Below are 56431 nucleotides of genomic sequence, written 5' to 3' on the forward strand. Positions count from 1 at the left end.
GTCTTCGGTGTTCTGGCGGACGACAGCCACTTCATCTCCGATGCGGCGACTGCGCGGCTGCGCAATGCCTTTGACGGTGTGGCAGGCAAGGCGCAGGCCGTCAGCACGCCGCCCTTGGCCTATGGTCCCGGGAAGGCACAGCAGAGTGAAGTCTTTGCCGCTATCGAGCCGGCCGCTGCAACAACGGCATTTTGGGGTGAGGCCTATGGTTCATGGGCGCATGCGGATGGTGACGGCAATGCTGGCGGCTACAGTCGCAACCTGGGTGGGCTTGTCACCGGTATGGACGGTGTGATTGCCGATAGCTGGCGCTTCGGTCTGCTTGCCGGTTATGGCAACACCTCGATAAGCGGCGGCCGGGGCAAGGCATCGGTCGACAATTACCAGCTCGGAATCTATGGCGGCACAAAGCTGGATGCACTCGGTTTGCGGCTCGGCGTCAATCTCGGTCACCACGAGATCGAAACCAAGCGGTCCGTGCACTTCGGTTCGCTGTCAGGCGAGCATGAGGCTGCGTATGATGCGACCTCCGTGCAGGTCTTTGGCGAACTCGGCTATGAGATCGATACGGCCTATGCCGCACTCGAACCCTTTGCGGCAGCACGACATGTACATGTCAAAACCGGCGGCTTTGACGAAGACGGCGCTGTGAGCAATCTGAACGGCGCAGGCTCCAGCACAGACCTGACCGTGACAACGCTTGGCTTGCGTGCTTCGCATCAGTTCAGCTTGAGCGCGGATATCTCGCTGACGGCGCGCGGCATGCTGGGTTGGAACCACGCTTTCGGCGATGTGACGCCGCAAGTCGGTCTTGCCTTCAGCGGCGGTCAGACTTTCTCGGTCGAGGGCACTCCCGTGGCAGGGGATGCCGCGATCATCGAAGCCGGGTTTGATGCGGGCATCGGCAGGAGAACGACCCTTGGTCTCAGCTATACCGGCCAATATTCCTCCGAGGCCCGCCATAATTCCATCAAGGCCGACCTCAATGTCAGGTTTTGAGGACGGCTCCGAACTTCCCGGCCGCGACATTTTGCATAGCTATTATGCAATTATGCGGGTAGCAAAAAAAATGGGCGATGTTATCTTATCGGTGTTGGGTTCTTTTCCTCCCAGATAATCCCAACGTCGAATGTACTGCACCTCCTCCCGCGGTACATTTACAATCAGGACCGCTGCACCTCCTCCCGCAGCGGTCCTTTTTTGTTTGGTCGCTCGTTGGGGGGATGCTCCCCAAAATCCTTATGTCTATGCAGGCCGGCCTCGACCACTCCCTTTATCGTTCTTTCGATGGAGCGACGCAGCCCCGTGTGCCCTGTAGAATCGACGACGGAACCTGGCGGCGGGTTGCCGCGTTGATGGTTAACAAAATATGGAGGCTGATATGAAGGAACATGGCTGGTCTACTATAATAGGCATCTTGGCAGGCCTATCGATCGGCGCCGGCATCGGCGAAACGGTCATGGGCAATATGACGCTCGGGCTGTTGATCGGCTCGGCGATGGGCGCCTTCATCGGCTCCAATACCCATATTCATCGCAATTACTGACTGTCGTGCGCCTGTCAGCTATGCAGCGCACGCAGCCGCGTCGTGTTCAACAGGCCCTGTTCCTCAAGGACAGGATAGGCCATGGACGCCAGCAGCGAATTGATCTGCTTCAGGTCGCGGATCGTATCCAGATGAATGGAACTGGTTTCCAGGCTCCGGACGGTGCCGCTGCGCAGCCGTGAAAAGTGCCTCTGGCTGCTTTGCTTCTCCAGATCCCTCAGATGATCCTTTTCCAGCACCAGTTGGTGGGCCGTTTCGCGGTCCCTTGAGACGAGAACGTTGAACGCCATGCGGGCATTGACCAGCACCTTGGCGTGGAAATTGCTCAATTCGAGCCAGCCTTCGTCGGTGAATTCCAGCTTCCGGTCCAATTTCTTCTGCACCAGCGCCAACATGTTCCTGACGATGATGTCGCCGACCTGTTCGAGCTTCACGCAGGCGCCGAGCAGTTCCTGGGCGCGCGCGACTTCGAACTCGCTCAGGTCCTTCGTCGTCAACTTGGCAAGATAGAGTTTTATCGCCGCATGCTTGCGATCGACCTTGTCGTCAAGCGCCGAAAGCTCGTCGATGCGGCTCTGTTCGGGCTGCTCGTAGAGCCCGATAATATCGCGCAGCATGATCTCTATCGTTTCGCAGACGCGCACGGTTTCGCGGGTGGCATTGGCAAGCGCCAGGCTCGGCGTGCCGAGGACGCTCTCGTCGAGCGCACTGAGTTCGGCATGGTCGAGCGGCGCGGCTGGCTGCGCCGGCGTGTTGAGTGCGACGACCGCCTTCGTTATCCGCAGCACGAGGCTCGAGAGCGGCACGCCGGCCAGGAGGATGATGATATTGAACAGGATATGCCCGTTGATGATCTGATCGGCCGCGGCGGAGCCCAGGAAGCCGATGGATGGCTGGAACGAGAGGAAGAGGATCAGGATGATGATCGATCCGGCCCCGCGCATGAGGAGGTTGCCCATCGGCACGATGCGGGCCTTCGGTGCGGCGGCGCGGGTCAGCAGCGGCGCGATGAAGGAGGAGCCGAGATTGACGCCGAAGATCATGACGATGCCGAGTTCCGGCGAGATCAGGCCGCGGCTGGCAAAGGTCACCAGCAGCAGCACCGCCGCTATGCTCGAATGGAAAAGCCAGGTCATGATGGCGGCAAGGAGGAAGGCCGTCACGGGATCGGTATCGAGATAGCCGACGATCTGCGGCAGGAGTTCGCTGTTGCGCAACGGTTCCGTCGCCTGGCCGGTCATTTCGAGCGAAAGGATCAGCAATCCGACCCCGACCAGTATCCTGCCGATCTGCCGCCAGTTGCTGCGTTCGGTGGACATGAATATGGCCGTTCCGGCAACGAGGCAGAGCGGCACCAGCAGCGTGAGGTCGAAGCTGAGTATCTTGACGACAAGAGCCGAGCCGACCTCCGCGCCGCGCACGGCCATCAGTCCGGCGACGCCGCTGACGACGCCCGAGCCGACGAAGGAACCGGCGAGCAGGCTGACCGCTGTCGAACTCTGCAATGCGATCGAGAGCATCAGCCCCCACAGCACAGCCAGGACCGGATTATGCAGCACGCCGCGCAGGCTCTGACGCATCCTTTCGCCATAGGCGCGCTCCACGCCGGTCCGCACCATGCGTGTCGCCCAAAGAAGAAGGGCAACCGCACCGGCCAGATGCAACAATACCGCAGAACCGCTCACTTTCGTCCGTTTCAACCTCTCGTGAATATCGCCGCCGTCAAATTGAACACGTGTTCACTTTCACGATAGCATATGCACAGGAAATGCGAGAATAATATGTTCCGGCTAAGAAAAATTCTGTCGTTTTTAATAAACCGTACCTGCAGTTATGCAAGTTGGCGCGCAGCAACTGTCTTTGCCGGCTTTAGCTGCGGACGCGCCGGATCCGTCCCGTTCGGGCCAGCATATGAACAGGGGACGAGTGAATTGACAGGCTTTCCCCCAAACTCCATTTGATGCAATATGTTCCCGGTTGAGCGCAGCCGGCCCCCGCGCTGCGACAACACCAATGAAATCAAGAATGCCAGGCCCATGCGATTTCCACCGTCCTTTCTCGATGAGATCAGGGAGCGCGTACCGATCTCCAGTCTGATCGGCACGCGGGTATCGTTCGATCGCAAGAAGACCAACGCCCAGAAGGGCGATTTCTGGGCCTGTTGCCCGTTTCATGGCGAAAAATCCCCCAGCTTCCACTGCGAGGACAGGAAGGGCCGCTATCACTGCTTCGGCTGCGGCGTGACCGGCGATCATTTCCGCTTCCTGACGGAGCTCGAAGGCCTCAGCTTTCCCGAGGCCGTCCAGCGGGTGGCGGACATGGCGGGGGTTCCGATGCCGGCGCGCGATGCCGAGGCGGAGCTGCGCGAAGCAAAGCGCTCGACGCTTTACGATGTCATGGAAATGGCGGCGAAGTTCTTCCAGGATCAGCTGCAGGCCGCGGGCGGGGCCAAGGCGCGGGCCTATCTGCGCGATCGGGGGTTGAGCGCCTCGACGCAGCAGGCGTTCCGCATCGGCTATGCCCCGGAGAGCCGCAATGCGCTGAAGGAGCATCTGGCGGGCAAGGGCGCGACGAAGGAGCAGATCGAAGCCTGCGGACTGGTGGTTCACGGCGATGACAAACCGGTTTCGTTCGACCGGTTCCGGGATCGGATCATGTTTCCGATCGAAGATCTGCGTGGCCGCATCATAGCCTTTGGCGGACGTGCCCTCGCGCCGAACGCCATCGCCAAATATCTGAATTCCAACGAGACCGAGCTCTTCCACAAGGGCAGGATCCTCTTCAATGCGCTGCGGGCACGAAAAGCCGCACAGCCGCAGGCAGGCCAATCCGCGAAGGCGATCATCGCCGTCGAAGGCTATATGGATGTCATAGCGCTGGCGCAGGCCGGGTTCGCCCAGGCCGTGGCGCCGCTCGGTACCGCGCTGACCGAAGACCAGCTTGATCTCCTATGGCGCATGTCGCCGGAGCCGGTGCTGTGTTTCGACGGCGACAAGGCTGGGATCAAGGCGGCGCATCGGGCGATCGATCTCGCTCTGCCGCTCCTGAAACCAGGGTTTTCCCTGCGCTTTGCGGTCTTGCCGGAGGGGCAGGACCCGGACGATCTGGTGAAGCTGTCCGGCCCACAGGCATTCCAGGCGGTGCTCGATGAATCGCGGCCGCTGGCGGACATGCTCTGGTCGCGAGAGACCGCAAGCGGCGTCTTCGATACGCCGGAGCGCCGCGCGGAGCTGGAATCGAGGCTGAAGCAGATGATCGCCACCATCCGCGACGAGGATGTGCGGCGGCATTATGGGCAGGATGTCCGCGACCGGGTGAACCAGTTCTTCGCGCCGCGCACCCAGGACAGGGGACCGGCAGGGCGCGGCGGCGGCCCGCAGGGATATGGCGCGCGCAACCGCGGCCAGGCGAATGGCGGCCGTCTTGCCGTATCCGACAGCCTGGCGCGTTCCGTGCTGGTACGTGCGAGTTCGACGATGCCGCCGCTGCGCGAAACGGCGATCCTGATGACATTGTTCAATCATCCGCGGTTGATAGAGGATGATTTCGAGACGATCGTCCGGCTTGAATTCACCCATCCCGACCTGAGGCGTTTCCACAATGCGCTGCTCGACGCGATGGCGGAGCATCACGTGGCGACAGGCGCCGAAATGCGGCGGATCATGACCGAGGGCAATCTCGGCGCGCTGATAGAGGCGCTGGAGGCGCTGGTGCGGCGCGCACGGATATGGACGGCCACGGCGCAAGCCGCCGAGGAGGACGCTCTCGAGGCGCTCAGGCAGGCCGTACACTTGCATCAACGCGCCAGCACACTACATAAGGAACTGAAAGTAGCCGAGAGCGCCCTGGCGAATGAAGCTACTGACGAAAACCTCAGCCGTTTGCTCGATATCCAGAATGACATCCGCAACGCCCAGGCGACTGAAGCACTGATCGATGGCTTCGGAATACCTTCGGGACGCTCGGCAAAGGGCTTTTGACCGAATTGATTCGCTTTTTTGACCCGAATCAGTTGAGTCGGGGTTGACGTGGGTGAATAATGACGGAATCAGATTGCGCGGAATTGTAGATATTGCATTGAGGTTCGTGGATTTGGTGAAAAACGGGGCAAATCCACAGAATGCAAGGCATGTGCGCCAGCGCTGTGACAGGGTTAATCCGCGGTTAACAGGATTTCGGCTAGTCGATCAATTACTACCTTGATGATGCAGGGGAACCGGTGCGCTGTCGCACTCGTTGTTTCGATGCATGAACAAAGCGACGATCGCTTGGAGATATAGAATATGGCAACGAAGGCAAAGGAAAATGAAGAAGTAGAAGTCGAGCGCGAAGGTGCGCCGGACGGTCCGCTTCTCGACCTTTCCGATGACGCTGTCAAGAAGATGATCAAGCTCGCGAAGAAGCGCGGCTACGTTACGATGGACGAGCTGAATGCCGTCTTGCCATCCGAAGAGGTCACTTCCGAACAGATCGAAGATACGATGGCGATGCTCAGCGACATGGGCATCAATGTCGTGGAAGATGACGAGCAGGACGCCGACGCGGAGGATACCGATAGCGCCGACGACGAAAACGATGCTCGTGAACTCGCCGACGCCACCGGCACCGCAGTGGCTCCGACGACGACGAAGAAGGAACCGACCGATCGTACGGACGATCCGGTCCGCATGTATCTGCGCGAGATGGGAACTGTCGAGCTCCTGTCGCGCGAGGGCGAAATTGCGATCGCCAAGCGCATAGAGGCAGGACGCGAGACGATGATCTCGGGCCTCTGCGAAAGCCCGCTGACCTTCCAGGCGATCATCATCTGGCGCGAGGATCTGAACGATTCGAAGATTCTCCTGCGCGAAATCATCGATCTCGAAACCACCTATGCCGGTCCCGAGGCCAAGCAGGCGCCCGTCATCGAGCGGGTCGAGGAAGAAAAGCCCGCTGCCAATGACCGGTCGCGGCGGTCGCGCGACGATGACGACATTACCAATGTCGGCGGCGAGACGCCGGTGGAGGAAGAAGACGACGAGGATGATGAGGCCAATCTTTCGCTTGCGGCCATGGAAGCAGAGCTTCGCCCGCAGGTCATGGAGACGCTCGACGTCATCGCCGACACCTACAAGAAGCTGCGCAAACTGCAGGACCAGCAGGTGGAAAACCGCCTCGCTGCTTCCGGTTCTCTGTCGCCAAGCCAGGAGCGCCGCTACAAGGAGCTGAAGGATCAGCTGATCAAGGCGGTCAAGTCGCTTTCGCTCAATCAGAACCGCATCGAGGCTCTGGTCGCGCAGCTCTATGACATCAACAAGCGCCTGGTCCAGAACGAAGGGCGCCTGTTGCGCCTTGCCGAATCCTATGGTGTGCGCCGCGAGGATTTCCTCAAGGAATACCAGGGCAATGAGCTCGACCCGAACTGGCTGAAGGCCGTTTCCAATCTTTCTACCCGAGGCTGGAAAGAGTTCACCAAGAACGAGAAGGAAACGATCAAGGGCCTGCGGACCGAAATCCAGAACATGGCGCAGGAAACCGCCATTTCGATCTCGGAATTCCGTCGCATCGTCAATCAGGTGCAGAAGGGCGAGCGCGAAGCGGCCCTGGCGAAGAAGGAAATGGTGGAGGCCAATCTGCGCCTCGTCATCTCCATCGCCAAGAAATATACCAATCGCGGCCTGCAATTCCTCGATCTGATCCAGGAAGGCAATATCGGCCTGATGAAGGCGGTCGACAAGTTCGAGTATCGCCGTGGCTACAAGTTCTCGACCTATGCGACCTGGTGGATACGCCAGGCCATCACCCGGTCGATTGCCGATCAGGCGCGCACGATCCGTATTCCGGTTCACATGATCGAAACGATCAACAAGATCGTTCGCACGTCGCGCCAGATGCTGCACGAGATCGGCCGCGAGCCGACGCCGGAGGAACTGGCGGAAAAGCTCGCCATGCCGCTCGAAAAGGTGCGCAAGGTGCTCAAGATCGCCAAGGAGCCGATCTCGCTCGAAACGCCGGTGGGCGACGAGGAAGATTCGCATCTCGGCGATTTTATCGAGGACAAGAATGCGCTTCTGCCGATCGATGCGGCGATCCAGGCCAATCTTCGCGATACGACGACCCGCGTCCTTGCCTCGCTGACGCCGCGCGAAGAGCGCGTCCTGCGCATGCGCTTCGGCATCGGCATGAACACCGACCATACGCTGGAAGAAGTCGGGCAGCAGTTCTCGGTCACGCGCGAGCGTATCCGCCAGATCGAAGCCAAGGCCCTGCGCAAGCTCAAGCATCCAAGCCGGTCGCGCAAGCTTCGCTCGTTCCTCGACAGCTAGACCCTGCGATAGCGATCTTCATGAAAAAGGATGGGCAGTGCCCATCCTTTTTTGTCTGGTGCCGTGTCGATGGCGGACATGTATTCTGATGTTCAGAGCGACGGCTCGCTGGTTTTCTTTCCCTTGTCCTTGACCATGAGCTTGTCGATATAGGCGAGGAAGAGGGCGGAGAAGACGAAGGCGAGGTGAATGATGGTGAACCACGTCAACTGGCCCGTATTGTACTGGACGAGGTTCAGGAACACCTGCAGCAGATGGATCGAGGAGATGGCGACGATCGTCGATGCCACCTTGATCTTGAGCGAACCGGCGTCGATCGTGCCGAGCCAATGGACCTGATCCGCCTCGTCGAACTGGCTGACGAAGTTTTCATAGCCCGAGATGATCACCATCACCACAAGGCTGGCGACAAGCGCGGCGTCGATCAGGCTCAGCATCTTGAGGATCGTGTCGGTCTCGTTCATCACCATGATCTTCGTGACGAAATCGACGAGCTTCCCGGCAAAGGAAAAAGCATAGATCGCAAGCGCTATGGCAAGGCCGAGGTAAAACACGACGAGCAGCCAACGCGACGCGAGGATGATGGATTCGATCAGGATTTCAATGCGTTTCATGAATAATGGTCCGCTGGAACTTGGATTTGGGATGTTCCACACACATAACGCGGCTGGGCCGGAACTCAAGCGCGAACCGAAAAAACCCGGGCCGAAGCCCGGGTTTTCATCGCGATAACTCTAATTATTGCTCGCCATCGGCGCTACCAGCGGCGTGATACGGCGGATTGCAACACGCCGGTTCTGCTGTTCGGGCTCCTGAGTGCTGATCTTCAGGTACTGCTCGCCATAGCCCTGCGTCGTCATGTTCTCCGGCGGGATGTCGAAGACATTGGTCAGCGCCTGGGCCACGGCTTCGGCACGCTTGTCCGAAAGCACGAGATTGGCCTGGTCCGATCCCACCGCATCCGTATGACCTTCGATCAGGAAGGTCTCGGCAGGGTTTTTCTCGAGCGTCTGGGCAATTGCCTTGGCGACGCTTTCCAGCCGCCCGATCTGGTCTTCGCTGATTTCGGCGGAGCCGAACTGGAAGGTGATCGTGTCGAGATCGACGCGGCGCACCTTGTCCCTGATCCGCGCCGACCGGCGCACTTCATCGATGGAATAAAGCCGCTCGACCCGCTCCACCGGGGGCTGGGCGAAGAAGTCGTAGACTTCCTCCTCGGGCACGTCCTCGGCATCGAGGATATATTCGCGCACCGGTATGGCCAGGCGCAGCGGCGGCAGGTCGTCACCGGGATCGCGCCAGTCCATTCGCTCGGCACGATCATATTCGGGCGCATAGCTCAGCACGACTTCGCGTCCGTCCGGCATCAGGCGCGAGCGCTGGATGACGTCGCCATAGCGATTGCGGATCGTGATGATCTCGACGCCATTGTCGCGAACGATCGTTTCGCGGGTGCGATCACGCGGCAGGTCCTCGTAATAGACGTCGCGGGCCTTGCGCGTCATCCTCGGCCGGTCGGAGCTCTCGACGAAGACATTATTGTTGACCTCGACGATGGTGCGATTGTCGAACTGCTTGACGACCTGCGCATCGTCCGGGCGCTCCCAGCGGCGGGGCTCCTTGGTGCGCTTGCCCTCCTGGCTGCGGATGGACTCGATCTTGACCGGCGTAAGTTCCTGCTGCACCTCGGCATCGGATTTCGGCGGTGCTGCGGGCGCAGCTGCCGCCGGCTGTTCGGGCTGGGCCTCCTGCTGGGCAGCCGGTGCAGTGGCGGGTGCGCCGGCATCTGGCGTCGCGCCGGCATTGCCGGTCCCGGGCGTTGCGCCTGCATCGGGCCGAGCGGCCTTCTTCTCGCTGTCGAGGACAGGCGCGGCATTCTCGGGAAGCGGCGAGGCCTCCTTGCCCGGCTCTTGTCCCGTTGCACCCGGGGCGGGTTGCGCCGGCTGCGCAGCTTGGTCGGGTTGCGCGGGCTGGGCCGGTTGCGCTTCATTGGTGGGAGCGGCGGGCTGTTCGCCGGTTGGTGCCGGGGCGGTGCCCGTCGCGTCGGCGGGCTTTTCCTGTGCGGCCTTGTCCGCGGCCCGCTTTGCTTGCTCGGCGGCCTTGTCGGCATCCTTCTCGGCTGCCTTCTGGCCTCGATCCGCCTTCTTGCGCGCGTCTTCCTCGGCCGCCTTCTGCTGTTCGGCGGCTTTGTCGGTCTCGGTCTGTGCCTCGCGCTTGGCCTTTTCGGCCTCCTTGGCGGTCTGATCCTTGAGTTCTTCCGTCTGTTTCAGTTCTTCGGCGGCCTTCTGCTTGGCCTCGGCCTCGTTGGCCTTCTGCTGCTCGGCGGCCTTGTCGGCTTCCGCCTGGGCTTCGCGCTTGGCCCTTTCCGCCGCCTTGTTCGTCTCCTGCTGCTTGGCCTGCGCGTCTTCCGCCTCCTGGGCGGCCTTCTGTTTGGCTTCGCGCTCTACGGCCTTTTGCTGTTCCGCCGCTTTCTCCGCGTCTGCCTCGGCGGCGCGCCTGGCCTTCTCGGCCTGGCGATTTCCCTCGGCCTCGGCCTCCTGCGCGGCCTGGTCGGCCTGCTTCCTGGCGCTTTCCTCGGCCTGCCTCTGCTTGTTTTCAGCGGCGGCGGATTCCTCGGCGGCACGCTGCTGCGCTTCCTCGGCGCGCTGCTGCGTCTCGTCGGGCTGGTCTGCCTGCTGCCGCGATTTGCGCTTTCTTTCCTGCCCGCCACCATCCGCTTCAGGCGCTGCCTCCTCCGCGGGAGGCGCTGCCTCCTCCGCCTGAGCCATCAAGACCGGTGCCGGGTCATTGCTGTTCGAAGAAATATATGGGCGGTTCAATGCAGGTTGGTCTGCCATTGCCGTGGGCGACGAAAAGAGGATCGCCGTCGAAGCAAAGAAAAGAGCTGTCCGTTTCATGTCCATCCCTGTCTCGCATTCTCGTAGTGGAATACGTCAAATGTTTTGATCGCAAGCCTGTTCCCAATTTATGGCAACCGATTGGCGATTACTGATCTGCGATGCGCCGTGGAATTGGCGCGGACCGTTGGAAAGGATGGCAAAGGGCGTCTGTACTCATTGTGAAGGCGCCGTTCATCCTGCATTCATGCGGCTGGCCGCTGGACTGGCCCCAGGAGGCCTGGCGGACCGGACGGACTGGACTGGCCGGGCGTCCCGGTGTATTTCAGCGCATGCTGCAAGAACCCTTCTGGAAGAGAAAAACGCTCGACGAGCTGAACCGCTCGGAGTGGGAGAGCCTGTGCGATGGCTGTGGCCGCTGCTGCCTGCACAAGCTTGAAGACGAGGACACGCAGGAAATCTACTTCACCACCGTAGCCTGTACCCTGCTCGACGCCGGCACCTGCCAATGTTCCGATTATCCGGACCGGAAGAAGAAGGTGCCCGACTGCGTGTTTCTGACGCCTGAAATCGTGCGCAGCGTCGATTGGCTGCCGGAAACCTGCGGCTACCGCCTCGTCGACGAGGGAAGGGACCTCTATTGGTGGCACCCTTTGGTCTCGGGGTCTTCCGAGACGGTGCACGAGGCGCAGATCTCCGTGCGCGGCAAGGTGACGGCTCATGATCATGATCTGCATTCCGACGAGGAATATTTCGATCACATGATGCAGGCGCCGGAAGAATGATGCGGCGCTGAGCGGAAAAACGCCCGCGCTGAACGAAAAATGCCCGCGCTGAACAAAAAATGCCCGCGCTGAATGAAAAATGAATGCGCCGTTTGGCAATCGTTCACCGGTGTCATGGAACAAAGAGCGGCATCCGGCCTTCTTCATCACTGCGGTGATGATCTGCCGGCAACGAACAGGAGAACGCTCAATGACTCAGATTTCATTCAAGGCAATGGTGGTAGCAACGGCGATCGGCATGGGTTCGCTCTTGGCAGGCGGCGCTTCCGCAGCGCCTTTGGCCGCCGCGCCGGCAGTCGCCGAAGCGGGACACGCTTCGCAGATTCTCAATGTCGATCATCGTCGTGGCCACTTCCGGCCCGGTTTCGGACGGGCATGCACGGCTTCCCATGCCGCGACCAAGGCCCGACGCATGGGCCTGCGCAACCCTCGCGTGGTCGTGCGCCGCAATGTGATGCGGGTGACGGGCTGGATGCGCGGCCACAGGACCGCGATCGTTTTCGCGCGCTCGCCGGGTTGCCCGGTTATCCGCTAGAACAAAAAAGGGCGCCCCGGGCGCCCTTTTTTCATCTGGCTTGACCTCAGTTCTTCAATTCGAACGTGACGTTGACCGTGACGTTGTAGCTGTTCTCGCCCATCGCGACCGGCACCGAATCCGCCGATGCGCTGAATGCCTTGGCCTGGGCCATCGGCATGGGGCGTGGTTGGAACGATTGCTCGCTGATTTCGGTGACCTTGCCGAGTTCCACGCCGGCGGCTGCCGACAGCGTCTTGGCCTTGGCGATGGCGTTGGCCACGGCCTTCTTGCGCGCCTCTTCCAGAATCGCTTCCGGCTTGTCGTTGGTAAAGGACAGGTTTCCGCCCTGATTGACGCCCAGCGTTACCGACTGGTCCAGTATATTGCCGATCTTGGTCAGGTCGCGCACGCGGACAGTCAGCGAGTTGGAGACCGCATAGCCGACGATCTTCGGCGCCTCGGGCTGCTGGCCCTTGTCCTTGTTTTCCGGATAGACGTAGCGCGGCTCTATGTTGAAGCCGGATGTCTGCAGGTCGCGCTCGGCGATGCCTGCCTTCTTCATCCCGTCCAGAACCTTGCCCATGGCCTCATTATTGGCGGTCAGCGCCTCGCGCGCCGTCGGCTTTTCTTCCATGACGACGAGGGAAACGATCGCGGTGTCAGGCGCCACGGAGGCCTGGCCTTCACCCGTCACGACGATGCGGGGGCGCGGCGTCTCGTCGGCGGAGGCTGCAAGCGGCGCGGCCATGATCGCCGTGGTTGCTACGGCCAGAGTCAATAGTTTCGATGTCATGGATAACTCCCGATGCTGTGGAAATGCTCACCTCGCAGTTCATTATGGGTGGATTAGGGCAGAAAGGTAAAATTTCCATGTCGCCGCGCTGCATCGAATCCCGCCGTTTCGCGTTTCGGTTTCAAGAGCTGCGAAGGAGGCCGACGATGAACCAGAATACGCGGAAGAACAGTCCGGAACGTGTCGAAGTGGCGGATAAACCCTCCAGAACCCCCATCGAAACCCAGGATTGGGACGAGATCGGCGCCGGAGAGGTGCAGACCGAGGAAGTCCAGGCGGACGACGAACTGGCCATTACCGGCGGTCGCCAGGTGCCGTCGGCGGATGCGGACGGCATCTCCGAGGATGACGACGACAATGCCTATCAGGAAAGCGATGCCGCCCTTCCTGACGACGAGGAAGAGGCAGAGATCACGGCCGATCCGGAACGTGAAGGCCACCGCTTCAACGATTAGGCCCTCGCCAATACAGGTTCGGGGCCCCGAGGGTGGGCAAAAGGGCGCGTCTCGGGATGCGCCCTTTGCTTGTATGGCCGGCGCTTTCGCGTTCAAGCTGTGATGATGCACATAGGTGTTGACTAAGATACAAATGTTCAATATTCGATTAGCATCGGAAATGCGGCAATGGACGCATTCGGCATGGGCGGCGGCTCTGTTCTGAACTGCCGCCGCGACGATCGTGCGGCGAGGGAGAGGTGCTGAAATGGCTTCCGCCAGAGGTTCGAATATCAAGCTCAAGGATGATGGCAGCAATCTTCCATTCGCGTTCCGGCACTACAGCCCGGAGCAGTTGAAGGAAGCGCTGCGCAAGATGTATCTCATCAGGCGTTTCGAAGAGGGCGCGGAAGAATCCTACACGCGCGGCCTCATCCACGGGACGATGCACCTGTCGATCGGCCAGGAAGCCAGCGCCGTCGGCATTTCGATGCCGCTCGCCGAGAGCGACATGATCACCTCGACCCATCGCGGCCATGGCCACTGCATTGCCAAGGGCGCGGATGTCTCCCGGATGTTCGCGGAATTTTTCGGCAAGGAGACGGGGTATTGCAAGGGCCGCGGCGGCTCCATGCATATCGCGGATGTCTCCAAGGGCAATCTCGGCGCCAATGGCATCGTCGGCGGCGGCATACCCATCGCCGTCGGCGCGGCGCTTTCGGCCAAGAAGCAGAAGAACGGCAAGGTCGTCATCTCCTATTTCGGCGATGGCGCCAACAATGAGGGCGCTTTCCACGAGGCGCTGAACATGGCTTCGATCTGGAAGCTGCCGGTCGTGTTCGTCTGCGAGAACAATGGCTATGGCATGTCCACCTCGACGGTGCGTTCCACCGCCGTCGCCAATGTCGCCGATCGGGCCAGCGCCTATCACATGCCCGGTGTCGTCGTCGACGGCAACAATCTCTCCGAAGTGGCGGAGGCTTCGCACGAGGCCATAGAGCGGGCGCGCCGGGGCGAGGGCCCGACGCTGATCGAGTGCAAGACCTATCGCCACCGGGGACATTCGAAGAGCGACCGCAACCGCTACCGCACGAAGGAAGAAATCGAGGATTGGGTCAATAATCGCGACCCGATCCAGCTTTTCGAGGCCCAGCTGAAGGAATTCGGCTTTCTCGACGCCGCCGAGGCCGAGAAAATTCGCGATGACGTGGAGGCGGAGATCGCCACGGCCATCGAATTTGCCAAGAACAGCCCATCGCCGGATCTCAACAATCTGACGCGCGACGTCTATACGGATTAGAATTTCATGAACGAGTTGGTCCGCGAGCTTAGCTATTCACAGGCGATCCAGGAAGCCATGGCCATCGCCATGGAGAAGGACGACCGCGTTTTCCTCATGGGTGAGGATATCGGCGTCTATGGCGGCGCCTTTCAGGTCACAGGCGACCTCGTCCATCGATTTGGCGAAGACCGGGTGATGGACACGCCTATCTCGGAACTTGGCGGCGCCGGCGTCGCCGTCGGTGCTGCCCTGACCGGCATGCGGCCGATCTTCGAGTTCCAGTTTTCGGATTTCGCGGCCCTCGCAATGGAACAGATCGTCAACCAGGCTGCCAAGATACGCTACATGCTCGGCGGGGCGGTATCGGTTCCGCTCGTCATGCGCTTTCCAGCCGGTTCCGGCACCGGCGCCGCCGCGCAGCACAGCCAGAGCCTCGAAGCCTGGCTCGGCCATGTGCCGGGGCTGAAGGTCATCCAGCCATCGACGCCCCATGACGCCAAGGGCATGCTGCTGGCCGCGGTCGAGGACCCGGACCCGGTGATGATCTTCGAGCATAAATTGCTCTACAAGATGAAGGGCAATGTGCCGGAAGGCTATTACACGGTGCCGATCGGCAAGGCGGCCGTGGTTCGCGAGGGCAGGGACCTGACGATCGTCGCCTCGGCCATCATGGTGCACAAGGCGCTGGAGGCTGCCGAGCAATTGTCCAGGGAAGGCATCGACGTGGAGGTGGTAGACCTTCGGACCGTGCGGCCGATGGACAAGGAAACCATCATAGCCAGCGTCAAGAAGACGTCGAAGCTGATCTGCGTCTATGAAGGCGTGAAGACGCTTGGCGTCGGCGCCGAGGTCAGCGCCATGATCGCCGAGAGCGAGGCTTTCGATTACCTCGATGCTCCGATCATACGGCTTGGCGGGGCGGAGACGCCCATCCCCTATAATCCGGATCTGGAAAAGGCCACCGTGCCGCAGGTGCCCGGCATCGTGCAGGCCGCGCGCGATCTTGCCAAAGGGGTGCGCTAGGCCATGCCAGTCGAAGTCATCCTGCCCAAGGTCGATATGGATATGGAGAGCGGCCAGATATCGCGCTGGTTCGCCAAGGAGGGCGACAGCATCGCCAAGGGCCAGTTGCTGTTCGAGATCGAGACCGACAAGGCTGCGATGGAAGTGGATGCGCCTTCCTCGGGCATTCTGCGCGGCGTCACCGCGGCCGAGGGCGAAACCGTTCCCGTCGGCCAGGCCGTCGCCTGGATCTATGGCGAGGATGAAGCCTATTCGCCCGCTGAAAATCCTGTGGCTCCGGTGGAGCCGGCTGAAAAGGCGGAACCGGCCGGGACACTGGACATACGGCCAAATCCCGAACCGCAGTCTGCCGCCGACGAGGGCGCAAAATCTGACGAGGACCGCATTCGCGCAACGCCGCTGGCCCGGCGCATCGCCCGTGAAGCGGGTATCGATCTTGCCGGCGTGACGGGCAGCGGCCCGAAGGGGCGCATCCAGAAGAAGGATGTCGAGCAGGGCGCGACCAGGGCACGGCCGGCGCCGATGGTCCAGCGCAAGCCGACAGAGCGGGTCCCGGCGACACTCAATACGGTCTGGCTGCGCGAAGGCAAGGATGCCTCATTGCCGGCGATCGTTCTCGTCCATGGTTTCGGTGCCGATCTGAACAGCTGGCGCCCCATGCTGGCGGGCGGCAATCTCGACAATCCGGTTCTCGGTGTCGATCTGCCGGGCCATGGCGGCTCGCCGCGCACGATACCGGAGGATATCGAAGCCTTCGCCGAGCTGGTCGAAGCGGCGATCGATGCCCACACTCCCGGCCGCATCGTGCTCGCAGGGCACTCTTTCGGCGGCGCCATTGCGGCGCGCGTCGCGGACAGGGGCAATGTCGATGTCGGCGCCCTGGCGCTGATAGCGCCCGCCGGGCTCGGGCCGGAAATCAATGGCGCGTTCCTTTCGGGCTTCGTCCGGGCGCGCTCGGAGGGCAGCCTCGTGCCATGGATGCGGCAGCTCGTCCAGAGCCAGGACCTGTTGAGCAAGCCGTTCATCAACGCCACGCTGGCGCAATCGCGTGACGAGGAACTGCGCGGCGCGCAGCAGGAGATCGTCGACCGCTTTTTCGCCGATGGCACCCAGACCTTCAGCATAAGGGATAGCCTCGCGCGGCTGGCCGTTCCGGCCCGCGTCATTTTCGGGGCCGCGGACCGGGTCATTCCTTCCGTTCACACGGTGGGACTGCCGGGCGAAATCGCCGTGCATCTGTTCGGCGCGACCGGCCACATGCCGCAGATCGAGCAAAGGGAAAAGGTCCTGCGTATCCTCGGCGAACTCAGCCGAGCGATTTGACCGGCTTGGAGGCGAGCATTGCCCTTCGTATCGCGCTCCGGGCAGAGGCGAGGTTGGGCATCATCCAGTTGGGTTCGCTTCCAAGAAACTTGTCGAGGAACGCGATGGCGAAATCCGGCGTCTCGGATGCGTTTTCGCGGTAGGACCACCAGGTGCGCAGATCGTCGGCGCAGCGATCGATCGCCGGGCGCGAACCGAATTCCTGCTCCATGATCGCGGCAATCGCTCCAACGCAGTAATTCGTGTAGAGAAAACCTTCCGGCCAGAAGGCGACGATCTCGGCGGTACCCTTGGCCGGATCCTCCAGCGGCTTGCGCACGACCCGGGCAGGGGCCTCTGCAATGAGTTCCTTCAGGGCCATGCCGGCGGCGAAGATGATGAAATCCTTGCGGTCCAGCGCCGCATAGGGCTTTTCCTGCTCCACCCGCTCGACCCAATTGAGAAAGGCGCGCGTGAGCCGGGTTTCATCGATGGCGAAGTGATAGCCGAAATGCTCCGCGATCAGCACGGCATTCTTGCGAAACGCCATCCTGAACCACCGCAGCTGCCGCAGGCGGTGACGGAGATCCGGCGTGCGGATCAGTTCGTCGCGAAAAAGAAAATCCATACCAACTTGCCTCGCAAACCGCTATTAGTCTTAGCCTTCCGCACATTTTGCGCAAGCCAGTAAGATAGCCCTAAATCATACATATTGACACTGGAGAAAACAAATGTTCTATATTTTTACGTCCGATCCAGCCATAGGTGGCGATCGGGCATGGGAGGCGATCGCATGGTGATGTGGCAGTGGGCATTGCTGGCTCTCGGTGTCTTGTGGGCCTTGCAATCCCTGGGCGTCTGGTACCAGATGCGCCATTACGGCGATGTGATGAAAGGCATCACTTCCAGGTACAAGGATGGCTATGTCGGAGCAGGGAATGTCCGCGGCCGCTTTGGAAAGGGAATGATCGTGCTCATCGTGGCGACGCCGGAGCTTGTCGTGGAACGCTTTCTCGTCATGAGCGGGCGTTCCGTCTTCGCCAAGTTCCAGCGGCGCGAGGAACTGGAGAATATTCCGCTCGATCGTCTTCGGTCCGGCTCGCTGATCGAAAACGATCCGGCGCTGGCCAAGGCAGTGGAAGTGGCGATTGCCCAGATTGACCGGGCGAGGGCGGAGCCGAAGCGGCCCGGGCTTGCAGGCATAAAGACCGTGCAGGCATGAGGACCGGGCAGGCATGAGGACGATGAACGCATAGGCGGCAACCAAGGGGACGGCCGCAAGGAGGAGGGAAAATGTCAATTCTAACGATGCTGGCGCAACATGCCGACGTTGCGTCCCACCATATATCGATCGCGGGGTCGATGGTTTCGGACGCCGCGCTGCATGGCAGGCACGCAATCAGCCAGGCGGGCAACGACCTTGTCGTCCTGGCGCAATCGACCGGAGATATTTCGGTCGAGGAGTTCAAGGAGAGGCTGCAGAACGTCCAGCAGGAGGAGCAGCTGGGCTGGCTTACCAGCATAGGCAAACATTTCATCGGCATCTTCCAGCGGGGCGGCGAGGTCTTTGCCAGTTTCGTCACCGGCATCATCCCGACGCTGGTCGTGCTGATGACCGCATTCTACGCCCTGACGGAGCTCGTCGGCGAGGAGCGCGTGCACGGGATAGCGCGCGGCGCCGGGCGCATCGCACTGACGCGCTATACGGTCCTGCCCCTGCTATCCGTCTTCTTCCTCACCAATCCGATGGCCTATACTTTCGGCTCATTCCTCGAGGAGAAGCACAAGCCTGCATTCTACGACGCGGCGGTATCCTATGTGCATCCGCCGCTCGGCCTGTTTCCGCATATCAATCCGGGCGAGTATTTCGTCTGGGGCGGCGTTCTCGTCGCGCTGCTGGAACTGGAGAAGAAGGGAGCGGTTCCTGCCGGTTATCACATCAATGTCGCCATTTGGTACGCCATCGTGGGGCTCGTCGTCATTCTGCTCAAGGGCATCCTGACCGAACGCATCACCGCGATCATGGCACGCCGTCAGGGCATCGAGCTCTAGACTCCGGGGGGAACCAGAATGGCCAAGACTTACAAGCCGGTAAAAATATCGAAGGGCTCCAACGGCTGGGGCGGTCCGCTGGTCATCCAGCTGACGCCGGAGCGCAACAAGGTCGTGTCCGTGACGGGCGGCGGCATTCATCCGGTCGCTCGCCGCATCGCCGAACTCAGCGGCGGCGAGGCCGTCGATGGCTTCAAGGCGCCGCCGGTCGAAGGCGAAATGGGCGTCGTGGTGGTCGATTGCGGCGGAACGGCCCGTTGCGGCGTCTATCCGCGCAAGCGCATTCCGACCGTCAACCTCACGCCGGTAGGGCAGGCCGGACCGCTGGCGCAGTTCATCACCGAGGACATCTATGTTTCCGGCGTCAAGGAAGCCAATATCCAGCTTGCGGACGGTTCCGAGCCGGCGGCGGCAGCCGGTGCAGCCGCGACGTCCGCGGCGCCGCCGACGCCCGCCGAACTTGCGGCGTCCATGCGCACGTCGGACGCATCGGATTCCGGCGAAGGCGGCATCATCGGCCTGATCAGTTCCATCGGCCGCATCATGGGCCGCGTGGTCGGCATCTTCTTCAATGCCGGGCGCCGCACGATCGATCAGGTTATCCGCAACGTCCTGCCGTTCATGGCATTCGTGACCATGCTCATCGGCTTCATCCTCTATACGGGGATCGGCGATGTGCTGGCACAGCCGATGGGGCCGCTGGCGAACAATATCGTAGGCCTGCTGATCCTGTCGGTCATCTGCGGCCTGCCGTTCCTCTCGCCCATTCTCGGGCCGGGAGCGGTTATCGCGCAGGTTATCGGCGTCGCCATCATAGGCCCGCAAATTGCCAATGGGACGATATCCCCGGCCATGGCCCTGCCGGCGCTGTTTGCCTATAACACGCAGGTAGGCTGCGACTTCGTCCCCGTCGGTCTCGCACTTGGTGAAGCCAAGCCGAAGACCATCGAGATCGGTGTTCCGGCGGTTCTGATCAGTCGCCAGATCATGGGTCCGGTATCCGTGCTGATTGCATGGATCGTCAGCCTGATCGTATTCTAAGTCAAACAGAAAAGAGGTTCGCCAATGTCAGTCCATCTCAAAACACGGATAACCGCCGTTGGGCCTGAAGTGGCGGACCTTGCCGAAGGCGGCGTGGTCATTCTCTTTGCCGATGGCGCGCCGCCGGAACTGGCGGAAGTATCCGTGCTGCACAGCCTGGACGGCGAGCTTTCCAGCGAGACGCCTTCGGTGGGCACCCCGATCCGGATCGGCGATATTTCCGCGCAGATCACCGGAATGGGCGACCATGCCTGGCAGAAGGTCAAGGATATCGGCCATGTGGTGATCACATTCAACGGATCGGCAACGGTTGAACGCCCCGGCGAGATCTGCGCCTCGCAGGTGGCCGCGTCGGAACTCGTAGCCGCCCTCAAAGTCGGAACGATCATCACCATCGGGTGATCGTCGCCGGTTGATACCAGAGAGAGAAACAAATGGAACGCTCGACAATCGTGCGAGTGCATGACGGATTGCATGCACGGCCCGCCACCCGGTTCGTGAACCTGGCCAAGAGCTTCGAGTCGGATATCGAGCTGATAAAAGCGGACAAGACAGTCAACGCCAAGAGTTCGGTGAAACTGATGCTGCTTGGCGTCAAGGAGAATGACGAAATCACCGTTCGCGCCACCGGTGCGGATGCGATCGAGGCAATCGAGGCGCTGATCGGCTATCTGGAGAACCCGAATTCCGGCTTGTCCCCGGATGATGGCGGCGCGCCATCCGACCAGCCGGACGCTGCGCCGGCGCAATCCGGTTCGGCGCCCGCAGCGGCCAGGGCGGCACTGCCGGCAGGCAGCCATCGCGGCGTCGCGGCGAGCGAAGGCGTGGCGATGGGGCCATGTTTCGGCTTCTTCCCGCCGGAGATCGCGCGGGAGAACCGAATTCTGCCCGCAGATGCCATATCCGCGGAGCTTGAGCGCCTGAACCTGGCATTTTCGACGGTACAGGACCGCATGCGGCAAGCGCTTGAAGCCACGGACCTCGCCGAAAGCGATCGCGGCATCGTCGCGGCGCTGAAGGACATCGCCAATGATGACGAACTGACGGCTGCCGCCGCGAAGATCGTGCGCGATGGCGTCGATGCCGTGTCGGCGGTGATCGGCGCGACCAGCACCATCGCCTCCGACTTCGCCAGGCTCGACGATCCCTATCTCAATGCGCGCGCCGATGATGTCCACGCGGTCGGCAGGCAGATCTGCCTGGCGCTGCTCGGCGAGAACGACGTCGACCTCGACGACATTGCCGAAGGCTCCATTCTCGTCGCCGACGATATCGGCGCCTGGGATCTGGCGCGCGCGCCGCTGAAGCGCATTGCCGGCATCGTCTGCGGCCATGGCGGCGCCACCTCCCATGTTGCCATCATCGCCCGCGCCCATGGCATCCCGGCGGTTCTCGGCCTCGGCTCGGTCAAGGATCTCGAACATGCCGGCATGATCGCGCTCGACGGTTCGACGGGCGACGTCATCGCCGATCCGGACACAGGGACAGCGGAAAAGTTTCGGCAGAAGCTTGAAAGCGCGCGGGCGGAGAAGCTTTCGCTCGAGGTCTACAAGGACATCGTTCCCCGGCGCGCCGACGGGAAGATCATCGAGATCGCCGCCAATCTCGGCTCGCTCGAGGAGATCGAGGCGGCGCAGCAGGCCGGCGCGATGGGCGTTGGCCTGTTTCGCACCGAGCTCCTGTTCATGCGCCACATCCACCTGCCGTCCGAAGACCTGCAGGCCGAAACCTATGCGACGCTCGCCAAGGCCTTCGCGCCCTATCCGGTCATCGTGCGCACGCTCGACATCGGCGGCGACAAGCCCATTTCCGGCATCGATTTTCCTGACGAGGAGAACCCGTTCCTCGGCTGGCGCGGCATCCGCATGTGTCTCGATCGCGTCGATATCTTCAAGCCGCAGCTGCGGGCATTGCTGCGCGCCGCCGTCCACGGCAACGTGAAAGTCATGCTGCCTATGGTCGCCGATATCGGCGAGCTCCGCGCAGCGCGGCAGCTCATCGAGGAATGCCGGACGGAGCTTGCGACCGAAGGCGTGGCGCATGGCTCCTTCGATCTCGGCGTGATGATCGAGACGCCCGCTGCCGTCCTCATCGCGCCGATGCTTGCGCGGGAATCCGCCTTCTTCTCCATCGGCACCAATGACCTGACCCAATATGTCATGGCGGCCGACCGGCTCAATCCGACCGTCGCCAAGCTCAATGACGTGACGCATCCGGCGGTGATGGCCGCCATCGAGATGACCGCCAGGGCTGCGGTCGAAGCGGGGATCATGGTGGGCATGTGCGGCGAGGCTGCCGGCCGCCCCGATCTCATCCCGGCCTTCATCGACATGGGGCTGACCGAGCTCTCCATGAGCCCGGCCTCGATCCAGCGGGCGAAGAAATGCGTTTCGGGCCTGCCGGCGATCAGGGCAGATGCGGGATGAGGCTGGCGAAAAGCGTGCCGAGCGCCAGCGCCGGGTCCTTGGCGCGATAGGCCTCCGACAACCGTTCCGGCCGTGCCCGCAAGGCGAGCAGCGCGCTTTCGACCGGCATCTCCACCGCTGACTGTCGCCCGGCGAAAGTCGCGATGCCGACGCCGAGCGCGATCGAAGCATTGCACAAAAGGCGCAGGTCGGCCTGCTGCCTGCCGAGGGCCGTCACGCCGGAATCCTCCTGCAATTGCATCGCCAGATGACCGCAGGCCCTGCCGATGGCCGCAGCGTCGCCGCCGACCGCGCGTTGCGTGAGGGCGGCATGCCTGCGCACCATGTTCGAATGGATGTCGCCGAAATGCTGCTCGTGCACCAGGGCATTCGGAACGCCGAGCGCACGCATCGTGGTCTTCGTCAGGTAATACATGTCGCGCTGGAAGCGTGCCCGTCCGGCAGCGGCGAATGGCGGGAAATAATCCTGGATCGATGCCGGGCTGACCGTGCCCGCATGGGCGGAAGGATCGCGCGAAACGAGCGAAATCGACACGCTTTCGGCGGCCGTAAAGGCCTTGTCCATGATGCGGGCCACGGTTCCGACCACCATTTCCGGCAGTTCGCCCACGGAATTCGCTTCCTCCTTCCGGCTGGCCCTGATGATATGGCGCATGTCGCGCAGGCGGTCCTTCAGCCCGACAACAACATCGCCTGGAATATCGCGTAACATGGGTTTGGCTCCGCGCACGAAAGTGGATAATGGTTTTTATCGCTTTTTCCGCGCTTGCTAAACAATATTCTGCTGGAGTGTACTAATTGACCTGCGCAAAGCGAGTCGTATGATCCGCGCGTGGGAAAAGGGGGGCGATTGACTGATCGACGCAAGCGGCAGAACGGAGCAGCAGCAGGCGCTGGCAAGAAGGCCGCGCTGGATGTGGGCCAGCCAGACACAAAGATCAGCCGGATGCGCATGCGCGCCGCCTGGATGTATTATATCGAGCAGATGACGCAGAACGAGATCGCCGAGGTGCTCGGCGTCGGACGCGTGACCATCGTGCGCATGCTGGCGGAGGCGCGCGCGCGCAACGAGGTCAGGATCAGCATACAGGGCTATCTTTCCGATCTCGTCGCGCTGGAGCGCGAAGTCGAGCAGCAGTTCAATCTCGAGCGCGTCATCATCGCGCCGCTGTCGCAGGCCGACAATGATCCCATTCCGTCGATCAGCGCCGCGACCGGCGAATATCTCTCCGGCATCGTCGGCAATGGCATGCGCGTCGGTGTCGGCTGGGGGCGGACGCTGCTCAGCACGCTCGCCTATATGGAGCCGAAGGCGCTCGACGATTTTACCGTGATCTCGCTTCTCGGCGGCATCAGCCAGCCGCGCAGGTTCAACCCGGCCGAATTCGCGTGGCAGTTCGCCCAGCTTTTCCAGGGCGACGGCTATCTCATACCGGCTCCGGCGATGGTGGACAGCGTCGAGACGCGCACGGCGCTCATCGAGCGCTGCGGCCTCAAGAGCGTGTTCGAGATGGCCGAGGACCTCGACATGGTGCTCCTCAGCGTCGGTGCGATCGAGACGGCGACGAGCACGCCCTACCGCGTCGGCTTCCTCAACGAGGAGCACCAGTCCTCGCTTGCCGAGCGTGGCGCCGTCGGCGATCTCCTGTTCCATTTCTTCGACAGGAACGGCCGGCTGGTCGATCACCCGATCCACGATCTCGTCATGTCGGTGGGCATCGAAACCGTGCAGCGCGTGCCGGTGCGCGTGCTCACTTCCGGCGGCAGGGAGAAGATCAATTCGCTCTATGGCGCGATGAGACTCATCCGGCCGACGGTGTTCATCACCGATGAGGAAAGCGCGCGGCGGCTCATCGCCATGGGGCAGGACGAGGCCGGGCGGATTTAGCCAAAAAACAGTCCTGATCGGCCGCTGGGGGATTGCAATCGCGGCATTTCCCGTTATTGATCCCGGTGCAAAATATGCGAAGCCTGCTTCGCAACAGGTGGGGCCTGTAGCTCAATTGGTTAGAGCCGGCGGCTCATAACCGCTTGGTTGGGGGTTCGAGTCCCTCCGGGCCCACCATACGCAAAACCAAGTAATTGATTAATCAACATTATTTGCGACTATTCCCGCACTGGAATCCAAAGTGCGGGATTGCTCGGTGGCATCGATGACTTTCACCAGACTGTCGGGGAACTCGACAGTTAACCGGCATTGCCTTCGGATGGATCGGTGTCACCATCGCATTCGCGTGTCGTAGCACTCCAGACAGGATTCTCGCCTGCTACATCGAAATGTGTAAGGTCCCTCCACTTGCGGTTGCGTGTATATTGGCAAATATACAACCTTAGCCTGCTCTGGGCTAATGGGGGAATTCACATGCAATTTGCTGGCATTGATGACGGGTGCGAGTCCGGGAAGAAAAACGAGTCCGGGGTAACGAAGCCTAAGCGTAAAAGTGACCCGGTTGAGGATGTCGGCTATTTTCCTGAGCGTGAGGACCAGGAACCAATTCGCGAAGATCTAATTCAGCGGGATCGGCCTGCGAAAGCCGAATAGCCCCCCTAGCAAGAAGCACTAGTGCGAGCGGGACAGCAGGCAGAGGCGTCCTCGCAGAGAAGCATGACCATCGCCACCCGCGAACCATTGGCACGGGCGAGCGCGGCCGCAGGTTGGCCTTCTTCCCGTCCCCGGCGTGATGAACTCTCCGCGGAACAGGATCTATGCGAATAATTCCTGTTGGATTGGCAAGACAGGCAGGCAAGGCAAACATCAATGTTTGTATTGGTCAGTAAGAATCGCGCTGAATTCTTCAGAGCGAAAGATTCTATACGAAGCTGTTGTCTTGCCAATTCTGAACGAGACTTTCCATCCGTGGCTTTCAAAGCCAAATTCTGTGCCACCTGCACTTTTCATTGATGTCTTGTCCATCGCGGTGGCCGTGCCCCCGTCCTGCCACACATGTTAACGCTAATTCGTAATGGTTAAATATTTTGGATTACCTGAGCGGATTCTTGCGCTAGTCTGCCTTGCCAGAGCATCAATAGTGTATCGACTGGCGGGGGCTCGTTGCTTATGCGTAGGATCAGTTGGGTTATACTTGCTGCGGCGAGCATGTTGGTCGCCTGGCAGCTTCCGGCCCATGCCGAGCCTGCGGTTTGCAAGCAGCTGAGGCAACAGCTCTCCGGCAAGGCGGGCGGCTCCGGATCAAGGGAAATACAACAGGCTTCGCGGCAATTGGCGCAACTCCGGGGGCGCTCCAAGGCTCAAGGTTGCAGCGTTCTTTTCCCCAGGGATGCCAGTCAGTGCAGCCGCATCAAGCGCGAGATCGGTGCGCTGTCCGACAGGCTTTCCTTGTTGCGGCGCGGCGAGGGCGCCGGTTCGGCAGGGTCGCGCCGGCAGGTTCTGGCGGCGATGGACGCCAATGGCTGCGGCGGCAGCGCATCCCGCGGCCAGCGGACGGAACGGCAGCAGCGCTCGTTTCTCGACGTGCTGTTCGGGCGCCGCGAAAACCGCGAAGCGACCCCGGTCCGCCAGCCGCCGCGCGCCGCGGTGAACAGCGGGCCAGAGCAGGTGAGCACGACCAACGAAGGCACGGACCCGACCGTGAATGCGCTGGTGAAGAAGGGCTATCGCACGGTTTGCGTGCGCATGTGCGACGGCTATTATTTCCCCATCTCGTTTTCCAGCAAGCCGGGCGAATTCGGCAGGGACCAGAAGGTCTGCAGCGCCATGTGCCCGGGTGCGGAGGCGAGGCTCTACTTCCACACGGTGCCGGATGAAGAGTCGGATGCGATGATCTCGGTCGCCGACAACAAGCCCTATGCGGCGCTGCCCAATGCCTTCAACTATCGCACGGCCGGGGCGACTGCCGTGCCCGGATGCGGCTGCAGGCAGGCCCTGACCTATCGCCGCAGCCCGACGGAGCCGCTGTTGAAAGTCGAGGAAGAGCAGGGCGATGCGGCCGGTGAAGTGCCGGCCGAACCTGTGGCGGAGCTGACGGTGGCGCCGGGCCCGTTGCCGCCGGACGAGCGCGAAGTCCGCATCGTCGGCCCGACCTTCCTGGCTGAAGGCGGATCGATCGACCTTCGAAAACCCACCCCGGATATTGCCGAGCCCGAGAGCCCGCGCGGCATCATCACGCCCGAGAATATCGTCAATGTGATCGTCACGGATATCAGGAGGCGGCTGCAATAGGGTTCAGCCCCTCGGCGCCTTACCCGGCTTCGCCCTCAGTCGCGCGATGCCAGGCAGGGGTCGAGCACCAGATGCGTCTCGTCAAGGATGCGCATGCCGCCGCGGATGAGAATATTGTCGCCGGGCTTCATGCCATTGTCCGAATAGGTGACGCACATGACGCGGATGCCGGGCTCGGAACAGATGGCGAGATACCACAGCGCATCGTCCGTATGCACGAGGGTCAGCGGCCCGGACACCCATAGATCGATGCGCTGCCCCTCCGGCACGTCGAGTCCGGCGACGATCGAACGCAGATCCTCGCATCGCGCCGTCTCGGTGGGCATTTCTTCCGGCCCGGCGATGCCACGGCGATTGGCGATGCCGCGGAGATCGGCCCCCCGCGCCGTCGCCTCGCCGCTGCCGGCGCCGATGAAAACGAGACATGCCAGCAACGCAGCGCCAAGCCGCGGTCTCGCGAGAGTCCCTCGGCGGGTGGGTCGTCCATATCGGCAGTCCGTCATCGATCGCGCTCTTCCAAAGGTGTTCAACTGGCGCCAAGGATGACGAGGTGGACCGGGCATCGCAAACGACGAATTCGAGGGTGAGGCATGAGAAGAATTTGGGCATGGCGACAGGTGGCCCGGAACGTTGCCCGAAACGTGGCCCGGAACGTGGCCAGGAACCTGGTTTGATCCGAAGGTGGCTTGGCACAATGCCATTTTCATCAAAAGGGGTGCAAGCGCCAAGCCAGTTGGGACGACCCCAACGTGATACCAACCGGAATTGCAGTAAAATGTTCCTGCGCGAAGTAAAATACAGGCGTTTATTCCTAGCCGTGCGGCAAGCGGAAGACCAGAACGAAGTGGATATCGCGTGGCGGCCAGTACCGGCGCTACCATGATTATCGTATAAGCGCGAAGGGCTGGGGATGGGCTGGCCATCTATTGCAGCGGGGGGCGCCGATGATTGCCGATTATATCGACGAACTTATCATGTTCGCGGCCGGACTATGGATGACGGCGGTGGGCTTCGGCTATATGAGCCTGCCGGCGGGGCAGGCGCATCTGCTGAAGTTCATGAAGTGGGGCGGCCCGTTGCTGCTGGCGATTGCCATTGTTCTTGCAATCGCGAAATAAACCCGTCGCCGTGTCAGATTTCGCCTGAAACCAGCCGGCGCTGGCGGTCGAGTTCCTCGCTATAGCGCTTCAGCGTGTGGCTTTCGGTCAGGAGGCCGACGACCCGGCGGCTGATCAGGTCGTTGACGACGGCAAGCGCCTCGCTCTCGGACTTGTCGAAGATGCGGGCGGCCTGGCGGGCATTCATCTCCGGCTGCAGGAAATCCGACTTGTATTTCAGCAAGGCGTCGATCGACATGTTCTCGTCGGCGGTCTCGGTCAGGCCCGCATGGGCCTCGGCGACGATCACCATGCCGACATATTTATTGTCCTCGCCGACGATGATGACGCGCTGGGTCGAGCCGAGCGGAAAGTCCTTGCGGAACTGCGCCAGCGAGCTGCCTTCGCTGGCGGTGCGCACATCCGTCCGCATCAGCTTGCCGACGGTGAGGTTGCGGATCCAGCCGACATCATGGGCGCTGCGGATGCTCTCGCCGCGCAGGTGGAAGCGCCAGGTGGCGAAGGAATAGCCGAATGTATTGCGCACCGTGATCGAGGCGGCGATCACTGCCGCAAGGACGAGGACGGTGATCGGAAAATCGCCGGTGATCTCCAGGGCGAGGAAGGTCATCGTCAGCGGGCCGCCGATGACGGAAACCGCCAGCGCGCTCATGCCGACGACGGCATAGGTGACGGGGGTGAGCGTCGCATGGGCGAAAATATAGGGCGCCGAATAGGCGAAGAGCTTTCCGAGCAGCGCGCCCATGAACAGCGAGCCGAAGAAAAGGCCGCCGCGAAAGCCGGAACCGATGGAAATGGCCGATGCCAGCGCCTTCAGGAACAGGATCGCCACGATCGAGACGACAGGCACGGCGCTGTCGAGATTGAGGTGCAGGGCGCCATGCCCGCCCGACATGACCTGCGGAGATATCAGGCCGAGCCCGCCCACCAGGACGCCGCCCAGCATCGGCCGCAGCCAGTGCGGCACGAAGCTGCGCCGGGCCAGGCCTTCGACGAAGGTCACGCATTGCATCAATGCTATGCCGGCGGCGGCGCAGAGCAGGCCGAGCAGCAGCGCCGGCACGTAATCGGCGGGGACGACGCTGCCGAAGCTGCCGACGTCGATCAGGAAACTGTCGCCGGCAAGGGCGCGGGCGACGAGATTGGCGATCAGCGCCGATGCGGTGACGGGCGCAAGGCTGAGGATCGAATAGGTGCCGATGATGAGCTCGAAGGCATAGAATGCGCCGGTGAGCGGGGCGTTGAAGGCGGCGGCGATGCCGCCAGCCGCGCCGCAACCGACCAGAATGCGCATGTCCGAGCGGCGCAGCTGCAATGACAGGCCGATCTTCGAGGCCATGCCCGAGGCAAGCTGGGTATAGCCGGCCTCGAGGCCGACGGAAGCGCCGAAACCGTTGGAAATCAGGTTCTGTCCGGCGACGATGAGGCTGTCGTTCAGCGAAAGCCTGCCGCCATGGAGCGCATTGGCCTCGATCGGGTCGACGATGGGCTTCTTGCGGTACCGCGCCAGGACGAGAAGCAGCAGCCCGAGTATGGCGCCGCCGACGATCGGCGCGACGAACAGTACCGTCCTGTCCACTGACGTACTGGCGGAAAGCCGTTCGCCGGCGTCGAGGCCGAACACATATTGGTGCAGCATCTGCGCGATGAAGCTCATGGCGCTGACGACGAGGCCGGAGACGAGGCCGATCACCGAAGCCGCGAGCAGCAGGCCGAATTCATTGCTGCGGGCGAAGGCGCGCAGGCGGCTTGGCGCCAGGAAGATCGAAAAGACGCCGAGCTGGCGCAGCAGGAGTTTGCGAGGCATGTGGGGCACGTCCTTGGGCTGGAACGAGCAATACAGGCTGGCCGCGCCGGCGTCAAAGCAGGGAGCGACGTCGCCGGTCGCAACTGGACCCGATGGCCGCGCGCGCCTCAGCGGACGGTCTGGTTTCCGTCGCTCTTGTGTTCATGGCAGAACCAGGTCTGCTGGCCGAACTTGTTGGCAAAGCCGAAGCTTCCCCACTTCCCGCAATCAGGATGCATGCAATAATGCTCGAAAAGCCCGCTCTGCGGCTTCTCCATATGTTCCGGATATTCGAGTTTTGGCGGTGTTTCAGACATAGTCCGGGCTTTCGTGATGGAACTCGCGCCCGATAATCATCATCGGTATGGCGGCGATCCGAATCGTTTCTGCGGGCTCCGCATGGGTGAATTTACACGCTCGATTGCCGCCATTCCACAGCGCTGTAAAAAGGATTGCACAAGCGTTGGTGCGTGCTCAGCAGACAAGCTTGTCGAAGGACCCGGCAAGGTTTGTGCAGTAAACATTTTGACAAGGGGGTGAGGCCGAGCTTCTTGCGATGTGCGGAATTGACATATCCTTAAATTTGAAGCTGTAACAACGACTTGTGCACCACATCGTAAGCGACATGATATCGCTGAGGCCATCCTTTGAAAATCACGCATTGCAACTTGGAATATGACATATCGCATATGGCTGGCCGAGTGCTCCGGATGGGAACATGGGTTGGAGAAGGAAAACAACTGATCCAAGCAGAAATCGAATTAAAATACGCTTGCCACTGCTATACCGAGTCGTCGTTGACCAAACCACCAGCTGAAATGTGGAGCATTCGCGAAAGATCCGAATGGCGCGTGTTCGATGTACCTCGTCATTCGTTGTCAGTGCACATTCCACGAATCGTCGAAGCGCTCGTCCAACGTCCCAATAAGCAAATACAAAAAGTTTCGGGAAGACATAATTACAAGGTATTCCAGCTCGGCCTGAAGGGCGTGAAGCCAGGTGAAAAATATTATGTGTTTCTTAAACTTGAGAAGACTTCCAGAGTTGGAATACCAGGGCTCCACCAGGTAAGACTAAGCGTCGAAAGTGCCTACCCGAAAGACAATATTGTTGCCGGAAATTGGCGTCCGCCGTTTGGGACAGCGATCGAGGAGATTCTCGGGCTAAGATAAGAGAAAAGCTGGAGTAGCAATGCCACTCCAGCTTTGATATAACCCGGCGCAACCAAGGCATTTAGCCCCACAGCCCTAAGCAAGTGCCTGATCATTTGATCAAGGGTATCGTTACCATTTCCGAGCCAAGCTCGGCGAAGCCGATCTGCAACGACCTTCACAATATGGATATTGCGGTATTGAATGTCAATCTCTATCGCCTCTGCAGCGCGCGCCGTCTTAAAGTTTGTGGCACTTGCTCCATAATGCCGAAGTAATGCAACACGCGTCCCTCCTTGGGGGATAAATGGAAACTTATCCCACCACTTTGAAACCGGGTTATTCTGTGCAGGTCCTTTCCAGTGGGGGAGCAGCTTCCGGTGCTGTTTCGATTGCTGGGGAAGGATGGCGTTGCCGGATGGTCGGAAGTGACCACCCCGACCGGCCGGCAAACTGCAGAAGGAAACGAGGGTGGCGCTTCGTTTTCCGGGTTGTTGCGTCTGACAAGCGCAGCAATGGCAGGCAAAGACGTCGCGGGCGGTCTTCGGACCTCGACCCTGATACCACTACTGACGCGCTGAAGACCGCCCGTCTCCCCCATTTTCAATGACCAGACGCGATTTCGCGGGCGTGGTGCGGATTTTCCGTATTCAATCCACCCCCCATGCAAATCACCAGCCTCCCTCATGCTCAGCACGAGGGAAATGGATTGATTGCAGGGAGATGTCGGCGGGTGTTGTGCGCTTCTTTATTGACCATTGGCAAATTAGGGAGCAGTTGTGGTTGTACAAAGTTGATAGGAGCTAAAATTGAAGAATCTGATTTCGTTTTGTGCGGCAGGACTTCTTGCACTCTTCCTGGGGCTGACGTCCCTGAGTTCGTCTTTTGCGGCTCCCGTCGCAAACCCGAACGTGCCGGCGGCGACCAATGTCGTCCAGGTGCAGCATCGCGACAAGCGGCGCTACGAGCATCGCCGCGACCGGCGCGATCGCTGGGATCGTCATGACCGCAGGCATCGCTATGACAATCGCCGCGATCGTCGTGGCTATTGGCGGGGCCATCGCGGCCATCGCGAATATCGTCGCGGCTATCGCCGCCACCGTGATGGCTACTGGTATCCGCTCGCAATCTTCCGTCTCGGATAATCTTCCCGACGGGGCAGAACCATGGAAAGGCGGTCCGAAAGGGCCGCCTTTTTCAGTCCAAGCGATCGTCGGCGAGGCGATCTTTGGCGACGCGATCTTTGGCGAGGTGATGGCCGGCGACGCGATCGTCGGCGATGCGATGGAAAGCGAGTGCATCACCGAGCGCCGCGACTTCCGGGCCAAGCGGCCGGTCCTCGCCGAGCGCCGCGCTCACCGAGCGGACGAATTCATGGACGCGGCGCGTTCCCTTGCCGCAATGGTGATCCGGCTGCAGATCCACCGCCTGCGCCGCCGCCAGCATCTCGCAGGCGATGAGCTGCCGCCACAGCACCAGCATTTCCGCACATTTTGAAACCGCCAAAGGCGTTTGCGTGGCGTGGTCCTCCACGCCTTCGGAAACGGCGAGGAAATCCAGCATCACCGGGTTTGCCTTGTGGCGGATGGCGCCTGTCAGGGCGGTGACGGTCTTCTGCAGGGGCACGAAACCGGCAGAGGCGCCACCGACCGGGGAGAGATATTTCGGCAGGCCGTTGCGCGCCCGACCCGTCAGCTGGATGAAGCGGGCAGCGCCGGCAAGCGCCGCCTGGGCGATGGCGAGCCCCAGCGTTTCGAAGGCCAGCGCCATGGCCGGCGTGTGGAAATTTCCGGTGGAAAGAACGCGCTCCTCCTCGACCAGCACCAGGGGATTGTCGCCGGCGGCGTTCAATTCGGTCTCGACGGCGGCAATGGCCGTTGCCAGCGCAGCGCTGAGGGTGCCATGGATGGACGGGATGCAGCGCAGGCTGAGCGGATCCTGCAGCGCCGGGCGGCGGCCATGGAGCGCCGACCCGTCGATCATGCCGCGCAGCAGTTCGGCTTCCTCGACCTGTCCGGCGGCGGGCCGGGCCTGCTGGATCGCCGGCGTCAAGATGGCGGGATTGCCGCCCATCGCCTCGAAGCTCAAGGCCGCCGCCGCGCGCTGGTGCGCCAGCAGCGCCCGCGCATCGGCGAGGACCAGCGCGCCATGCCCGGCCGACAAGGCGGAGGCGTTGATGAGCGACAGCCCGTCCTTCGGGCCGAGAACGATCGGCTCCAGCCCCGCCAGCTGCATCGCCTGCCGGGAAGGGTAGACCGTGCCGTTCCATTCGGCGCGGCCGTCGCCGATCAGGCAGGTGGCGAGGGCGGCCAATATCACGAGATCGCCCGCACCGATCGAGCCGATCGACGGCAGGAGCGGGTTCAGGCCGCTATTGAGGACCCGCAGCAGGTCGCCGAACAGATGGGGCGAGATGCCGGAGCCACCGGCGGCGAGCATGGAAAGCCGTGCCGCGAGGACCGCGCGGGCGATATCCGGCGCCAGCGGTGCGCCCACGCCCATGTCGCGGCCGCGGACGAGCTGTTGCTGGAAGCCCGCGGCGCCATCGCTGACGCTGGTGCCGATATTGGCGCCGAGGCCGGTGTTCAGGCCATAGATCGGCTGCCCGCCGGCCGCCGCCGCGTCGAGGATGGCGCGGGCCCGAACCAGGCGCTCCGCCACCTCAGGGGCCGCCGCCACCGGCGCATGCTCCCTGGCTATGGCCGCGATATCGGCGATGGAGACGGGCGAGCCGCCAAGCACGATCCCGCTCATGCGAAACGCAGCCGCTGGCCGATCCCCAGCGTCTTCGCCTTTTCGAGCATGGCATGACCGAGGGCGATGTCGCTCAAGGACAGGCCGCGGTGCCAGAACAGGATGGTTTCGCCGGCCTGTTCGCGGCCGGGCTTGAGACCGGCAACGATCTGGCCGAGTTCCGCGTGCAACGTTGCTTCGGAGAGCTTGCCCGCCTCGACATGGGCGCGCAGCGAGCCGAATTTGCCGCCCTTGCACTGGCCCCAGTCGTCGACGACCAGCTTGTCCATGATATCGGTCAGGGAGAGTTCCACCGCGCTCATCGTGCCATAGGGAACCACGAATGCGCCGGGCTTGATCCATTCGGTCATCAGCATGGGCTTCGGCTCGGGCAGGCGCGACGCCTCGACGACGATATCCGCGCCATCGACGCAGTCGCGCCAGTTGTCGGTCACGATCACCGCCTTGCCGAGGTCGTCCGACAGCTTCTTCGCGAATGCCTCCCGGCTTTCCGGACGGCGGGAATGGACGCGGATCTCGTCGAAATCGAAGAGATGGTCGAGCAGCCGGACGTTCCAATAGGCCGTGCCGCGCGCGCCTATATGGCCGAGGATCTTCGAATCCTTGCGCGCCAGATGCTTCGCGCCGATGGCCGTGACGGCGCCGGTGCGCATGTCGGTTATCACCGTCGCGTCCAGTATGGCGCGCGGCACGCCGGTGCGCGGATCGAACAGGTTCAAGACGCCGAATTCCGACGGATAGCCATGTTTGTAATTATCGACGAAATCACCGACGATCTTGACGCCGGCGAGATCCAGCGGTGCAACATAGCCGCGCAACACGTTGAAATGCCCGTGAAAACCCGGGTCCGGCTCCAGGTGGACGCGCGGCTCGACGACGGTCCTGCCTTGTCCCTGCGCGCCAAGCGATGTCTCGATGGCCGCGAGTATCTCGGCTTCGTTCAACGCCAATGCCTCGATGTCGAAGGCATTCAGATAGTCGATATAGATCGGATTCATGATTCTTCCCGCGGTGTGAAGGGCGCTTTCAGCCCCAGGTTTTCGCGCAGCGTCGCGCCCTCATATTCGTCGCGGAACAGGCCGCGGCGCCGCAATTCCGGAACCACAAGCTCGGTGAAATCGGTCAGGCCATCCGGGAAATGCGCCGCCATGACATTGAAACCGTCAGCCGCGCCGCCCCTGAACCGCGCTTCGAGTTCATCGGCGATCTGCGCCGGCGTCCCCACCAGCTGCCAATGGCCGCGCGCACCGGCGAAGTGGCGGGCCAGTTGCCGGATGGAGAGGTTTTCCCGCCGGCCGAGATCGACGATCAATTGCTGGCGGCTCTGGATGCCGTCCGTCGGCGGCATTTCGGGCAGCGGCCCGTCGAGCGGATATTGCGACAGGTCCTTGATGCTGAGGTAGCTCGCGAGCAGGCCGACGCCGACCTCGTCGGGGATGAGCTCCTGCAGCGCTTCATATTTGGCGCGGGCCTCGCTTTCGCTGGATGCAACGATCGGCGAAACCCCGGGCAGGATCTTGATATCGGCCGGCTGGCGGCCGAAGCGCGCCATGCGGCCCTTGAGGTCGGCATAATAGTCCTGCGCTTCCTGCATGGTCTGCGCGGCGGTGAAGACGACGTCGGCCGTGCGGGCTGCGAGGTTCTTGCCGGCATCGGATGCGCCGGCCTGGACCATGATGGGCCGGCCCTGCGCCGACCGCCGGCTTTCGAGAATGCCATCGACGCTGAAATGAACGCCCTGATGCGCGACCGGCGTCAGCGCCGCCGCATCGGCGAAGGTCTCGCCGTCGAGCACATGGGCATGGTCGCCGACGCTGTCCCACAGGGCGAGCGCGGCGGCTGCGAACTCCTCCGCCCGTTCATAGCGTTGCGCATGCGGCCGCAGCCCGCTCGAAACGAAATTCGCGGCTTCGAGCTCGCTGGCGGAGGTGACGAGGTTCCAGCCTGCCCGGCCGCCGCTGAGGCTGTCGATCGCCGCGAACTGGCGCGCCAGCCCATAGGGGTCGTTATAGGTGGTGGATGCGGTGGCGACGAGGCCGATACGGGCCGTGTTCACGGCGAGCGCGGCGAGGAGGCTGAGCGGCTCGAACATGGTGGAGCGCGCCGCCTGGCTGGCAAGGTTCGGGTCCTTCTCGCGGATCGCGGCGGCGTCCTCGACGAAGATCATGTCGAATTTCGCCGCCTCCGCGATCCGCGCAAGGGCGATGAAATGGCCGATATCGGTTCCGGCATCGGCCACGGCCGAAGGGTGGCGCCATGCGGCGATGTGGTGTCCGCCGGCCATGAGGAATGCGCCGAGTTTCATCTGTTCGCCCATCATCGTGCTCCGCCTGGCAGTATTGCGGGCGCGGCAAGGCCGAGATGCCCGCGCAGCGTATCGGCCTCATATCCATCCCGGAACAGCCCGCGTCGCCGCAGCGCTGGAACGAGCCCGTCCACGACAAGCTGCACGCCATCCGGCGCCAGCGGAGGATGGATGAGGAAGCCATCGAAATTTCCCTGCCAGCCGGCGATGCTGTCGGCGATGGTCTCCGGCGTTCCGACAAGTTCAGGCAGTTCCATCGGGAACTCGCGCCGAAGCGCCTCCGCTTCGTCCATCGACGTGGCGATATGAGGGGCGATGCTGGCGAGTATCCTCGGCTCCGGCCCGTTCCGGGACGATCGCAGGCGGTCGGCGATCGCGATCATCTCCTCGATGGTGGCAGCCTCGACAAGGATCAGCTCGGCCTTGCCGGCGGCAGGCGATTGCGCCGCGCCGGTAACGGTGGCGGCGATCACGGGCGCGCCCTGCGGCGACGGATTGACGTTGAGCGGGCCGCGCACGGTGAAATATTCGCCCTTGTGATCCAGCACGTGCATCTTGGCCGGATCGAAGAAGCGGCCGCCCTGCTTGTCGTAGAGGAAGGCGTCGGCATCCCAGCTTTGCCATAGCGCCTGCACCAGCTGCACATATTCGCCCGCCCGGTCCGAATTGTCGCCGGGGGCAAGGTTCCAGCCCGTGCGGCCATGGCTGACGAGATCGAGCGAGGCGAAGCGGCGCGCCAGATTATAGGGCTCGTGCTGCGTCGTGAGTGCGGTTCCGACCAGCCCGATCCTGCGGGTGACGGTCGCCAGCGCCGAGATCAGCAGCGTCGGCTCGAAGGGTGTCGCCTCGGGATGAAGCGCGCGCTGCGGGCGCTTGCCGGCGAGATCGGGCAGGAAGACGAAATCCAGCGCGGCCTGCTCGGCCAGCTTCACCTGCGCGGCGAGCGCTTGGAAGCCGAGCGCGGCCGTGCCCCTGTGCCGGCGCCAGGCCGAAGGATGATGCCCGAATGGCGAAAGTGACAATCCGATATACATCGCTGTTCCAAGTCTTGCCGTCAGACCGCGAAAACCGCCTCGCGCGTCAGTTTGCCCTGCACCCTGCCATCGCCATCGGTGACGCCGAGCACGTCGCTATTGGCCGCCACCATCAGCGCCAGCGCATCGCGCAGGTTGCTGTCGATCCCGACCGTCGCGGCATTGGCGCCGGGCTGGCCTTCGCTCATGGCCTCGCCCACCTTGAACAGCGAAAGCCGCTTGATGGCGCGGTCGATGCCGACGAAACTCTCGACGAACGGCGTTGCCGGGCGCGAGAGGATGGTGTCGGGCGTATCATACTGGACGATCTTGCCTTCCTTCATGATGGCGATGCGATCGCCGAGCCGGATCGCCTCGTCGAGATCATGGGTCACGAATACCACGGTCTTGCGCACCCGCTGCAATATCTGCTTGAACTCGTCCTGCAGCCGGGTCCGGGCGATGGGGTCGATGGCGCCGAAGGGCTCATCCATCAGCAGCACCGGCGGATCGGCGGCGAGGGCGCGCGCCACGCCTATTCTCTGGCGCTGCCCGCCGGACAATTGGCGCGGATAGCGCGTGAGCATTTCCCGCGCATCGAGGCCGACCAGCGCCAGCAATTCCTCGGTTCGCCGCTTGATCCGGGCATCGTCCCAGCCGAGGAGCTTCGGAACGGCGGCGATGTTCTGCGCGATCGTCATGTGCGGAAACAGGCCGACCTGCTGGATAACATAGCCGATATGGCGGCGCAGGCCGACAGGATCGACCCGCGTAACATCCTCGCCATTGACGATTATCTTGCCTTCGGTCGGCTCGATCAGCCGGTTGATCATGCGCATCGTCGTGGTCTTGCCGCAGCCGGACGGGCCGATCAGCGCGGTCGTGCTGCCTTCCGGCACGATGAGCGAGAGATCGTCGACAGCCGCCAGCCCGCTCTCGGCATAGCGCTTGGTAACATGTTCCATCGTGATCATGCGGTGGCTCTTTCTGAGAAAAATATCCGCTCGGCGAGGCCAAGGATGAATTCGGTGGCGAGCGCCAGCAGCGCAATCGGCACGGCACCGACGAGAAGGCGCGACATGTCCATCATGCTGATGCCGACGGCAATGAAATCGCCGAGCCCGCCGCCGCCGATGAAGGGCGCCAGCGTCGCGCCGGCCAGCACCTGCACAGCCGCCGTGCGCGCGCCGGCGAACATCGCCGGGGCAGCCAGCGGGATGCGGATCTTGCGCAGCACCTGGCCGCGGCTCATGCCCATGCCGATGGCGGCTTCCACCGCGTCGGGATCGACATCGCGCAGCCCGACAAAGGCGTTGAGCAGGATCGGCGGCAGGGCGAGGATGGTGAGCGCGACGATGGAGGGCCATAGGCCGATGCCCAGCAGCGGCATCATGATCGCAAGGATGGCGAGGCTCGGGACCGTGCGCAGCGCATTGACCGAATTGATGATGACGAGCGCGAAATTGCTGCGATTGACGATGAAGACGGCCAGCGGCAGGCCTATGGCAAGCGCGATTGCCAGCGATACGCCCGACATGACGAGATGCTGGCCCAGCGCCTGGTAGAACTCCGGCTGGTGCTCGATGATCCAGGTGAAAGCGGTGGCGAGCATGGTCAGCGCCCCCGCATCATGCGCTTTTCGGCCTGGCTCAGCAGCAGGTCGAAGAATGTCGCCATCAGCGCCGTCAATATGCCGCCGACGAGGATCTTCTCGGGATATTCCTGGTCGATGCCCATCAGGATGATGGTGCCGAGGCCGCCGCCATCGATGAAGGCCGCGACGGTGGCGATGCCGATCACGGTCACCAGCGCGATGCGGATGCCGGAAACGATGAGGGGCAGGGCAAGCGGCAGTTCGATGCGCAGCAACCTTTGCCGGGCGCTATAGCCCATCCCGTCGGCGGCATCGAGCACCTCGGCAGGCACGCCGCGCAGGCCCGTCACGACGTTGCGCAGCAGGATCAGCAGGCAATAGGACGACAGGCCGACGAGCGCCGGCTTCATGCCGAGGCCGAGCCAGGGAATGAGCAGGGCGAAGAGCGCGAGGCTCGGTATGACGAAGATGATGCCGGTGATCGTCAGCACGAAGGCATAGAGCTTCTGGTTGCGCGCGCACAGGATGCCGAGGACGAGCGCGATGACGAGGCCGATCGCCACCGAGGACACGGACAGCACGAGGTGCTGCCAGGTGGCGGCGAGGATTTCGGGGATGTTGTTGGGAGCCCAGTTCAAGCAAGTCTTCCTGCATTTCTTCATGTGGCGGCGGCGGAGATGCGTTCACCTCCGCCGCTGCAATTCTCTTCGGTCAGGCCGCCGTCAGGCAGTCTGACAGAGGCCCGGCCAGACAAGGCCCCTCAGGCAGGCCCGCTCAGACGCCCTTTTCCTTCAGGAACTCCGCCGCGACGTCCTTGGGTTCCTTCTTGTCGCGCTCCACGGCCGCATTGAGATCGCGCATGATCTCGTTGGTCAGCAGCGGGCTGACCTTGTCGAGCACTTCGGCGATCTTCGGGTTCTTCGCCAGCGTATCCTGCCTCACCACCGGAACGAGGTAATAGGGCGGGAAAAGATGCTTGTCGTCATCGAGGACGACGAGCTTGCTGTCGGCGATCTGCCAGTCGGTGCTGAAGCCGTAGGAAACGTCGATATTGCCGCTCGTCAGCGCGCTGTAGCGGATGCCGAGCTTGGCGAAGATGCGGAAATCCTTGAACTCGATGCCATAGGTCTGCTTGAGGCCGGGCAGGCCGTCCTTGCGCTCGCCAAAGCCGCCTTCGGCGCCGAACGACAGTTCCTTCGAGGGGCCGCCGAGATCGGACAATGTCTTCAGATTGTATTTCTGCGCCGTCTCCGGCAGGGTGATTATGGCATAACCATTGTTGATCGCCGTCGGCTGCAGCAGCGTCAGCTGCAGGTTCTTCTCGTAGTAATCCTTGACGTCCTTGTAGATCTTGTCGGCCGAGCCGGAAAGGTCACCCTTCACCACGGCCGCAAGCGCCGTGCCCGTATATTCGGGGTAAAGATCGATATCGCCGCTGGTGAGGGCGGAATGTGCAATCAGGGTTGCACCCAGGTTGAGGCGGCGCTCGACGGTGATGCCCGCCTTCTCCAGCGCCTGGGCGTAGATTTCGGCAACGACGAACTGTTCGGTGAAGTTCTTGCTGCCGATTTTGACCGTCTGGGCAAGGCCTGCCGTTGCCGCTGTCGCCGCCGCGAGAACGGCAATGCCGACGGTGGCGATGGTTTTCAAGATCATGATTTGTCCCGCAAGCTTATGTGAAACAGAAGTTCTATCTCACTGGTTTCATTGTCCATTTCGCATGCTAGCAACCTTGGTGGCTTCGTCTTGGAACGTTTTGCCAATATATCCACCGGAAGTAGAAATTATTTATCGGTCGATTGCAACCGCAGATCCGCCGCGCCGATCCAACGATTGTGTGAGGCTGCGATCAGGCTACCCCTCAGGGCAACGCACCCTTCTATATTCTGCCGTTATGCGTTACGTAGTATGAACGATAGGGCAACCGGTGGCACCATGGCTAGAATTGTTACGCATCCCGGCGAAATGCTGAAACATGCGTTCATGATCCCGATGAACCTCAGTGCGCGCAAGCTTGCCGAGGCGATGGACGTGCCCGCCAACCGGATTACGCAACTGATACTCGGCGAACGAGGCATGACCGGCGATACGGCTGCAAGGCTCGAAAGGGTGCTCGGGGTCAGCGCTGAATTCTGGATGAACTTGCAGGCCGCTCACGACCTGTCAAAGGCAAAGGCTACGCATGATTACTCAAGTATCAGGCCGCTTGAGGATGCCTGATTGTTCCTGACCTAAACCAGGCGGCTGAAAGCTCGCAGCTAGAGCACGTCATAGACGCGGATGATCCAGACGATCTCATAGACGAGGCCGATGACGAGAAACACCGCCTGGTAGGTCTTGCTGGCGACGAATATGGCGATGATGGCGCAGAGCGCATAGATGGCCTGCTTTATCCAGTATTCATCGCCGAGCGCCTGGATGTAGGCCGGGCCCTTCATCATCGTATCGAGCGGATCGATGATGAAGGTAACGGCGAGGATGGCGTAGAACCACTGGCGCCGGTCCTGGAAATACTGGGCATGCGTGCCATATTCCCTGATGTTTTCGGGAAAGAGCAGCGTCGAAAGAAAGACGAAGAGCATGGCATAGCCGATCAGGAACACATATTTCTGGAACGTCCAGACCTGGATTCCGGACAGCGCAAATTCGAACCACCAGAAATGTATGATGGAGACCAGCAGGTAGACGACCCAGCCGATATGCAGCAGATCGACCTTGTAGATGTGGGGATGCTGCACGAATTGGGTGAGGCCGCTGACGAGGCGCGTCAGGCTCAGTCCCAGCACGATGCCGACAATGACGCGCAGATGCACGAAAAGGTCATGGGCAAAGGCCGGATTGACCAGATTTGTCTCCATTTTCTCACCCTCAATCCGCTCTGCGCCATCGAATCAATATTTCGCCATTTTGCGCCGGCCGGGAGCGCGCGAAAACCCCTCAGGCCACGGCTTCGAGACGGAAAACCGCCGATCGCACCGTCTCGGCGTTCAAAAGGCCGAAATCGGTGACGTCATATTCCGCCAGTTTCCGCAGCCGGTGCAAGGGCAGGAACGCCCGCCCCGGATCGCCGATGAGCACATCGAGCCCGGCGTCGAGGCAACGGTCGAGATAGGCCAGCACCCGTTTGGCGACGTCCGGATCGTAGAACAGGTCGCCCGCCATGATGATGTCGGCCACCGGGGGCGCCGCATCCGTGACGTCGCCGGGCGTGACCGCAATCGAGACATTGTTGGCCGCCGCGTTCAAGCCGATGGCGGCGACGCCGCGCGGATCGATTTCGGAAGCGCGGCTTTGCCTCGCTCCGGCCTTTGCCGCCGCGATGGCGACGAGGCCGGAACCGGAACCGAGGTCGAAGACCGATTTGCCGCGCACGCTGTCCGGCTGTTCGAGAACGTATCGCGCCAGTGCTGCGCCGCCGGCCCAGACATAGGCCCAGTAGGGCGGCTGGCTTTCTTCATCAAGTGAATCAAGAAGCCTGCCCAATCCGCTGGCCGGGCTTGCCCTGTGCAGGGCGAGCGGAGGAAGCGAGGCCAGCTCGGCCAGAGGCAGCCTGTCGCGGATAAAGGCGTGGAAATCCGTCATCGTCAGCTCAGCCTGGGTTGGAGTGCGCGTCAGCAGAAATGTCTACGACTAAGGACTGAGATACACGAGGGAAAAAATTGTTTAAACTGCATGAAGAATAACAAGAAAGACGGGCAACGGCATGGCACCAAACGAGGGGGAATCCATAGCGGTTCTGGAACATATGATCGGCGAGCTGGCAGCGTTGCGCGAACTGATGCGCGAGGCCGGCTGGGACGACATGCTGCAGACCATATCGGCCGCGCTGGGCAAGGCCGAACAGCGAAAGTCGGTGCTGGAGCGCAGCCGGTAGGTTTATTCCGTCTGATCGTTTATTCCGTCTGATCCAATGCGTGCGGCGAAGGCTGGGTCTGGTTGTCCTGGTTGCCGGCGCTGCGGGTATAGAAAAAGGCAGCCGCGCCGGCTATCACCAGCACGACGATGATGGCGATGATGGTCTCTCGTCCCTGCATGTCGATCTCCCTGTTCAGGTCAAGAACATGGCGCGTGGCATATTTGTTCCGTCCGGACGCACCCGAAAGGGCATGCGCGAGGGTTAAAACGCGTGCGCCACGACTTGGGGCGCTTGCGCGCAGGGCTTGAAGCGCTTGCGCGCGGTGAACAGGACGTGCGGGGCTTGCGGAGCCGTGCGCGAGTACTACGCAGCCATGCACAACGGGGCTACGCGGCTGTGCGCACGGCCACAGAGCCGCGCAGGAGGCTTGAAGCGCTTGCGCGCGGGGCTTGAAGCGCATGCACGCGGCGAACAAGTAGCGCGCGGGCTTGCGGAGCCGTGCGCGCGGCAAACAGGGCGCGCGGGGCTTGGCAGAGTGCACGGCTTGCGCGCGCGGCTCGATGCCCATGCCCGGACTACGCAGTCGTGCACGGGGCGGCGGCCCGGTTCGATCCCGACTGCCTGTTCGATCCCGACTGTCTGACGCCCTCAGACGGCGAAGACCACGGCTGCCACGGCAACCGCGCCGAAGAGGATCATCGAGCAGGTCATCCAATTGGAAATATCGCCGTTCTGTTTGGTGTGTCGCATCATTGACGCCTCCTGAGCGTGACTGGTGAACCAGTGCGTTCTCATTACGTAAATGCTCTGACTTGCCGCCAGCTGTGCTTTTTGAGATCGGGATTTTTCATCCGGCGCCGCGCGCACAAGTACCCGCATTCACCGTTTGGACAGGATTATAGCGATTTCGGTCTATGGCTTCAATTTATGCCGGGGCCGCGCCCATCACATTTTACTGTAGAGTGAAACGAAGCGAGCCCGGGGGTGAAATCAGGCGGCAGCCGTCTCGATGAGCCTTGGAAAGACGACGCGAACGAGCGCGCCGCGTCCGCCGTGGAAGTCCTGCGGCGCGTCGTGCATTTCGAGCTGGCCGCCATGGTCCTCGATGATCTTCTTGACGATGGCGAGGCCGAGGCCGGTGCCTTTCTCGCGCGTGGTGACATAGGGTTCCAGCAGCTTGTGGCGATCCTGCTGCGGCAGTCCCTTGCCATTGTCGAGGACCTCGACGACGATCGAGGTGCCGACGCCCTTGGCCCGGACGAGGACGTGGCCCTGGTCGATGGCGCCGGATTCCAGCGCTGCCTCGATCGATTCAGAGGCATTCTTGATGATGTTGCCGAAGGCCTGTCCGAGCAGGCGGCCATCGACATTGCCCATCAGCGACTCATCGGCGAAATCATGTTCGATCTTGATCGCGCCCTTGCTGATCTCGATCAGGAAGGAAGCGTCGCGCAGGATATCCACTATGTTGGCGGCGGTCAGCTCGGGCTTCGGCATGCGGGCGAATGCCGAGAATTCGTCGACCATGCGGCCGATATCGCCCACCTGCCTTATGATCGTATCCGTGCACTGCTCGAACACAGCGCGGTCCTCGACGATGACCTTTCCGTAGCGGCGGCGGATGCGTTCGGCCGAAAGCTGGATCGGCGTCAGCGGGTTCTTGATCTCATGGGCGATACGGCGGGCGACGTCGGCCCAGGCGGACGAGCGGTGCGCCGCCACCAGATCGGTTATGTCGTCGACGGTGACGACGTAGGAGGTGTGCCTGGTCTCCGCCTCTTCGCGGGTGATCTGCACGTTGAACGAGCGCACCACGCCATTATGGGTGATGCCGATCTGCTTGCGGGTCGAGTGGCGGTCGTTTTCGGCGGCGAGAGCGAAAACCTCGCCGATCTCGGGCATGACGTCGATGAGCGTCCTGCCCGTGGCTTCCTCGGTGGTAACGCCGAACATCGCCTCGGCCGGCCGGTTCAGCCCGGCGATTTTCCCATCGGCGTTCACGCTGATGACGCCGGCAGTGACGCCGGAGAGCACGGCCTCGGTAAATCTGCGCCGCTCGTCGATCTCGTCCTTGGCCGAGATGAGGGCGCTGTGCTGCGTCTTCAGCTGTTCGACCATCTTGTTGAACGTCTGCGACAGCGCGCCGATATCGCCGTCGGAACCCTTTACCGGCACCGATACGTCGAAATTGCCGGTTGCGACATCCTCGGCCGCTCCGATCAGCAGGCGGATCGGCTGGACGACGCGGTTGGCGACGGCGATGCCCGTCCACACCGCCGTCAGCAGCAGCAGCAGCGTCAGCTCGACATAGAGCAGGGCGTAGGTGATCTGCGTGTTGGTGCGGTTGCTGGCCAGCGCCTGATATTCCAGGTTGTTGTCGGTCATGACCCGCATATTGCCGAGCGCCGAAGGATCGACGGCGCGGATCGTATAGAGATAGAGACCCGGCAGGCTCTGCGTCTTCATCACGGCGCCGACGAGATTGGTCGCGCCCGGCGGGATGAGCACAGGCTTGCCGCCCGCCGCGCCGGCCAGCGCCTCCAGCGGCACCGGCGGCAGGGTCAGGTCGTTGAAGAGGCGGGCGGTCACGACGGCCTCGCCATCGGAGCGGACGAGCGAGGCGCCGAGCAGATTGTTCCTGTCGGCATCATAGGTCAGCCAGTCGGAAAAGGCGCTGCGGTCGAGACTGTAGAGCATGCGGCGCTCATCGAGCTCGATGACCATCGACAATGTGGTAACGAGCAGGCTCTGGGCATTGTCCTCCGTATAGGACTGCGCCGCCTTGATCGACATGTCGATGATCTGGTTGTTTTCCGGATTGATCCAGGAATTCAGGCGGTTGTCGAGGACGATCAGCGAAAAGCACGCGACGATGATCGAAGGGATCGACGCGATGAGCGCGAAGATTATCGTGATGCTCGTGTGCAGGTCGCGGTGCTTCTCCTTGCTCTTGAACAGGATCAGCTTGCGCAGCGTCGCATAGGAAAGATAGATGAGGATCAGGATCGATACGGCATTGGCCGCGATGATGATCTGCGTCGCCTGCTTCGTCGGCGATATCCCGGTGACGCCCATCATGATGACGAAGGAGATGATCGTCGAAGCCAGCACCAGCAGCGTCATGCCCAGCGCGCCCCGGGGCAGTACCTGCGGTTTTTCTATATTCTTGGTCGCGGACATCCGACAGCCTTGTTGGCCGCACATGATGGTGCGGTTGTCATCCTAGCGGGAATATCGCCCGCCGCCTGCCTTGTAAAGCATCGCGGCGCCATGCGAGGCTGGCGGCAGGTTGCGGCGGCGGCGTTTTCCCGCTCGGAAACAGCGGCGCCCGCCGGTTCCGCTTGACAAGTTTGATGCGCATATGAAACTTTTGCACAGGTTTGCAAAAATGGACCTGCGGCAGGGAGGCGCCGCCAATCAGGGAGGAGAATCATGCGTTCGATAGTGGCATTTGGCGCCGCGCTGGCGGTCGGAATCCAATTGATGCCGACGGAGGTGCGGGCGGCGGGCAATCTCAATCTCATCTGCTCGGCGGATGTCGTCATCTGCGAATTGATGAAGACCAACTTCGAGAAGGAAAAGGGCATAAAGGTGAACATGGTCCGCCTTTCTTCCGGCGAGACCTATGCGAAGGTCAGGGCGGAGGCGCGCAATCCGAAAACGGACATCTGGTGGGCCGGGACCGGCGATCCGCATCTTCAGGCCGCCGCCGAGGGATTGACGCAGGAATACAAGTCGCCGCTCCTCGACCAGTTGCAGGATTGGGCGAAGAAGCAGGCCGAGAGTTCGGGCTACAAGACGGTCGGCGTCTATGCCGGTGCGCTCGGCTGGGGCTATAATACGGATATCGTCAAGCAGAAGGGGCTCAAGGAGGCCAAATGCTGGTCGGACCTTACCGATCCGTCCTTCAAGGGCGAGATCCAGATGGCCAACCCGAATTCCTCCGGCACCGCCTATACCGCGCTCGCTTCGCTGGTGCAGATCATGGGCGAGGACAAGGCGTTCGACTATCTGAAGCAGCTCAACGGCAATATCTCGCAATATACCAAGTCGGGCTCGGCTCCGGTCAAGGCGGCGGCGCGCGGTGAAACGGCGCTCGGCATCGTCTTCATGCATGATGCGGTGTCGCAGATCGCCGAAGGCTTCCCGGTCAAGGCCGTGGCGCCCTGCGAGGGCACCGGCTACGAAATCGGCTCGATGTCGATCATCAAGGGCGCGCGCAATCTCGACGAAGCCAGGCAATGGTACGACTGGGCGCTTTCCGCCGAGGCCCAATCGCACATGAAGGAGGCGAAATCCTTCCAGCTGCCATCCAACAAATCCGCGACCGTGCCGCCGGAGGCACCGAAGTTCGAGGATATCAAGCTGATCGATTACGACTTCAAGACCTTTGGCGATCCGGCCAAGCGCAAGCAATTGCTGGAGCGCTGGGACCGGGAGATCGGCGCGAGCGCCAATTAGCGCCTGCACCCTGGACCATGCCCGGCGATGACCGCCGGGCATGTGGCAATTCGAGCCGATCGGCGGATTGAATGGAACGAAGCGACCGAAGATTGAACATAGCGCTCGGCATCGGGCTTGCCGGGCTCGTGGCCTTGCCATGGTACCGCATCGAAAGCGGCTTCTTCGGCCTTGACTGGCTCGGCGGTTTTCCCGGCGGCGCGGGCGAGGCCCCGGCCATCGTCCAGATCCTTGCCCACCATCGCTGGACCCTCGCGGTCATTGCCGCGATCTTCGCCATCGGCGCCTGTGCAAGGTTTCTGGCGGTTTCCCCGGCGCGCTCGCGGCTGCTTGTCGGCGCGGGCATTGCCGGCGTGTTGTTCCTCGTCCTGCAGGGGCTCGCGGTCGGTTTCACCGGCTGGAGCTGGACCATCAGCGAAACGCTGTTCGGCCCGCTTGCCGACGGCCAGCCATCCATGGGGGCGGGCGCGGCGCTGACGGCCATCAGTTTCACGCTGATGCTGTCCTTCGGCCTCGCCGAGCGCGGCGTGTTGCGCGGCGACGCCTTCGTCATCGCCTCGATCGCGCTGCTGGTCTTCCTCGTCTCGATCTTCGTGTTCTACCCGGTCGGAAGCATGCTTGTCGGCGCGTTCCAGACTTTCGACGGCTCGTTCGATCCTTCCGGCTTCACCCGCAATATCCAGGATCCGTCGATCTGGAGCCTCGACTGCCTTGCCGGCGGCAATCGCTGCGGCGTGGCCTGGCGCACGCTTTTCCTCGCGGTGGTCACCGCGTCAGGCTCGACATTCCTCGGCCTCTGCTTCGCGCTGATCGCCACGCGGACGCGCTTTCCGTTCAAGAAGGCGCTGCGGCTCCTGACCATCCTGCCGATCATCACGCCGCCTTTCGTCATCGGCCTTGCGCTCATTCTCCTGTTCGGACGGGCGGGCGTGGTGACGCAGGAGCTTTCCAGCCTGTTCGGCATCGAGCCCGGCCGCTGGCTCTACGGCCTGACGGGCATCTGGATCGCCCAGGTGCTGTCCTTCACCCCGATCTCGTTCCTCGTCCTCATCGGCGTGGTCGAAGGCGTCAGCCCATCGATGGAGGAGGCGTCGCAGACATTGCGGGCCGATCGCTGGCGCACCTTCTGGCGGGTATCGCTGCCGCTGATGAAGCCCGGCCTTGCCAATGCGTTTCTCATCGGCTTCATCGAAAGCATGGCCGATTTCGGCAATCCGCTGGTGCTGGGCGGCAGCCATGGCGTGCTTTCGACCGAGATATTCTTCGCGGTGGTCGGCTCGCAGACCGATCCTTCGCGGGCGGCGGTCCTCGCCATCATCCTGCTCGTCTTTACCCTTTCGGCCTTCCTGGCCCAGCGGTTCTGGCTTGCCGGAAAGAGCTTTGCGACGGTGACGGGCAAGGGCGATTCCGGCGCCCACATCGCGCTGCCGCGCGCCCTGTCCGTTGCGATCCATGCGATCGTGCTGCCATGGATCGGCTTCACGCTGGTCATCTATGGCATGATCTTCTTCGGCGGGTTCGTCAAAACCTGGGGCCTCGACAACAGCCTGACATTCGAACATTACCGGCGCGCATTCTCCTTCTCCTTCGCCGACGGGGCCATTGCCTGGACCGGCGTCGCCTGGAATTCCTTCTGGACGACGATGGAAATCGCCCTCATCAGCGCACCGCTTACGGCGATAGTCGGGCTGCTGACCGCCTATCTCATCGTCCGCCAGCGTTTTGTCGGGCGCAATGTCTTCGAATTCGCGCTGATGATGAGCTTTGCCATCCCGGGAACCGTCATCGGCATCAGCTATGTGATGGCGTTCAATCTGCCGCCGCTGGAAATGACCGGCACGGCGCTCATCCTCATCGCGTGTTTCGTCTTCCGCAACATGCCGGTGGGCGTCAGGGGAGGTGTGGCGGCCATGAGCCAGCTCGACAAGAGCCTGGACGAGGCGTCGCTGACGCTGCGGGCGACGAGCTTCCGCACGATCCGCAAGGTGATCCTGCCGCTGCTGCGCCCGGCCATCGTCGCCGCGCTGGTCTATTCCTTCGTGCGGGCGATCACGTCGATCAGCGCCGTGATCTTCCTCGTCAGCGCGGAGTACAACATGGCGACCGCCTATATTGTCGGCCTCGTCGAAAACGGGCAATACGGCGTCGCGGTCGCCTATTCCTCCACCCTGATCATCGTGATGATCATCATCATCGGCGGTTTCCAGCTGCTGGTCGGCGAAAGACGGCTGCGGCGGGAGAACCGCATAGCGCAGCAGTTCGCACCGGCCGTCGCGTCGGCAGAAAAGGCAAGGGAATGACGGCAAATCTTCAAGGTTCGGTAGTTTTCTCCAATGTGCGCAAAGAGTTCGGCAGCTTCACCGCGATACATGATCTGACGCTGTCGATCGAGCCCGGGACATTGGTGACGCTGCTCGGTCCATCGGGCTGCGGCAAGACGACGACGCTGCGCATGCTCGCCGGGCTGGAGCATCCGACATCGGGCCGGATCTCGATCGGCGGCAGGGATGTCACCATGCTTCCCGCCAATGAGCGCGACGTTTCGATGGTGTTCCAGTCCTATGCGCTGTTTCCGCATATGAGCGTGCTGGAGAATGTCGCCTATGGCCTCGATTCATCCAATATGGGCAAGAAACAGGCGCGGGAGCGCGCCGAGGAAGGGCTGAACCAGGTCGGTCTCGCCGGCTTCGGCTCACGCCTGCCGGCAGAGCTTTCCGGCGGCCAGCAGCAGCGGGTGGCGGTGGCGCGCGCGCTGGTACTGGAGCCGCAGGTCTTGCTTCTGGACGAGCCGCTTTCCAATCTCGATGCACGGCTGCGCCGCCGCGTGCGCACCGAGATCCGCGAACTCCAGCAGCGGCTCGGCTTCACCGCCGTCTATGTCACCCATGACCAGGAGGAAGCGCTTGCGGTTTCCGACCGGATCGTCGTCATGCAGGAAGGGCGCATCGCCCAGCAGGGATCGCCGCGCGAACTCTACGACATGCCAGCTTCGTCCTTCATCGCGGATTTCATCGGCGAGGCCAATGTGATGGCGTGCGAAGTCGTGCGGAGCGAGGCAGGCCGCGCTATCATCCGCGTCGGCGGGCTCGAACATTCCGTGCCGGGCAGGGGCGTGGCGCCCGGGCCGGCGCAGATCGCGGTCCGCCCGAACGCGATCACGCTTGATCCGTCGCTGAACGGCGCGCTGCGCGGAACGATCAAATATGCCGCCTATCTTGGCGACCATGTGGAATATGAGGTCGAGACGGAAGCGGGCACGCTGTTCGTCGTCGATCCTGCCGCCGACAGCAACCTCGCGCCCACGACGGAAGTCAGCATCGGCTTCCTCGATCGCGGCATCGCACTCATCACAAACTGAAGTTCATCGAAGGAACACCCATGACATCGCATGCCGCCCAGTTACAGGATCGTTTTGCTCTGGCGCAGGAAATGGCCAGGGAGGCAGGTGCGGCCGCGCTTTCCTATTTCGAGGCGAGGGAGCAACTCGTCGTCGAGATGAAGGCCGATCCGCAGGATGTGGTGTCGATCGCCGATCGCGAGGTGGAGGAACTCATCCGCAAGCGCATAGCGGCGGCGTTTCCCGACGATGCGGTCCTTGGCGAGGAATATGGCGCCAGTGCCGGGACGTCCGAATTCACCTGGGTGGTCGACCCCATCGACGGCACCAGCCCCTTCGTCAATGGAATGCCAAGCTGGTGCATATCGATCGCCGCCCTGCGCGGCGACGAGATCGTCATCGGCGTCATCCATGCACCCTGCAATGACGAGCTTTACGCCGCCGCCGACGGCATGGGCGCAACGCTCAACGGCAAAGCGCTCAAGCTCGACGATAGCCGCACGATCCGCAATGCGGTTACCGGCATCGGCGCGAACCATCACGTCACCCCGGCGGCGGTGGCGGCGATCGTCGAGAAACTACTCGGCGCCGGCGGCAATTTCATCCGCAACGGCTCCGGCGCGCTGATGCTGGCCTATGTGGCGGCGGGGCGTCTCGTCGGCTATTACGAGCCTTATATGCACGCCTGGGACTGCATGGCCGGCTATTGCCTGGTGAAGGAGGCCGGCGGTTGGCATCATCCTTTCCCCGTTGCCGCCGGACTGACCAAAGGAGCGCCGGTACTCGCCGCCGCCCATGGTGCGGTGGGCGACCTGCGCGCCATCGCCGGGCTTTGACGGCGACCGCCCTGCAATCAAACCCCCGCCCGGTCCGGAGCCCATTGCCCGGCATGAGGGGGATGTGAGCACATTTATTTCCATGACCGAAAAAATATCGTTTGCGACCGTCCAGCGTCCGTCTCGATCATTGACTTATCACGGCAAATAACATCGACTAAAGTACGGTGTGTGGGTCACCGAGATCTGAAAAAACTGGGTCATGATGAAGTTCGTGCGAGATTTGGTCTGGGCGCCGACGATAGGATTGTCCTGGTTGTGGGGGCTGGGCTTCTTTTATTCGTTCCATGTGACGTTGACCTATGGCTGGCTGGGCTTCTTCGGCTTCGCCATCGCCAATGTCGCCGGGCTGTGGCTGTTCGGCTATATTCTCGGCAGGAGCGCGCGTTCGCCCGACCAGATCATGAAAACGATCGAGGGGCCCTATGCGGGCGTCTTCCTGCTGTTCCAGATGGCGGCGCTCATCGTCACGATCTTCGGCTTCGTCGCCTATCTGTGGCAACCGATCGTCGGCGAGGGCGCCGGGCTTGGCGTCGCGCTTCTCCTGCTCTTCGCCTGCGCGGTCGGCCACGCCCTGTCGCTCGGCCAGCTCAAGCTGCTCCACATCGCCTATACGATCATCGGGGTCGCGGCGGCAATCGTGCTGCTTGCCGGCCTGAGTGCAACCTCGGACTACCCGGGTGTGCCGCTGCAGAGCTTCGATGCGCGCTTCTACGGGCTGATCATGCCGACGCTGATCGGCTTCCTGCTCGGGCCATGGCTCGATATCCAGCACTGGCAGAGGGCGGCGCAGATCAAGCGGGAAGGCGGCAATGTCGGCGTCGCCTACGGTGCCGGCGCGCTGATCTTCTTCGGCTTCCTCCTGCTCAACGCGCTGACGGCCTCGGCGGTCGGACCCATCGGCAGCGTGCTTTCGATCGACGGCCTGCCAAGCGCCCAGGGCGCCGTATCGGCGGCGGCCGTCCTTGCGGCCGAGAATGGCCAATCCCGGCTGGTGGTCGCCTTCGTCATCTGGACGGTCATCGCGCTCGCCTCGACGGTAGACAGTTTCTATTGCGCCACTGCCTGGTTCCTCAAGGGCAAGAACATGCGCAGCAACAGCCCGCTGCTGGCGCTCATCCCCGACAATATCGCTTCCTCGCCGCTCTGGCTGCTTATCGGCGCCACCTGGGTGGCCTTTGTCGCGGTGCCGGCGAATTTCTCGCTGATGTATTTCATGATGCCCTTTGCGACGCTGTTCGTCAGCGCGTCGGCCAACCTCGTTTGCGAATCCCTCGGGGCCAAGCCGAAGTTCGATCCGGTGCTGAGCTTCATGATCGGCTGCGGCTCGTCGCTGATTTTCGTGCTCGGCTATGTGCAGCCGGTGCCGGGCTTCCTGTTCATTTCGCCATTCATCGGCCTTATCGGCGCGCTGCCGGTGATCATCGAGCTGATCGGCCCGAAACCCAGGGCGGTCCCGGTGGAAATCGTCGATCAGCCGGTGCGGATGATGACGCCATCGCCGATCGCCGCCGCCGACGGCCTGGAGGAAATCTCGCCCTCGCACGGTTTCGACGGCGAGTGGTTCGTGATGCAGCTCATCCCGACCTATGACGATACGAATTCGGTCGGCAATGTCTATTTCGCCAATTATGTGCGATGGGTCGGCAAGGCGCGCGAACTGTTCTTCAATGTGTGCATGCCGGATTTCGACCTGGCCACCACGCGTTTCTACATTCTCACGCGCTCCTTCACCCATGATTATCGCCGGGAATCGAAGGAATTCGAGCAGGTCAGCGTGCGCATCAAGATTGCCCGCCATAACCGCAAATTCGTCACGCTCGCCCATGAGATCCACAGCGCCTCGCAGGGGCTTCTCGGCCATGGCGAGCAGTCGCTGATGTTCGTCGACAGGGACAGCTATGCGCCGCTCGACATTCCGGGCGAGGTGATCAAGGGCTTCCTTGCCTATTGGCCCAAGGATTCGCGGCTGTCGCCAAGCTACCGCCCGCAGAACCTGGAACAGGCGAAGCGCCAGATCTGATCAACTGGCGACCTGGTAGCGCTCCCGGTCGAAGGACAGAAGATCGAAGGTCTTCTCCATCGGTTCGGCGGGGCTGAAAAGGAAGCCCTGCACCTGGTCGCAGCCCTCCTTCTGGAGGCAGGCCAGCTGCTCGCGCGTCTCGACGCCCTCGGCGGTGATGGTCATGCCCATGCTCGCGCCGAGGCCCATGACGGCGCGGATGATCGCCAGGCTGCCGCGATTGTGCGGCAGGTCGCGGACGAAGGACTGGTCGATCTTGATCTTGTCGAACGGCATCTTGCGCAGATAGCTCAAGCTCGAATAGCCGGTGCCGAAATCGTCGAGCGCGATGCTGACGCCCATGGCGCGGAACTGCCGCAGCAGCGATATTGCGGCGACATTGGCCTCGAGGAACACGGATTCGGTGATTTCGAGTTCGAGCCGGCTCGGCTTCAGATCGTTCTTGTTCAGGGCGTCGCGGACGATCGACGCGAGATCCGAATGGCGGAACTGGATGGCGGAGATGTTGATCGCCACATGGACATCCTGCGGCCAGGAGGCGGCGATGCGGCAGGCTTCCTGGATGATCCATTCGCCGAGAGGCATGATATTGCCGGTTTCCTCGGCAATCGGGATGAAGATCGTCGGCGAGATGAAGCCATGCACCGGATGCTTCCAGCGCAGCAGGGTCTCGAAACTCACGGTCTTGAGCGTCTGCGCCGATACGATGGGCTGGAAGTGCAGGATGAATTCGTTGCGGGCGAGGGCGCCGCGCAGGTCCATTGCCAGCGCGCGCTTGGCCTCGATGCGCGCATCCATCTCCACCTCATAGAAGCGGAAGCTGTTCCGCCCCTCGTTCTTCGTGCGGTAGAGCGCAAGATCAGCGCAGCGCATGATGTCGTTGACACTGTCGGTCGGAGCGATGGCTATGCCGATGCTGAGCTGGATATTGATCTGGATACCGTCGATCCAGAACGGCTGCGAGATGTTCTGGACCAGTTGCTGGGCGAGTTCGGTTGCCGCGGCGTGATCGGCGCCGCGGGCGAGAATGGCGAATTCGTCGCCGGACAGGCGGGCGACGGTGTAGCTGGCGGGCGAGGAGTTGCGCAGCCGTTCGGCCGCCTGCCGCAGCAGCTGGTCGCCGATGCCATGGCCGAAACTGTCGTTCACGGTCTTGAATTCGTCGAGGTCGATGCAGAATACGGCGAAGGAGGAGAGGCCGGCGTCGAGGTCCCTGGTCGCCTGCTGCAGCTGGTCGCTGAACAATGTGCGGTTGGGCAGGTCGGTCAGCACGTCATAGCGCGCGAGATAGGAAAGCTGGTCCTCGGACTGCTTGGCGGCGGTGACATCGGAGCCGACGCCGCGATAGCCGATGAACATGCTGGCATTGTCGAAGATCGGCTTGCCGGTCAGCGACCACCAGCGCGTCTCGCCCTTGATGTTGATGGGCAGGATATGATTGCGGAACGTCAGGCGATTTTCGATCGCCTGCCACATGGAACCGACCTTGACGGCCGCTTCCGGATGCGCCTGGTCGATCTTGAAGAGCTGCGCGAAAGGCATGCCCTGCAATTCGCGCGTGGTCTTGGCGGCGATCTGCGCCAGGCGGGGCGAGGTGTGCTGCAGCCGCAGATCCGCATCGGTCTCCCAGATCCAGTCGCTGGCATTCTCCTCGAAATCATAAAGAAGCAGGCTGATGACCTCCTTCTGCTGCTCGACCTTGATCTGGTCGAGCGTGCGCATGACGATGAGATTGCTCATGTGCACGATGGTGAAGAGGATGAAGAGCGCGTAGAAGGCCAGAAGAACGGCGATGAAAAGAAAAAAGTCCTCGCCCGTCGCCGCCAGCGCGAAGAACGAGCCGGTGATGATGGTGCCGGAATAGGCGATCGCCGCCAGCGGCACCACGGCGATACCGATGCCGGTAGCCATCAGGCCGGCGGCGGTACAGGCGATGAGCAGCCGGTGGTAGGCGTCGGCATCGAGAAACAGCATCAGCGGTATGCTGGCGAGACAAATGCCGTAGAGCGCCGACATGATGATCAGGTAGCGGATGGCATCGAAGCCGAGTTCCTTGACCTTGGGCAGTTCGTACCATTGCCAGCAGGCGAAAAGCGAAACCGCCGTCAACAGGGCCGCAGTGATGGCGACGCCGCCGAGATAGAGCTTCGGGCCGAAATCCCAGAATACGTAAGTGACCACGAACACGACGCACATGGCGACCAGAACCGTGAACGGCGCAAGCCGCAGCGCGACATCCATCTGCTCGGCGTAGACGCGACGCTTCACAGTGGGGTTTATGGTTCCCCGCATTCCGAACAGGGATCGGATGGCGTCAACGCTGATGAATTTGGACAATCGCACGCGCGGGCCTCAGGCAGTGTGTGTACTTGTATTCATGCTAGAGTGATTTTGTTCGGCATTGGTTAAAATACTTATCATTTTTCCTGATAGTTACCAATGTCCTTGCCCCCGAAGGGGAGGCACTTCAACGATATCGGACGAGCTCGCATGAATTGGTGCGGCAGATATCTTCAACAGATAAAAATATAATTATCTCATCAACTTCCGGGTAACCATTATCAATATGAATCCGGAAGTATTGGGGGCCGGAAGCGTGTCATCGGCCGCCAGTACAACTCTACTTGTACATTGTCAGCGCGCCACCTCTGTCTCGGGTGCTTTCAGCACGATCGAGAGCAGGCCCGGGAACACATTCTCCAGGTCCTGCCGGCGCAGTTCGTTCATGTGCGACGTGCCCGAATTGCGGGTCTTGATGATGCCCGCTTCGCGCAGGATGCGGAAGTGATGCGACATGCTCGACTTCGGCCGGCCACCGTCCAGCGCGGCGCAGGTGGCTTCGCCTTCCCGGGCCAATTGCCGGACGATCGACAGGCGCATGGGATCGCTCAGCGCATAGAGGACGGATTCCAGCTGGATCTCGCTTGGGGCGGGGTGGCGAAACTGTCTCATGGCCTTGATTCTAGCACAAATGATCGTGTATTGCTATTGTTCGAAAATTATCGAACTATCAAATAAATGATTGACCATGCCAAGGAGACGACACTGATGGCGGCACTTTTCGAGCCATTCACCCTGAAGAATGTAACCCTGCGGAACAGGATCGCGGCATCGCCCATGTGCCAATATTCCGCCGAGGACGGGCTGGTGAACAATTGGCATCTCGTGCATCTCGGCGGCCTTGCCCGTGGCGGCGCGGGATTGGTCGTGGTCGAGGCCACGGCGGTATCGCCCGAGGGGCGGATCACGCCCGCCTGCCTTGGCCTGTGGAAGGACGAGCAGATCCCGGGCCTGCGCTCGGCGGTGGAGCTGATCGAGGATGCGGGCGCGGTGGCGGGCATCCAGATCGGCCATGCCGGGCGCAAGGCCAGCGCCAACCGGCCCTGGGAAGGCGACGACCACATTGCCGAAGGCGATCCGCGCGGATGGGCGACGATAGCACCATCGGCGATTGCCCACGGCGGCGGTCTTTCCAAGGTGCCCGCGGCGATGACCAGGGCCGACATCGACCGGGTGAAGCAGGCATTCGTGGACAGCGCGCGCCGGGCCCTGGCTGCGGGTTTCAAATGGCTGGAACTGCATTTTGCCCATGGCTATCTCGCCCAGAGCTTCCTTTCCCGGCACGCCAACCAGCGCACCGACGAATATGGCGGCAGTGTCGAGAATCGCCGCCG

General features: G+C 62.0%; 51 protein-coding genes and 1 tRNA gene (2 of these 52 only partly in view). 29 read left to right on the forward strand and 23 right to left on the reverse strand.

The annotated features are described in order from the left end of the window. Positions 1-999, forward strand: partial view of an autotransporter domain-containing protein gene (locus tag M8997_RS01620; protein WP_250019678.1) — the final stretch only. It extends 2760 nt beyond the left edge of the window; the window shows 999 of its 3759 coding nt (coding positions 2761-3759); its start codon lies beyond the left edge, outside the window; the stop codon is at positions 997-999. 382 nt (positions 1000-1381) lie between these two features. Further along, positions 1382-1546, forward strand: coding sequence for a hypothetical protein (locus M8997_RS01625; protein ID WP_250019679.1), 165 nt, complete (start codon positions 1382-1384; stop codon positions 1544-1546). 14 nt (positions 1547-1560) lie between these two features. Here M8997_RS01625 and M8997_RS01630 read toward each other — a convergent pair whose 3' ends face one another. Further along, positions 1561-3231 carry a Na/Pi symporter gene (locus tag M8997_RS01630; RefSeq protein WP_250019680.1) on the reverse strand — a complete coding sequence of 557 codons (1671 nt, stop codon included), beginning with the start codon at positions 3229-3231 and terminating at the stop codon, positions 1561-1563. Between the two features lie 351 nt (positions 3232-3582). Between M8997_RS01630 and dnaG the strand changes: the two genes are divergently transcribed. Both dnaG and rpoD read left to right on the forward strand, forming a co-directional pair. Next, on the forward strand, positions 3583-5526 hold the full coding sequence (dnaG, locus tag M8997_RS01635; RefSeq protein WP_250019681.1) for a DNA primase: 1944 nt from the start codon (positions 3583-3585) through the stop codon (positions 5524-5526). Between the two features lie 303 nt (positions 5527-5829). Next, a complete protein-coding gene (gene rpoD / locus M8997_RS01640; RefSeq protein WP_250019682.1) occupies positions 5830-7851 on the forward strand; it encodes an RNA polymerase sigma factor RpoD in 2022 nt (673 codons plus the stop codon). A 92-nt stretch (positions 7852-7943) separates the two neighbouring features. Here rpoD and M8997_RS01645 read toward each other — a convergent pair whose 3' ends face one another. Continuing rightward, complete coding sequence (locus tag M8997_RS01645; RefSeq protein WP_250019683.1) at positions 7944-8465, reverse strand: TIGR00645 family protein; 522 nt, start codon at positions 8463-8465, stop codon at positions 7944-7946. A gap of 120 nt (positions 8466-8585) precedes the next feature. Next, positions 8586-10748 carry an OmpA family protein gene (locus M8997_RS01650; RefSeq protein ID WP_250019684.1) on the reverse strand — a complete coding sequence of 721 codons (2163 nt, stop codon included), beginning with the start codon at positions 10746-10748 and terminating at the stop codon, positions 8586-8588. A 272-nt stretch (positions 10749-11020) separates the two neighbouring features. Here M8997_RS01650 and M8997_RS01655 point away from each other — a divergent pair, with 272 nt between their 5' ends. Both M8997_RS01655 and M8997_RS01660 read left to right on the forward strand, forming a co-directional pair. Then, complete coding sequence (locus tag M8997_RS01655; protein WP_250019685.1) at positions 11021-11473, forward strand: YcgN family cysteine cluster protein; 453 nt, start codon at positions 11021-11023, stop codon at positions 11471-11473. A 190-nt stretch (positions 11474-11663) separates the two neighbouring features. Then, a complete protein-coding gene (locus tag M8997_RS01660) occupies positions 11664-12008 on the forward strand; it encodes an antifreeze protein (protein ID WP_250019686.1) in 345 nt (114 codons plus the stop codon). 46 nt (positions 12009-12054) lie between these two features. On the opposite strand, the gene M8997_RS01665 is transcribed toward M8997_RS01660, so the two are convergent. After that, positions 12055-12783 carry an SIMPL domain-containing protein gene (locus M8997_RS01665; protein ID WP_305884365.1) on the reverse strand — a complete coding sequence of 243 codons (729 nt, stop codon included), beginning with the start codon at positions 12781-12783 and terminating at the stop codon, positions 12055-12057. Positions 12784-12929: 146 nt separating this feature from the next. Between M8997_RS01665 and M8997_RS01670 the strand changes: the two genes are divergently transcribed. The 4 genes from M8997_RS01670 (at position 12930) to M8997_RS01685 (ending at position 16845) form a co-directional block, all read left to right on the forward strand. Next, positions 12930-13238: a hypothetical protein gene (locus M8997_RS01670; RefSeq protein WP_250019687.1), complete on the forward strand. Its 309-nt coding sequence runs from the start codon at positions 12930-12932 to the stop codon at positions 13236-13238. A gap of 247 nt (positions 13239-13485) precedes the next feature. Next, entirely contained in the window at positions 13486-14517 is a 1032-nt protein-coding gene (locus tag M8997_RS01675; RefSeq protein WP_250019688.1) for a thiamine pyrophosphate-dependent dehydrogenase E1 component subunit alpha, read from the forward strand. A gap of 6 nt (positions 14518-14523) precedes the next feature. Beyond that, complete coding sequence (locus M8997_RS01680; RefSeq protein WP_250019689.1) at positions 14524-15522, forward strand: alpha-ketoacid dehydrogenase subunit beta; 999 nt, start codon at positions 14524-14526, stop codon at positions 15520-15522. Between the two features lie 3 nt (positions 15523-15525). Continuing rightward, positions 15526-16845: an acetoin dehydrogenase dihydrolipoyllysine-residue acetyltransferase subunit gene (locus M8997_RS01685; protein WP_250019690.1), complete on the forward strand. Its 1320-nt coding sequence runs from the start codon at positions 15526-15528 to the stop codon at positions 16843-16845. On the opposite strand, the gene M8997_RS01690 is transcribed toward M8997_RS01685, so the two are convergent. Continuing rightward, positions 16829-17452, reverse strand: coding sequence for a hypothetical protein (locus M8997_RS01690; protein ID WP_250019691.1), 624 nt, complete (start codon positions 17450-17452; stop codon positions 16829-16831). The genes M8997_RS01685 and M8997_RS01690 overlap by 17 nt on opposite strands. A 165-nt stretch (positions 17453-17617) precedes the next feature. Here M8997_RS01690 and M8997_RS01695 point away from each other — a divergent pair, with 165 nt between their 5' ends. The 5 genes from M8997_RS01695 (at position 17618) to ptsP (ending at position 22343) form a co-directional block, all read left to right on the forward strand. Continuing rightward, the gene (locus M8997_RS01695) at positions 17618-18046 is read left to right on the forward strand and encodes a transcriptional regulator GutM (RefSeq protein ID WP_250019692.1); all 429 of its coding nucleotides are present in this window, start codon (positions 17618-17620) and stop codon (positions 18044-18046) included. A gap of 71 nt (positions 18047-18117) precedes the next feature. Further along, positions 18118-18876 (forward strand): PTS glucitol/sorbitol transporter subunit IIC, encoded by a 759-nt coding sequence (locus M8997_RS01700; protein WP_250019693.1) that lies wholly within the window; start codon positions 18118-18120, stop codon positions 18874-18876. Positions 18877-18894: 18 nt separating this feature from the next. Beyond that, complete coding sequence (locus tag M8997_RS01705; protein ID WP_250019694.1) at positions 18895-19917, forward strand: PTS glucitol/sorbitol transporter subunit IIB; 1023 nt, start codon at positions 18895-18897, stop codon at positions 19915-19917. A 24-nt stretch (positions 19918-19941) separates the two neighbouring features. Further along, positions 19942-20319 carry a PTS glucitol/sorbitol transporter subunit IIA gene (locus M8997_RS01710; RefSeq protein WP_250019695.1) on the forward strand — a complete coding sequence of 126 codons (378 nt, stop codon included), beginning with the start codon at positions 19942-19944 and terminating at the stop codon, positions 20317-20319. 32 nt (positions 20320-20351) lie between these two features. After that, positions 20352-22343: a phosphoenolpyruvate--protein phosphotransferase gene (gene ptsP / locus M8997_RS01715; protein ID WP_250019696.1), complete on the forward strand. Its 1992-nt coding sequence runs from the start codon at positions 20352-20354 to the stop codon at positions 22341-22343. Here ptsP and M8997_RS01720 read toward each other — a convergent pair. Further along, on the reverse strand, positions 22324-23055 hold the full coding sequence (locus M8997_RS01720) for a hypothetical protein (protein ID WP_250019697.1): 732 nt from the start codon (positions 23053-23055) through the stop codon (positions 22324-22326). The two genes, ptsP and M8997_RS01720, sit on opposite strands and share 20 nt — an antisense overlap. Before the next feature lie 120 nt (positions 23056-23175). Here M8997_RS01720 and M8997_RS01725 point away from each other — a divergent pair, with 120 nt between their 5' ends. The 3 genes from M8997_RS01725 (at position 23176) to M8997_RS01735 (ending at position 26523) form a co-directional block, all read left to right on the forward strand. Then, positions 23176-24231 carry a sugar-binding transcriptional regulator gene (locus M8997_RS01725; RefSeq protein WP_371929472.1) on the forward strand — a complete coding sequence of 352 codons (1056 nt, stop codon included), beginning with the start codon at positions 23176-23178 and terminating at the stop codon, positions 24229-24231. Between the two features lie 100 nt (positions 24232-24331). Next, positions 24332-24408: transfer RNA gene (locus M8997_RS01730), tRNA-Ile, on the forward strand. Positions 24409-25440: 1032 nt separating this feature from the next. Next, on the forward strand, positions 25441-26523 hold the full coding sequence (locus tag M8997_RS01735; protein WP_250019698.1) for a DUF2865 domain-containing protein: 1083 nt from the start codon (positions 25441-25443) through the stop codon (positions 26521-26523). Positions 26524-26558: 35 nt separating this feature from the next. Here the strand turns inward: M8997_RS01735 and M8997_RS01740 are convergent, their stop codons facing one another. Beyond that, a complete protein-coding gene (locus M8997_RS01740; protein WP_250019699.1) occupies positions 26559-26957 on the reverse strand; it encodes a hypothetical protein in 399 nt (132 codons plus the stop codon). Positions 26958-27467: 510 nt separating this feature from the next. Between M8997_RS01740 and M8997_RS01745 the strand changes: the two genes are divergently transcribed. Beyond that, positions 27468-27641: a hypothetical protein gene (locus tag M8997_RS01745; RefSeq protein ID WP_250019700.1), complete on the forward strand. Its 174-nt coding sequence runs from the start codon at positions 27468-27470 to the stop codon at positions 27639-27641. Between the two features lie 13 nt (positions 27642-27654). Here the strand turns inward: M8997_RS01745 and M8997_RS01750 are convergent, their stop codons facing one another. Together M8997_RS01750 and M8997_RS01755 are read right to left on the reverse strand one after the other, a co-directional pair. Next, on the reverse strand, positions 27655-29448 hold the full coding sequence (locus M8997_RS01750) for a chloride channel protein (protein ID WP_250019701.1): 1794 nt from the start codon (positions 29446-29448) through the stop codon (positions 27655-27657). Between the two features lie 107 nt (positions 29449-29555). Next, complete coding sequence (locus M8997_RS01755; protein WP_250019702.1) at positions 29556-29744, reverse strand: hypothetical protein; 189 nt, start codon at positions 29742-29744, stop codon at positions 29556-29558. A 393-nt stretch (positions 29745-30137) separates the two neighbouring features. Between M8997_RS01755 and M8997_RS01760 the strand changes: the two genes are divergently transcribed. Together M8997_RS01760 and M8997_RS01765 are read left to right on the forward strand one after the other, a co-directional pair. Then, positions 30138-30599, forward strand: coding sequence for a hypothetical protein (locus tag M8997_RS01760; protein ID WP_250019703.1), 462 nt, complete (start codon positions 30138-30140; stop codon positions 30597-30599). 788 nt (positions 30600-31387) lie between these two features. Further along, on the forward strand, positions 31388-31723 hold the full coding sequence (locus M8997_RS01765; RefSeq protein ID WP_250013127.1) for a hypothetical protein: 336 nt from the start codon (positions 31388-31390) through the stop codon (positions 31721-31723). Positions 31724-31775: 52 nt separating this feature from the next. On the opposite strand, the gene hutH is transcribed toward M8997_RS01765, so the two are convergent. The 8 genes from hutH to M8997_RS01805 form a co-directional block, all read right to left on the reverse strand. Further along, positions 31776-33332, reverse strand: a complete 1557-nt coding sequence (gene hutH / locus M8997_RS01770) for a histidine ammonia-lyase (RefSeq protein WP_250013128.1) — start codon at positions 33330-33332, stop codon at positions 31776-31778. Then, complete coding sequence (locus M8997_RS01775) at positions 33329-34330, reverse strand: ornithine cyclodeaminase family protein (RefSeq protein ID WP_250013129.1); 1002 nt, start codon at positions 34328-34330, stop codon at positions 33329-33331. Before M8997_RS01775 ends, hutH begins: the two co-directional genes overlap by 4 nt. Then, entirely contained in the window at positions 34327-35649 is a 1323-nt protein-coding gene (locus M8997_RS01780) for an LLM class flavin-dependent oxidoreductase (RefSeq protein ID WP_371929473.1), read from the reverse strand. Before M8997_RS01780 ends, M8997_RS01775 begins: the two co-directional genes overlap by 4 nt. Then, on the reverse strand, positions 35649-36671 hold the full coding sequence (locus M8997_RS01785) for an LLM class flavin-dependent oxidoreductase (RefSeq protein WP_250013131.1): 1023 nt from the start codon (positions 36669-36671) through the stop codon (positions 35649-35651). The genes M8997_RS01780 and M8997_RS01785 overlap by 1 nt, the downstream gene beginning before the upstream one ends. Before the next feature lie 20 nt (positions 36672-36691). Further along, a complete protein-coding gene (locus M8997_RS01790; RefSeq protein WP_250013133.1) occupies positions 36692-37624 on the reverse strand; it encodes an ABC transporter ATP-binding protein in 933 nt (310 codons plus the stop codon). After that, positions 37621-38262, reverse strand: coding sequence for an ABC transporter permease (locus M8997_RS01795; protein WP_250013135.1), 642 nt, complete (start codon positions 38260-38262; stop codon positions 37621-37623). The genes M8997_RS01790 and M8997_RS01795 overlap by 4 nt, the downstream gene beginning before the upstream one ends. A gap of 2 nt (positions 38263-38264) precedes the next feature. Next, positions 38265-38882 (reverse strand): ABC transporter permease, encoded by a 618-nt coding sequence (locus M8997_RS01800; protein WP_250013137.1) that lies wholly within the window; start codon positions 38880-38882, stop codon positions 38265-38267. Positions 38883-39018: 136 nt separating this feature from the next. Continuing rightward, a complete protein-coding gene (locus M8997_RS01805) occupies positions 39019-39900 on the reverse strand; it encodes a glycine betaine ABC transporter substrate-binding protein (RefSeq protein ID WP_250013139.1) in 882 nt (293 codons plus the stop codon). Between the two features lie 279 nt (positions 39901-40179). Between M8997_RS01805 and M8997_RS01810 the strand changes: the two genes are divergently transcribed. After that, entirely contained in the window at positions 40180-40464 is a 285-nt protein-coding gene (locus M8997_RS01810) for a HigA family addiction module antitoxin (protein WP_250013141.1), read from the forward strand. Positions 40465-40502: 38 nt separating this feature from the next. Here M8997_RS01810 and M8997_RS01815 read toward each other — a convergent pair whose 3' ends face one another. Together M8997_RS01815 and M8997_RS01820 are read right to left on the reverse strand one after the other, a co-directional pair. Continuing rightward, positions 40503-41102: a hypothetical protein gene (locus M8997_RS01815; RefSeq protein WP_250013143.1), complete on the reverse strand. Its 600-nt coding sequence runs from the start codon at positions 41100-41102 to the stop codon at positions 40503-40505. Between the two features lie 79 nt (positions 41103-41181). Further along, positions 41182-41826: a methyltransferase gene (locus M8997_RS01820; protein ID WP_250013145.1), complete on the reverse strand. Its 645-nt coding sequence runs from the start codon at positions 41824-41826 to the stop codon at positions 41182-41184. Positions 41827-41947: 121 nt separating this feature from the next. Between M8997_RS01820 and M8997_RS01825 the strand changes: the two genes are divergently transcribed. Further along, positions 41948-42118, forward strand: coding sequence for a hypothetical protein (locus M8997_RS01825; protein WP_250013147.1), 171 nt, complete (start codon positions 41948-41950; stop codon positions 42116-42118). Between the two features lie 19 nt (positions 42119-42137). Here the strand turns inward: M8997_RS01825 and M8997_RS01830 are convergent, their stop codons facing one another. Then, positions 42138-42278, reverse strand: a complete 141-nt coding sequence (locus M8997_RS01830; protein ID WP_250013149.1) for a hypothetical protein — start codon at positions 42276-42278, stop codon at positions 42138-42140. A gap of 812 nt (positions 42279-43090) precedes the next feature. Then, positions 43091-45280: a PAS domain-containing sensor histidine kinase gene (locus M8997_RS01835; RefSeq protein ID WP_250013151.1), complete on the reverse strand. Its 2190-nt coding sequence runs from the start codon at positions 45278-45280 to the stop codon at positions 43091-43093. A gap of 252 nt (positions 45281-45532) precedes the next feature. Between M8997_RS01835 and M8997_RS01840 the strand changes: the two genes are divergently transcribed. The 5 genes from M8997_RS01840 (at position 45533) to M8997_RS01860 (ending at position 52757) form a co-directional block, all read left to right on the forward strand. Beyond that, the gene (locus M8997_RS01840) at positions 45533-46561 is read left to right on the forward strand and encodes an ABC transporter substrate-binding protein (protein ID WP_250013153.1); all 1029 of its coding nucleotides are present in this window, start codon (positions 45533-45535) and stop codon (positions 46559-46561) included. Between the two features lie 71 nt (positions 46562-46632). Then, a complete protein-coding gene (locus M8997_RS01845) occupies positions 46633-48861 on the forward strand; it encodes an iron ABC transporter permease (protein ID WP_250013156.1) in 2229 nt (742 codons plus the stop codon). Continuing rightward, the gene (locus tag M8997_RS01850; protein ID WP_250013157.1) at positions 48858-49919 is read left to right on the forward strand and encodes an ABC transporter ATP-binding protein; all 1062 of its coding nucleotides are present in this window, start codon (positions 48858-48860) and stop codon (positions 49917-49919) included. Before M8997_RS01845 ends, M8997_RS01850 begins: the two co-directional genes overlap by 4 nt. Before the next feature lie 20 nt (positions 49920-49939). Then, positions 49940-50734, forward strand: a complete 795-nt coding sequence (locus tag M8997_RS01855) for an inositol monophosphatase family protein (protein ID WP_250013158.1) — start codon at positions 49940-49942, stop codon at positions 50732-50734. 205 nt (positions 50735-50939) lie between these two features. After that, positions 50940-52757, forward strand: a complete 1818-nt coding sequence (locus M8997_RS01860) for a thioesterase family protein (protein ID WP_250014353.1) — start codon at positions 50940-50942, stop codon at positions 52755-52757. On the opposite strand, the gene M8997_RS01865 is transcribed toward M8997_RS01860, so the two are convergent. Both M8997_RS01865 and M8997_RS01870 read right to left on the reverse strand, forming a co-directional pair. Continuing rightward, entirely contained in the window at positions 52758-55100 is a 2343-nt protein-coding gene (locus tag M8997_RS01865; protein ID WP_250013159.1) for a bifunctional diguanylate cyclase/phosphodiesterase, read from the reverse strand. It lies immediately after the preceding gene. Between the two features lie 291 nt (positions 55101-55391). Continuing rightward, positions 55392-55709, reverse strand: coding sequence for a helix-turn-helix transcriptional regulator (locus M8997_RS01870; protein ID WP_250013160.1), 318 nt, complete (start codon positions 55707-55709; stop codon positions 55392-55394). 96 nt (positions 55710-55805) lie between these two features. On the opposite strand from M8997_RS01870, the gene M8997_RS01875 reads away from it, so the two are divergent. Continuing rightward, positions 55806-56431: the 5' portion of an NADH:flavin oxidoreductase/NADH oxidase gene (locus tag M8997_RS01875; RefSeq protein ID WP_250013161.1), read on the forward strand. It continues 472 nt past the right edge of the window; the window shows 626 of its 1098 coding nt (coding positions 1-626); it begins with the start codon at positions 55806-55808; the stop codon falls past the right edge of the window.

Origin of the sequence: Phyllobacterium sp. 21LDTY02-6, assembly GCF_023554255.2 — a bacterium.
Classification (GTDB): domain Bacteria; phylum Pseudomonadota; class Alphaproteobacteria; order Rhizobiales; family Rhizobiaceae; genus Phyllobacterium.

What these genes read in the sequence shown, in the direction of transcription:
- M8997_RS01830 (WP_250013149.1), bottom strand. Translation starts at nt 42,278, where the DNA reads ATGCAGGGACGAGAGACCATCATCGCCATCATCGTCGTGCTGGTGATA.
- M8997_RS01835 (WP_250013151.1), bottom strand. Translation starts at nt 45,280, where the DNA reads ATGTCCGCGACCAAGAATATAGAAAAACCGCAGGTACTGCCCCGGGGC.
- M8997_RS01720 (WP_250019697.1), bottom strand. Translation starts at nt 23,055, where the DNA reads ATGTTACGCGATATTCCAGGCGATGTTGTTGTCGGGCTGAAGGACCGC.
- M8997_RS01685 (WP_250019690.1), top strand. Translation starts at nt 15,526, where the DNA reads ATGCCAGTCGAAGTCATCCTGCCCAAGGTCGATATGGATATGGAGAGC.
- M8997_RS01745 (WP_250019700.1), top strand. Translation starts at nt 27,468, where the DNA reads ATGATTGCCGATTATATCGACGAACTTATCATGTTCGCGGCCGGACTA.
- M8997_RS01850 (WP_250013157.1), top strand. Translation starts at nt 48,858, where the DNA reads ATGACGGCAAATCTTCAAGGTTCGGTAGTTTTCTCCAATGTGCGCAAA.
- M8997_RS01710 (WP_250019695.1), top strand. Translation starts at nt 19,942, where the DNA reads ATGTCAGTCCATCTCAAAACACGGATAACCGCCGTTGGGCCTGAAGTG.
- M8997_RS01670 (WP_250019687.1), top strand. Translation starts at nt 12,930, where the DNA reads ATGAACCAGAATACGCGGAAGAACAGTCCGGAACGTGTCGAAGTGGCG.
- M8997_RS01845 (WP_250013156.1), top strand. Translation starts at nt 46,633, where the DNA reads ATGGAACGAAGCGACCGAAGATTGAACATAGCGCTCGGCATCGGGCTT.
- M8997_RS01645 (WP_250019683.1), bottom strand. Translation starts at nt 8,465, where the DNA reads ATGAAACGCATTGAAATCCTGATCGAATCCATCATCCTCGCGTCGCGT.
- M8997_RS01870 (WP_250013160.1), bottom strand. Translation starts at nt 55,709, where the DNA reads ATGAGACAGTTTCGCCACCCCGCCCCAAGCGAGATCCAGCTGGAATCC.
- M8997_RS01650 (WP_250019684.1), bottom strand. Translation starts at nt 10,748, where the DNA reads ATGAAACGGACAGCTCTTTTCTTTGCTTCGACGGCGATCCTCTTTTCG.
- M8997_RS01790 (WP_250013133.1), bottom strand. Translation starts at nt 37,624, where the DNA reads ATGATCACGATGGAACATGTTACCAAGCGCTATGCCGAGAGCGGGCTG.
- ptsP (WP_250019696.1), top strand. Translation starts at nt 20,352, where the DNA reads ATGGAACGCTCGACAATCGTGCGAGTGCATGACGGATTGCATGCACGG.
- M8997_RS01690 (WP_250019691.1), bottom strand. Translation starts at nt 17,452, where the DNA reads ATGGATTTTCTTTTTCGCGACGAACTGATCCGCACGCCGGATCTCCGT.
- M8997_RS01755 (WP_250019702.1), bottom strand. Translation starts at nt 29,744, where the DNA reads ATGTCTGAAACACCGCCAAAACTCGAATATCCGGAACATATGGAGAAG.
- M8997_RS01825 (WP_250013147.1), top strand. Translation starts at nt 41,948, where the DNA reads ATGGCACCAAACGAGGGGGAATCCATAGCGGTTCTGGAACATATGATC.
- M8997_RS01700 (WP_250019693.1), top strand. Translation starts at nt 18,118, where the DNA reads ATGTCAATTCTAACGATGCTGGCGCAACATGCCGACGTTGCGTCCCAC.
- M8997_RS01665 (WP_305884365.1), bottom strand. Translation starts at nt 12,783, where the DNA reads ATGACATCGAAACTATTGACTCTGGCCGTAGCAACCACGGCGATCATG.
- M8997_RS01780 (WP_371929473.1), bottom strand. Translation starts at nt 35,649, where the DNA reads ATGGGCGAACAGATGAAACTCGGCGCATTCCTCATGGCCGGCGGACAC.
- M8997_RS01705 (WP_250019694.1), top strand. Translation starts at nt 18,895, where the DNA reads ATGGCCAAGACTTACAAGCCGGTAAAAATATCGAAGGGCTCCAACGGC.
- M8997_RS01795 (WP_250013135.1), bottom strand. Translation starts at nt 38,262, where the DNA reads ATGCTCGCCACCGCTTTCACCTGGATCATCGAGCACCAGCCGGAGTTC.
- M8997_RS01785 (WP_250013131.1), bottom strand. Translation starts at nt 36,671, where the DNA reads ATGTATATCGGATTGTCACTTTCGCCATTCGGGCATCATCCTTCGGCC.
- dnaG (WP_250019681.1), top strand. Translation starts at nt 3,583, where the DNA reads ATGCGATTTCCACCGTCCTTTCTCGATGAGATCAGGGAGCGCGTACCG.
- M8997_RS01805 (WP_250013139.1), bottom strand. Translation starts at nt 39,900, where the DNA reads ATGATCTTGAAAACCATCGCCACCGTCGGCATTGCCGTTCTCGCGGCG.
- hutH (WP_250013128.1), bottom strand. Translation starts at nt 33,332, where the DNA reads ATGAGCGGGATCGTGCTTGGCGGCTCGCCCGTCTCCATCGCCGATATC.
- M8997_RS01810 (WP_250013141.1), top strand. Translation starts at nt 40,180, where the DNA reads ATGGCTAGAATTGTTACGCATCCCGGCGAAATGCTGAAACATGCGTTC.
- M8997_RS01655 (WP_250019685.1), top strand. Translation starts at nt 11,021, where the DNA reads ATGCTGCAAGAACCCTTCTGGAAGAGAAAAACGCTCGACGAGCTGAAC.
- M8997_RS01625 (WP_250019679.1), top strand. Translation starts at nt 1,382, where the DNA reads ATGAAGGAACATGGCTGGTCTACTATAATAGGCATCTTGGCAGGCCTA.
- M8997_RS01680 (WP_250019689.1), top strand. Translation starts at nt 14,524, where the DNA reads ATGAACGAGTTGGTCCGCGAGCTTAGCTATTCACAGGCGATCCAGGAA.
- M8997_RS01760 (WP_250019703.1), top strand. Translation starts at nt 30,138, where the DNA reads ATGGGAACATGGGTTGGAGAAGGAAAACAACTGATCCAAGCAGAAATC.
- M8997_RS01840 (WP_250013153.1), top strand. Translation starts at nt 45,533, where the DNA reads ATGCGTTCGATAGTGGCATTTGGCGCCGCGCTGGCGGTCGGAATCCAA.
- rpoD (WP_250019682.1), top strand. Translation starts at nt 5,830, where the DNA reads ATGGCAACGAAGGCAAAGGAAAATGAAGAAGTAGAAGTCGAGCGCGAA.
- M8997_RS01815 (WP_250013143.1), bottom strand. Translation starts at nt 41,102, where the DNA reads ATGGAGACAAATCTGGTCAATCCGGCCTTTGCCCATGACCTTTTCGTG.
- M8997_RS01735 (WP_250019698.1), top strand. Translation starts at nt 25,441, where the DNA reads ATGTTGGTCGCCTGGCAGCTTCCGGCCCATGCCGAGCCTGCGGTTTGC.
- M8997_RS01695 (WP_250019692.1), top strand. Translation starts at nt 17,618, where the DNA reads ATGGTGATGTGGCAGTGGGCATTGCTGGCTCTCGGTGTCTTGTGGGCC.
- M8997_RS01860 (WP_250014353.1), top strand. Translation starts at nt 50,940, where the DNA reads ATGAAGTTCGTGCGAGATTTGGTCTGGGCGCCGACGATAGGATTGTCC.
- M8997_RS01660 (WP_250019686.1), top strand. Translation starts at nt 11,664, where the DNA reads ATGACTCAGATTTCATTCAAGGCAATGGTGGTAGCAACGGCGATCGGC.
- M8997_RS01775 (WP_250013129.1), bottom strand. Translation starts at nt 34,330, where the DNA reads ATGAATCCGATCTATATCGACTATCTGAATGCCTTCGACATCGAGGCA.
- M8997_RS01855 (WP_250013158.1), top strand. Translation starts at nt 49,940, where the DNA reads ATGACATCGCATGCCGCCCAGTTACAGGATCGTTTTGCTCTGGCGCAG.
- M8997_RS01675 (WP_250019688.1), top strand. Translation starts at nt 13,486, where the DNA reads ATGGCTTCCGCCAGAGGTTCGAATATCAAGCTCAAGGATGATGGCAGC.
- M8997_RS01820 (WP_250013145.1), bottom strand. Translation starts at nt 41,826, where the DNA reads ATGACGGATTTCCACGCCTTTATCCGCGACAGGCTGCCTCTGGCCGAG.
- M8997_RS01750 (WP_250019701.1), bottom strand. Translation starts at nt 29,448, where the DNA reads ATGCCTCGCAAACTCCTGCTGCGCCAGCTCGGCGTCTTTTCGATCTTC.